This is a genomic window from Reyranella humidisoli (genome assembly GCF_019039055.1).
In the GTDB taxonomy this organism is placed as follows: domain Bacteria; phylum Pseudomonadota; class Alphaproteobacteria; order Reyranellales; family Reyranellaceae; genus Reyranella; species Reyranella humidisoli.
The window spans coordinates 113435-168293 of sequence record NZ_JAHOPB010000004.1 but is presented as its reverse complement, the minus strand read 5'-3'; the positions used below and the strand labels follow the sequence as shown (position 1 = coordinate 168293).

44 protein-coding genes, 1 tRNA gene, 1 pseudogene and 1 riboswitch (1 of these 47 only partly in view) are annotated in these 54859 nt (G+C 65.9%); of the genes and pseudogenes, 15 read left to right on the top strand and 31 right to left on the bottom strand.

The annotated features are described in order from the left end of the window. Positions 1–120: 120 nt before the first annotated feature. The 8 genes from KQ910_RS26515 to KQ910_RS26480 are packed head-to-tail and all read right to left on the bottom strand — an operon-like array spanning position 121 to position 5560. The gene (locus KQ910_RS26515) at positions 121–564 is read right to left on the bottom strand and encodes an arsenate-mycothiol transferase ArsC (RefSeq protein WP_216967140.1); all 444 of its coding nucleotides are present in this window, start codon (positions 562–564) and stop codon (positions 121–123) included. Between the two features lie 13 nt (positions 565–577). Then, on the bottom strand, positions 578–1069 hold the full coding sequence (locus tag KQ910_RS26510; RefSeq protein WP_216967137.1) for a UPF0262 family protein: 492 nt from the start codon (positions 1067–1069) through the stop codon (positions 578–580). Positions 1070–1071: 2 nt separating this feature from the next. Further along, positions 1072–2370, bottom strand: coding sequence for a histidinol dehydrogenase (gene hisD, locus KQ910_RS26505; RefSeq protein ID WP_216967135.1), 1299 nt, complete (start codon positions 2368–2370; stop codon positions 1072–1074). After that, positions 2360–3040, bottom strand: a complete 681-nt coding sequence (gene hisG, locus KQ910_RS26500; RefSeq protein WP_068192083.1) for an ATP phosphoribosyltransferase — start codon at positions 3038–3040, stop codon at positions 2360–2362. Before hisG ends, hisD begins: the two co-directional genes overlap by 11 nt. Positions 3041–3088: 48 nt before the next feature. Further along, positions 3089–3514 carry a DUF2948 family protein gene (locus KQ910_RS26495; protein ID WP_216967132.1) on the bottom strand — a complete coding sequence of 142 codons (426 nt, stop codon included), beginning with the start codon at positions 3512–3514 and terminating at the stop codon, positions 3089–3091. 5 nt (positions 3515–3519) lie between these two features. Next, entirely contained in the window at positions 3520–4803 is a 1284-nt protein-coding gene (gene murA / locus KQ910_RS26490; protein WP_216967129.1) for a UDP-N-acetylglucosamine 1-carboxyvinyltransferase, read from the bottom strand. Positions 4804–4815: 12 nt separating this feature from the next. Next, entirely contained in the window at positions 4816–5370 is a 555-nt protein-coding gene (dcd, locus tag KQ910_RS26485; protein WP_216967127.1) for a dCTP deaminase, read from the bottom strand. 34 nt (positions 5371–5404) lie between these two features. Then, positions 5405–5560 carry a hypothetical protein gene (locus KQ910_RS26480; RefSeq protein WP_216967124.1) on the bottom strand — a complete coding sequence of 52 codons (156 nt, stop codon included), beginning with the start codon at positions 5558–5560 and terminating at the stop codon, positions 5405–5407. 18 nt (positions 5561–5578) lie between these two features. Between KQ910_RS26480 and KQ910_RS26475 the strand changes: the two genes are divergently transcribed. Then, complete coding sequence (locus KQ910_RS26475; protein ID WP_216967120.1) at positions 5579–6463, top strand: haloalkane dehalogenase; 885 nt, start codon at positions 5579–5581, stop codon at positions 6461–6463. A 1-nt stretch (position 6464) separates the two neighbouring features. On the opposite strand, the gene KQ910_RS26470 is transcribed toward KQ910_RS26475, so the two are convergent. The 6 genes from KQ910_RS26470 to KQ910_RS26445 all read right to left on the bottom strand — a co-directional run bounded on the left by KQ910_RS26470 (position 6465) and on the right by KQ910_RS26445 (position 15901). Next, the gene (locus KQ910_RS26470; RefSeq protein WP_216967117.1) at positions 6465–9560 is read right to left on the bottom strand and encodes an efflux RND transporter permease subunit; all 3096 of its coding nucleotides are present in this window, start codon (positions 9558–9560) and stop codon (positions 6465–6467) included. Positions 9561–9583: 23 nt separating this feature from the next. Then, positions 9584–10714, bottom strand: coding sequence for an efflux RND transporter periplasmic adaptor subunit (locus KQ910_RS26465; RefSeq protein ID WP_216967114.1), 1131 nt, complete (start codon positions 10712–10714; stop codon positions 9584–9586). Between the two features lie 55 nt (positions 10715–10769). Further along, a complete protein-coding gene (locus KQ910_RS26460) occupies positions 10770–12305 on the bottom strand; it encodes an efflux transporter outer membrane subunit (protein WP_216967111.1) in 1536 nt (511 codons plus the stop codon). Positions 12306–12371: 66 nt separating this feature from the next. Beyond that, on the bottom strand, positions 12372–13064 hold the full coding sequence (locus KQ910_RS26455; protein ID WP_216967107.1) for a CerR family C-terminal domain-containing protein: 693 nt from the start codon (positions 13062–13064) through the stop codon (positions 12372–12374). A 232-nt stretch (positions 13065–13296) separates the two neighbouring features. Further along, positions 13297–15096, bottom strand: coding sequence for an acyclic terpene utilization AtuA family protein (locus tag KQ910_RS26450; protein WP_216967104.1), 1800 nt, complete (start codon positions 15094–15096; stop codon positions 13297–13299). Positions 15097–15115: 19 nt separating this feature from the next. Further along, the gene (locus KQ910_RS26445) at positions 15116–15901 is read right to left on the bottom strand and encodes an enoyl-CoA hydratase (RefSeq protein ID WP_216967101.1); all 786 of its coding nucleotides are present in this window, start codon (positions 15899–15901) and stop codon (positions 15116–15118) included. 78 nt (positions 15902–15979) lie between these two features. Between KQ910_RS26445 and KQ910_RS26440 the strand changes: the two genes are divergently transcribed. Then, positions 15980–16894, top strand: coding sequence for a PaaI family thioesterase (locus KQ910_RS26440; RefSeq protein ID WP_216967098.1), 915 nt, complete (start codon positions 15980–15982; stop codon positions 16892–16894). On the opposite strand, the gene KQ910_RS26435 is transcribed toward KQ910_RS26440, so the two are convergent. Next, a complete protein-coding gene (locus KQ910_RS26435) occupies positions 16895–17218 on the bottom strand; it encodes an Hpt domain-containing protein (protein WP_216967095.1) in 324 nt (107 codons plus the stop codon). Further along, positions 17215–19359, bottom strand: coding sequence for an ATP-binding protein (locus KQ910_RS26430; RefSeq protein WP_216967092.1), 2145 nt, complete (start codon positions 19357–19359; stop codon positions 17215–17217). The genes KQ910_RS26435 and KQ910_RS26430 overlap by 4 nt, the downstream gene beginning before the upstream one ends. A gap of 114 nt (positions 19360–19473) precedes the next feature. On the opposite strand from KQ910_RS26430, the gene KQ910_RS26425 reads away from it, so the two are divergent. From KQ910_RS26425 to ggt, 3 genes are all read left to right on the top strand, one after another. Further along, positions 19474–20181 carry a response regulator gene (locus KQ910_RS26425; RefSeq protein ID WP_229601034.1) on the top strand — a complete coding sequence of 236 codons (708 nt, stop codon included), beginning with the start codon at positions 19474–19476 and terminating at the stop codon, positions 20179–20181. Positions 20182–20235: 54 nt separating this feature from the next. Next, positions 20236–20311, top strand: a tRNA-Ile gene (locus KQ910_RS26420). Between the two features lie 213 nt (positions 20312–20524). Further along, entirely contained in the window at positions 20525–22132 is a 1608-nt protein-coding gene (gene ggt, locus KQ910_RS26415; RefSeq protein WP_216967089.1) for a gamma-glutamyltransferase, read from the top strand. Here the strand turns inward: ggt and KQ910_RS27335 are convergent. From KQ910_RS27335 to KQ910_RS26405, 3 genes are all read right to left on the bottom strand, one after another. After that, the gene (locus KQ910_RS27335; protein WP_369408456.1) at positions 22129–22581 is read right to left on the bottom strand and encodes a DUF6362 family protein; all 453 of its coding nucleotides are present in this window, start codon (positions 22579–22581) and stop codon (positions 22129–22131) included. The two genes, ggt and KQ910_RS27335, sit on opposite strands and share 4 nt — an antisense overlap. Before the next feature lie 395 nt (positions 22582–22976). Next, positions 22977–24464 (bottom strand): ABC transporter substrate-binding protein, encoded by a 1488-nt coding sequence (locus tag KQ910_RS26410; RefSeq protein ID WP_229601033.1) that lies wholly within the window; start codon positions 24462–24464, stop codon positions 22977–22979. Positions 24465–24648: 184 nt separating this feature from the next. After that, positions 24649–25446, bottom strand: coding sequence for an IclR family transcriptional regulator (locus KQ910_RS26405; protein ID WP_216967087.1), 798 nt, complete (start codon positions 25444–25446; stop codon positions 24649–24651). A 172-nt stretch (positions 25447–25618) separates the two neighbouring features. Here KQ910_RS26405 and KQ910_RS26400 point away from each other — a divergent pair, with 172 nt between their 5' ends. The 3 genes from KQ910_RS26400 to KQ910_RS26390 are packed head-to-tail and all read left to right on the top strand — an operon-like array spanning position 25619 to position 28783. After that, positions 25619–26767, top strand: coding sequence for a CaiB/BaiF CoA transferase family protein (locus KQ910_RS26400; RefSeq protein ID WP_216967084.1), 1149 nt, complete (start codon positions 25619–25621; stop codon positions 26765–26767). A gap of 24 nt (positions 26768–26791) precedes the next feature. Continuing rightward, entirely contained in the window at positions 26792–27574 is a 783-nt protein-coding gene (locus KQ910_RS26395; RefSeq protein WP_216967080.1) for an enoyl-CoA hydratase/isomerase family protein, read from the top strand. A gap of 3 nt (positions 27575–27577) precedes the next feature. Further along, positions 27578–28783: a CaiB/BaiF CoA transferase family protein gene (locus KQ910_RS26390; RefSeq protein WP_216967078.1), complete on the top strand. Its 1206-nt coding sequence runs from the start codon at positions 27578–27580 to the stop codon at positions 28781–28783. A gap of 180 nt (positions 28784–28963) precedes the next feature. Here the strand turns inward: KQ910_RS26390 and KQ910_RS26385 are convergent, their stop codons facing one another. Next, positions 28964–30061, bottom strand: a complete 1098-nt coding sequence (locus tag KQ910_RS26385; protein WP_216967075.1) for a mandelate racemase/muconate lactonizing enzyme family protein — start codon at positions 30059–30061, stop codon at positions 28964–28966. Between the two features lie 758 nt (positions 30062–30819). Between KQ910_RS26385 and KQ910_RS26380 the strand changes: the two genes are divergently transcribed. Beyond that, the gene (locus KQ910_RS26380) at positions 30820–31809 is read left to right on the top strand and encodes a class I SAM-dependent methyltransferase (protein ID WP_216967072.1); all 990 of its coding nucleotides are present in this window, start codon (positions 30820–30822) and stop codon (positions 31807–31809) included. Between the two features lie 417 nt (positions 31810–32226). Continuing rightward, positions 32227–32382 (top strand): annotated as a pseudogene (locus tag KQ910_RS26375) (NAD(P)-dependent alcohol dehydrogenase); the annotation flags it as partial. Between the two features lie 13 nt (positions 32383–32395). On the opposite strand, the gene KQ910_RS26370 reads toward KQ910_RS26375, so the two are convergent. Further along, the gene (locus tag KQ910_RS26370; RefSeq protein ID WP_216967069.1) at positions 32396–33616 is read right to left on the bottom strand and encodes an MFS transporter; all 1221 of its coding nucleotides are present in this window, start codon (positions 33614–33616) and stop codon (positions 32396–32398) included. Positions 33617–34294: 678 nt separating this feature from the next. Then, the gene (locus KQ910_RS27330) at positions 34295–34567 is read right to left on the bottom strand and encodes an alpha/beta family hydrolase (RefSeq protein WP_369408459.1); all 273 of its coding nucleotides are present in this window, start codon (positions 34565–34567) and stop codon (positions 34295–34297) included. A 430-nt stretch (positions 34568–34997) separates the two neighbouring features. On the opposite strand from KQ910_RS27330, the gene KQ910_RS26365 reads away from it, so the two are divergent. Then, the gene (locus tag KQ910_RS26365; RefSeq protein WP_216967066.1) at positions 34998–35348 is read left to right on the top strand and encodes an SET domain-containing protein; all 351 of its coding nucleotides are present in this window, start codon (positions 34998–35000) and stop codon (positions 35346–35348) included. Positions 35349–35462: 114 nt separating this feature from the next. Further along, positions 35463–37799, top strand: coding sequence for a Tex family protein (locus KQ910_RS26360; protein ID WP_216967162.1), 2337 nt, complete (start codon positions 35463–35465; stop codon positions 37797–37799). Between the two features lie 57 nt (positions 37800–37856). Here KQ910_RS26360 and KQ910_RS26355 read toward each other — a convergent pair whose 3' ends face one another. Both KQ910_RS26355 and nikR read right to left on the bottom strand, forming a co-directional pair. Then, entirely contained in the window at positions 37857–39161 is a 1305-nt protein-coding gene (locus tag KQ910_RS26355; protein WP_216967063.1) for an NtaA/DmoA family FMN-dependent monooxygenase, read from the bottom strand. 232 nt (positions 39162–39393) lie between these two features. After that, positions 39394–39852, bottom strand: coding sequence for a nickel-responsive transcriptional regulator NikR (nikR, locus tag KQ910_RS26350; protein WP_216967060.1), 459 nt, complete (start codon positions 39850–39852; stop codon positions 39394–39396). Between the two features lie 164 nt (positions 39853–40016). Between nikR and KQ910_RS26345 the strand changes: the two genes are divergently transcribed. The 3 genes from KQ910_RS26345 to KQ910_RS26335 are packed head-to-tail and all read left to right on the top strand — an operon-like array spanning position 40017 to position 43331. Then, positions 40017–41555: an ABC transporter substrate-binding protein gene (locus tag KQ910_RS26345; RefSeq protein WP_216967057.1), complete on the top strand. Its 1539-nt coding sequence runs from the start codon at positions 40017–40019 to the stop codon at positions 41553–41555. 7 nt (positions 41556–41562) lie between these two features. Next, positions 41563–42522 (top strand): ABC transporter permease, encoded by a 960-nt coding sequence (locus KQ910_RS26340; RefSeq protein ID WP_216967054.1) that lies wholly within the window; start codon positions 41563–41565, stop codon positions 42520–42522. Then, positions 42519–43331, top strand: a complete 813-nt coding sequence (locus tag KQ910_RS26335) for an ABC transporter permease (RefSeq protein ID WP_216967052.1) — start codon at positions 42519–42521, stop codon at positions 43329–43331. Before KQ910_RS26340 ends, KQ910_RS26335 begins: the two co-directional genes overlap by 4 nt. A gap of 50 nt (positions 43332–43381) precedes the next feature. Here KQ910_RS26335 and KQ910_RS26330 read toward each other — a convergent pair whose 3' ends face one another. The 7 genes from KQ910_RS26330 to KQ910_RS26300 all read right to left on the bottom strand — a co-directional run. Further along, positions 43382–45295, bottom strand: a complete 1914-nt coding sequence (locus KQ910_RS26330; RefSeq protein WP_216967048.1) for a TonB-dependent receptor plug domain-containing protein — start codon at positions 45293–45295, stop codon at positions 43382–43384. Between the two features lie 82 nt (positions 45296–45377). Continuing rightward, positions 45378–45576: riboswitch (cobalamin riboswitch) on the bottom strand. Between the two features lie 81 nt (positions 45577–45657). Continuing rightward, entirely contained in the window at positions 45658–46830 is a 1173-nt protein-coding gene (locus KQ910_RS26325; protein ID WP_216967046.1) for a cupin domain-containing protein, read from the bottom strand. A gap of 216 nt (positions 46831–47046) precedes the next feature. Beyond that, positions 47047–48132 (bottom strand): amidohydrolase family protein, encoded by a 1086-nt coding sequence (locus KQ910_RS26320; RefSeq protein ID WP_216967043.1) that lies wholly within the window; start codon positions 48130–48132, stop codon positions 47047–47049. A 10-nt stretch (positions 48133–48142) separates the two neighbouring features. Further along, positions 48143–49126 (bottom strand): Bug family tripartite tricarboxylate transporter substrate binding protein, encoded by a 984-nt coding sequence (locus tag KQ910_RS26315; protein ID WP_216967040.1) that lies wholly within the window; start codon positions 49124–49126, stop codon positions 48143–48145. A 127-nt stretch (positions 49127–49253) separates the two neighbouring features. Beyond that, positions 49254–51158 carry a molecular chaperone HtpG gene (gene htpG / locus KQ910_RS26310; RefSeq protein WP_216967038.1) on the bottom strand — a complete coding sequence of 635 codons (1905 nt, stop codon included), beginning with the start codon at positions 51156–51158 and terminating at the stop codon, positions 49254–49256. Between the two features lie 91 nt (positions 51159–51249). Continuing rightward, positions 51250–52242, bottom strand: a complete 993-nt coding sequence (locus KQ910_RS26305) for an alpha/beta fold hydrolase (RefSeq protein ID WP_216967036.1) — start codon at positions 52240–52242, stop codon at positions 51250–51252. A 142-nt stretch (positions 52243–52384) separates the two neighbouring features. Next, positions 52385–54859, bottom strand: partial view of an autotransporter outer membrane beta-barrel domain-containing protein gene (locus KQ910_RS26300; RefSeq protein ID WP_216967033.1) — the 3' portion only. Its footprint extends 327 nt past the window's final position; the window shows 2475 of its 2802 coding nt (coding positions 328–2802); its start codon lies beyond the right edge, outside the window; it ends in the stop codon at positions 52385–52387.

Genomic DNA, 54859 nt, shown 5'->3' with positions numbered 1-54859 from the left:
AAGCGCACCCCCGAAGGCCTCTCGCGGTACATCGGAGACCTTCTCAAGACCATCCGACAATCCGAATGCTGCAACTACATTCACAGCGCCGGATATGCTCTCGTCAAAACGTGAAACGCTCTAGACCGAAGGCGTGATCGGGACGCCGAAGCGCGCCTTCAGTCGGGCCAGCACCTGGTCGCGGGTGTGACGGTAGGCATCGAGTCGCATCTCCCGCGACCCTTCCACGGCACTGGGGTCGGGCGTCGGCCAGTACTCCACCTCGGTCGCCGTACCACGCGTGAATTCGAGCGCGCTGTGATGGGCTTCCGGCGACAGGGTGACGATCAGGTCGAACGAGGCGGGATCGACGTCATCAAACGTCTTGGCATGGTGGCGATGAACGTCGATGTCGAGTTCGTCGAGGACGGACACCGCGAAGCCATCGACCTCGCTCGCGCGCACCCCCACCGAATCCACATAGAGCGACCGCCCGTAAAGCCGCTTGGCCAGCGCCTCGGCCATTGGCGACCGGACCGAATTCTCGCTGCAGGCGAAGAGCAGGCTGGCGGGCAGTCCGGTCATCGCCCCGCAGCTCTCACGATTTGATGTGGAGCGCGCAGATCAGCGTGAACAGCCGGCGGGCCGTGTCGTGATCGACCTCGATCTTGCCGTCGAGCCGCTCGCGCAGCAGTTCGGAACCCTCGTTGTGGAGGCCGCGCCGGCCCATGTCGAGTGCCTCGATCTGCGACGGTCCCAGCTTCTTGATGGCGGCGTAGTAGCTCTCGCAGATCAGGAAGTAGTCCTTCACGACCTTGCGGAACGGCGTCAGCGACAGGACGATGTCGCGCAGTTTCTCGTCGGTCTCGTTGCGCACGTCGAAGACGAGGCGCTGCTCGAAGATGCCGATGCGCAAGCGGTACGGACCGGGCTGGCTGCCGACAAGGGAGAAGTCGTTCTCCTCGATCAGGTCGAACAGCGCGACGGCGCGCTCGTGCTCGACCTCGGGTGTGCGACGGGCCACCGAGTCCTCATCCAGCACGACGTCGACGATTCGCCGCGCCTTGTCTTGGGTCGACCCTGCCGGCATTGCTAGCGACCCATCCGGAGCGAAACCGAGCGGCCGTGTGCTCCAAGCCCTTCGGCGTCGGCGAGCGCAACCGCCGACGGGCCGAGCGCGGCCAGCGACTGCGGCGTGCAGGCAACCAGCGAGGTACGCTTCAGGAAGTCGGCGACGCCCAGCCCGCCCGAGAAGCGGGCGGCGCGCGAGGTCGGCAGCACATGGTTCGTGCCGGCAACGTAGTCTCCGATCGCCTCGGGCGTGTGGCGACCGAGGAAGATCGCGCCGGCGTGACGGATCTTCTCCGACAGCGCTTCGGCCTCCGCCATTTCCATCGCCAGTTCGACGTGCTCGGCGGCGATGGCGTCGACAATCGGCAGTGCCGCGGCAAAGTCCGGCACCAGGATCACCGCGCCATTGTCGCGCCAGCTCGCGCCGGCAATCTCGGCACGGTCGAGGGTCTCCAATTCGACCTCGACCGCGCGGACGACAGCGTCCGCGAAAGCCGCATTGTCGGCGATCAGCACCGACTGCGAGGACGGATCGTGTTCGGCCTGCGACAGGAGATCGGCCGCGATCCACTGCGGGTCGTTGTGCCGGTCGGCGACGACCAGGATTTCCGAAGGTCCGGCAATCAGGTCGATGCCGACCTGGCCGAACACACGCCGCTTGGCGGCCGCGACATAGGCATTGCCCGGTCCCGTGATCTTGTCGACCGGCTTGATCGACTGCGTGCCGTAGGCGAGCGCGGCAACGGCCTGCGCGCCACCGATGCGCCAGACTTCGTCGGCCCCGGCGATCTCCGCGGCCAGCATGACCAGCGGATTGAGCGTGCCGCCGGGCGTCGGCACCACCATCACGATGCGCCCCACGCCCGCGACCTTGGCCGGCACGATGTTCATCAGCACCGACGACGGATAGGCCGCCGTGCCCCCCGGCACGTAGACGCCGGCCGCATCGACGGGACGGTAGCGCGCCCCGAGCCGCGTGCCGGTGGCGTCGGTGAAGTCGACGTCCTTCGGCATGAGCGCGCGATGGAAAGCCTCGATGCGCCTGGCCGCGAACGTCAGCGCCTCGCGCTGCGCCGCCGGCACTTTTTCCGCCGCAGCCGAACGCTCGCCGTCGGAGATGCGCATGTTGTCGACGGTGATGCCGGCCCAGTCGAACTTCGCGGTGTAATCGACGACCGCCGCGTCGCCACGCGCCCGCACGTCGGCCACGATACCGGCGACGACGCGGTCCACATTCTCGTCGGTGTCCCGATTGCGCCCGAGGAAGGCCGAAAATTCCTTTTCGAAACCCGGCGCCGAAGCGTCGAGCCTAAGCGGCACTGGCCACTCCCGCGGCGACTTCGCGGAACCGGTCGATCCAGTGGCCGACCCGCTCGGGCCGAGTCTTGAGCGCGGCGCGGTTCACGATGAAGCGCGAGGTGATGTCGGCGATGTGCTCGATCTCGACCAGACCGTTGTCCTTCAGCGTGCGGCCGGAATCGACGAGGTCGACGATGCGGTGGCTGAGGCCGAGCGAGGGCGCCAGTTCCATCGCGCCCGACAGCTTCACGCACTCGGCCTGAACGCCGCGCGCGGCGAAGTGGCGGCGCGTCACCTCGGGATACTTGGTGGCGATGCGCACGTGGCTCCAGCGCCGCGGATCGTCGCTGCCCGCCATCTCGACCGGCTCGGCGACGGCCAGCCGGCACCTGCCGATGCCGAGATCGATCGGTGCGTAGATCTCGGGATAGTCGAACTCCATCAGCACGTCGGCGCCGGCGATGCCGAGATGCGCGGCCCCGAAGGCCACGAAGGTCGCGACGTCGAAGGAGCGGACGCGAATGATGTCGAGGTCGGGATGGTTGGTCGTGAAGCGGAGCTGGCGGGCGTCCGGATCGGCGAAGGCCGCCTCCGGTTCGATGCCGGCGCGCGCAAAGACGGGGGCAGCCTCCTTGAGGATGCGTCCCTTGGGCAGCGCCAGGATGAGCTTCTCGTTAGCCTCGCTCGACACGACTGATCTCCAGTAACGAACGCCCGCCCCTCGCCGGAGCCGGAAAGGCTATTCGACCGGGTGGGCGGGCTTCCACGGGGTGGGCCAAGGCTCCCCGACATCCCCCAAATGGCATGCGAGACGGCCGATTTCCAGCCGTATGGCCCGGCCGGCCGAGAAGCGCACGAGTACTGAATGGTCGTTTTCCAGCACCACGGCCAGCACTTCGAGCATCCGGTCGGGCTCGCCGGTCGGGATGTCATGGTGCCGCACCGCCGTCACCTCGTTGAAAACGAGGGCGGAATGGGTGCGGGAGTGGCCGATCCCCTGCTCCGGGTCGGCTTCCCAGCGGAACCGGTTCAGCAGCAGGACGAAGCGCTTCTCGTCCTTCAGGTAGGCGCAGTCGCGGACCGCCACCAGCGCGTCCTGGACGGCAGCCGAAAGGATGGCCAGGTCGTCGGCGTCGAGCGCCGACAGTTTCAGCTTCCCCGTCATGCGCCTCAGCCCTTCAGCCGCTCGATATCCGCGCCGCAGCCGCCGAGCTTCTCCTCCAGCCGCTCGAAACCGCGGTCGAGGTGGTAGACGCGGTGGAGCATCGTGTCGCCCTCCGCCGACAGGCCGGCGATGGCCAGCGATACCGAGGCGCGCAGGTCGGTCGCCATGACCTCCGCGCCGCGCAGCTTCGGCACGCCGCGCACCAGCGCCGACTGGTGATGGATGGTGACGTTGGCGCCCATGCGGGCCAGTTCCGGCACATGCATGAAGCGGCTCTCGAAGATCGTCTCGGTGATCATCGACGCGCCCTCGGCGCGGGTCATCAGCGCCATCATCTGCGCCTGGAGATCGGTCGGGAACCCGGGGAACGGCTCGGTCATCACGTCGACGCCGCGCAGCGCGCCGTTGGTCCGGTGGACACGCATGCCCTTCTCGGTGTCCTCCAGCGTGACGCCGGCGGCGCGCAGGCTGGAGGCCACCGTGTCGATCAGGTCGACCTTGCCGCCGATCAGCTCGACATCGCCCGCGGTCATGGCGACGGCCATGGCATAGGTGCCGGTCTCGATGCGATCGGGAATGACCGCGTGCTCGATGGCGTTGAACGAGGTCACGCCCTCGATGGTGAGCGTCTCGGTGCCGATACCGCCGATCGGCACGCCCATCGCTGACAGGCACTCGGCGAGGTTGGTGATCTCGGGCTCGCGCGCGGCGTTGTCGAGCACGGTCGTGCCCTTGGCCAGCGCGGCGGCGATCATCAGATCCTCGGTCGCGCCCACGGACACCTTGGGGAAGGTGTAGCGGCCGCCGCGCAGGCCCTTCGGCGCGCGGGCGACCATGTAGCCGCCGTCGATGTCGATCTCCGCGCCCATCGCCTTCAAACCCGCGATGTGCAGGTCGACGGGACGCGCGCCGATGGCGCAGCCGCCCGGCAACGAGACCCTGGCCTGGCCCTCGCGCGCCAGCAGCACGCCCAGCACCAGCATCGAGGCGCGCATCTTGCGCACGATGTCGTAGGGCGCGGTGGTCGAGGTGATGTTCGCCGCCTTCAGCACCAGCGTCGTGCCGTGGCTGTGGCCGTTCTCGCCGGCCGCCGCCGAGACTTCCACGCCATGCTGCTGCAGGAGCTGGATCATGGTCGAGATGTCGGCCAGGCGCGGCACGTTGTGCAGCGTCAGCGGCTTGTCGGTCAGCAGCGACGCCACCATCAGCGGCAGGGCCGCATTCTTGGCACCGGAGATGCGGATCTGGCCCTTGAGCTGATGGCCGCCCCTGATGCGAATCTTGTCCATGGTCGCCTCCGCTCAGATTTTCGGCAGGGTGACGCCGCGCTGGCCTTGATACTTCCCGGCCTTGTCGCGGTAGGAAACCTCGCAGGGCTCGTTGCCCTGGAGGAAGAGGAACTGGCACGCGCCCTCGTTGGCGTAGATCTTCGCGGGCAGCGGCGTGGTGTTGGAGAATTCCAGGGTCACGTGACCCTCCCACTCCGGTTCCAGCGGCGTCACGTTCACGATGATCCCGCAGCGCGCATAGGTCGACTTGCCGACGCAGATCACCAGCACGTCACGCGGGATGCGGAAATATTCGACCGTCCGCGCCAGTGCGAAGGAATTGGGCGGGATGACGCAGACATCGGTGTTGCGGTCGACGAAGCTCTGCTGGTCGAAGTTCTTGGGATCGACGATCGAGGAATTCACGTTGGTGAAGATCTTGAAGTCATTCCCGACACGGGCGTCGTAGCCGTAGGACGACAGGCCGTAGGAGATGACCCCTTCCCGCTTCTGGGCGTCGACGAAGGGCTCGATCATGCCCTTCTCCTGCGCCATGCGGCGAATCCAGCGGTCGGAAAGAATGCTCATCAGGAGGCGCTTCTAAAGGAGGGAGGGGGCCGGCTCAACCGCCGGGCTTGTCACTGGTGTCCGCCGGCTTCGGGACATCCCCCTTGGCGCGCGCCTGCGCCTTGCGCCGCTTCAGGTTTTCACGCAGAGCAGCAGCCAGCCGTTCGGCGCGTTCATCTTTCGGCGGAAGGGATTTGGAGGGGGCCGTCATGGCGGGGAGGATACACCATTGATCGAGGCCCTGCGCACGCCAGATGAGCGGTTCGCCGATCTTCCGGACTGGCCCTTCCGGCCGAACTATCTCGCGCGGACGGATGCGCTGCGCCTGCATTATGTCGACGAGGGTCCCCGCAATTCGGGGAAAACCTTCCTCTGCCTGCACGGCCAGCCCACCTGGAGCTATCTCTACCGGCGCATGATCCCCCATTTCACGGCCGCTGGGCACCGGACCGTCGCGCCGGATTTCCTGGGTTTCGGCCGGTCGGACAAGCCGAAAGACGAGGCCGTCTACACGTTCGAGTTCCATCGCGACACACTGCTCGGCGTGATCGAGGCGCTCGACCTGCGCAACATCGTGCTGGTCGTGCAGGACTGGGGCGGCCTGATCGGGCTGACGCTGCCGATGGCGGCACCCGAGCGCTACACGGGGCTGCTGGTCATGAACACCGACCTCGGCACGGGCGATCGCCCGCTCGGCCCAGGGTTCCTCGCCTGGCGCGACTTCTCCAACCGCAATCCCGACCTGAACATTGCCGCCCTGATGAAGCGCGCCTGCCCGCACCTTTCCGACGCCGAAGCGGCCGCCTATGGCGCGCCCTATCCGGACGGTTCCTACAAGGCGGGCGTCCGACGCTTCCCCAATCTGGTGCCTGACCGGCCGGACGCCGGCGGTGCCGACCTCTCCCGCGAGGCCCGGACCTTCTGGCGCGAGCGCTGGGCCGGTAAGAGCCTGATGGCGATCGGCATGAAGGATCCGGTCCTGGGCCCACCGATCATGCGCGAACTTCACTCCGTCATCCGCAATTGTCCGCCGCCGGTGGAAATCACCGATGGCGGCCACTTCGTTCAGGAATGGGGCGATGAAATCGCCCGCGAGGCCCTGAAGCAGCTCTAACTCAATCGCCCGCCGCCGGAACACCGGTGAGCGGCTCGTCGCCGCGCTTCTTCGAATGGTCGGCCGCCAGCATCACATAGACGGCCGGCACCACGAACAGGGTGAACAGCGTACCGACGGCCAAGCCGCTCGCGATCACCAGGCCCATCGAGAACCGCGACAGTGCGCCCGCGCCGGTCGCCACGATCAGCGGCACCACGCCCAGCACCATCGCCGCGGTCGTCATCAGGATCGGGCGGAGACGGATGGAAGCCGCCTCGAGGATGGCCTCGCGCCGCGACTTGCCGGCTTCCTGCAACTCGTTCGCGACCTCGACGATCAGGATGCCGTGCTTGCTGATCAGGCCCATCAGGGTCACGAGCCCGACCTGGGTGTAGATGTTCAGGGTCGCGCCCGGCATGCCGATCGTGCTGAGCGCCATCAGGAAGATGAGTGCGCCGGCAATCGACATCGGCACCGAGAACAGGATGATCAGCGGATCGCGGAAGCTCTCGAACAGCGCCGCGAGCGACAGGTAGATGATGATCAGGGCGAAGCCGAAGGTGACGATGAAGCCGCCGGTCTCCTGGATGTACTGCCGAGACGCGCCGCCGTAGTCGATGGAATAGCCCTGCGGCAGCGTGCGCTGCGCCAGCTCCTTCAACGTCTCCAGCGCCTCGGCCTGCGACACGCCGGGAAAGGCCACGCCCTGGATAGTGGCGCTGTTGAGCTGCTGGAAGTGGTTGAGCGACTGCGGGATCGCCTTGGTGACGATCTTCGCGACCGTCGACAGCGGCACCGAGGAACCGTCGGCCGCCTTGATGTGATAGTCGAGGATCTGGTCGATGTTCTGCCGCGAGGACTGCTGGACCTGCGGGATCACCTTGTAGGACCGGCCGTCGAGCGCGAAGTAGTTGACGTAGCCGCCGCCCAGCATCGAGCCCAGCGCGCCGCCGATGTCGCTCATCTTCAGCCCGAGCTGGGCCGCCTTTTCGCGATCGATCACCACGGTGGCCTGCGGCGCATCGATCTTGAGGTCGGTATTCAGGAAGATGAACCGGCCGGTGGCGAGCGCCTCCTGCAGGAACTTCTGCGCCACGTCGTTCAGTGCGTCGAACCCGCCGGTCGTGTTGATCACGAACTGGATCGGCAGCCCGGTCGAGCCCGGCAGCGGCGGCGGCTGGAAGGCCACGACCTGCGCGCCGGCGATGCCCGCCAGCTGCTGCTGCACGATCGGCTGGAGCTGATTGGAGGTCATCGCGCGCTGGTCCCACGGCTTCAGCACGTAGCCCGCAATCGACTGGCCGGGCACGTCGAGCTGGAAGACGTGATCGGTCTCGGGATGGCCGGCGCCGATCTTGTAGATCTCGCGGGAATAGATCTGGCGCTGGTCGATGGTCGAGTTGGGCGCCGAGGTCGCAAAGGCGATGATGACGCCCTGGTCCTCCTGCGGCGCCAGCTCGCTGCTGGTCGCCGAATAGAGGAAGACGATGCTGCCCAGCACCAGCACGGCGAAGACCGCCGTCACCGGCAGATAGTTGAGGCTGCCCGTCAGCCAGCGCGAGTAGCCGCGGCGCAGGCTGTCGAACACGCGGTCGATGCCGCGGATCAGGCGAGCCTCGAGGCCACGATCGTTCTCGGTGTGCGGCTTCAGCATGCGCGAGCACATCATGGGCGAGAGCGTCAGCGCCACGATCGCCGAGATGGTGACCGCGCCGACCAGCGTGAAGGCGAACTCGGTGAACAGCGCGCCGGTCAGGCCGCGCTGGAAGCCGATCGGCACATAGACCGCGATCAGCACCACGGTCATGGCGATGATCGGCCCACCCAGCTCGCGCGCCGCCTGGATGGCGGCCGGGAAAGGCTTCTGCCCCTCCTCCAGATGCCTGTTCACGTTCTCGACCACGATGATGGCATCGTCGACCACCAGGCCGATCGCCAGCACCAGCGCCAGCAGGGTCAGCAGATTGATCGAGAAGCCGAAGGCCGCCATCATCGCGAAGGTACCGATCAGCGACAGCGGGATGGCGATGACCGGGATGATCACCGATCGCACCGACCCCAGGAACGCGAAGACCACGAGGGTCACGATTACCAGCGCCTCGATCAGGGTCCGGATCACCTCCTCGATCGAGGAGTTCACGAACTCCGTAGAGTCATAGATGATCTGCCCGTTCAGCCCCTGCGGAAGCTGCGCCTGGATCTCGGGAAAGATCTTGCGGACACCGGCGATGACGTCGAGCAGGTTGGCGGCCGGCGCGACCTGGATGCCGATATAGACCGCCTTCTGGCCGTCGAAACTCACCTCGGATTCGTAGTCGTCGGAGCCCAGGGTCACATTGGCGACGTCGCTCAGGCGGACGATCGCGCCCTTGTCCTGCTTCAGCACCAGGTTGCGGAATTCCTCGAGCGAACTCAGCGCCGTCGAGGCCTTGAGGGTGACCTGCACCATCTGGCCCTTGGTCGTGCCGAGGCCTGCGATGTAGTCGTTCGCCGTCAGCGCCTGGCTGACATCGGCGGCGGTCAGCCCGTAGGCCGCGAGCTTCTGCGGATCGAGCCAGGCGCGCAGCGCGAAGTTCTTGGCGCCCAGCAGCTCGGCCGTCTGCACGCCCTCGACCGCCTGCAGCTTGGGCTGCACGACGCGGACGAGGTAGTCGGTGATCTGGTTGGGCGCGAGTTCGGTGCTGTTGAAGCCGATATACATCGCGTCGATCGTCTGGCCGATCTTCACCGTCAACACGGGCTGCTGCGTGCCCGGGGGCAACCGGTTCAGCACCGAACTGACCTTGGTGTTGATCTCGGTCAGCGCCTTGCTCGAATCGTAGTTGAGCCGCAGGTAGACCGTGATGGTGCTGACGCCGCTCTGGCTGGTCGACGTCATGTAGTCGATGCCGTTGGCCTGGGCGATCGCCTGCTCCAGTGGCGTGGTGATGAAGCCCGCGATGACGTCGGGATCGGCACCGTAATAGGTCGTCGTGACCGTGACGACGGCGTTCTCAGTGCGCGGATACTGTAGCACCGGCAGGGCGCTGATGGCGCGCAGGCCGACGACGAGAATCAGCAGGCTCACCACGCACGCCAGCACCGGGCGGCGGATGAAGATGTCGGTGAACTTCATGGGACGATGTCCTGCGGGCTGGATTACTTGTCGACGATCTTCGGCGCGGCGTCGTTGGTCGGTACGGCGCTGTTGTTCACGACCACCGGCACGCCGTTGCGCAGCTTGATCTGGCCGGAGGTCACGACCGTGTCGCCCTCCGAGACGCCCTTCACGATCGCGACCTGGTCGCCGCGCGTGGCGCCCGTCGTGACGAAGACCTGGCGCGCGGCGAGCTGCGGCTTGCCGTCGGGCCCTTGGCCCTTTTCATCGACGATGTAGACCAGCGAGCCGTAGGGATTGTAGCTCACCGCGGTCTGCGGCAGCGTCACCAGCCGCTGCGCCGTGCCGGTATCGAGTTCGACCGTGGCGAACATGCCGGGCAGCAGCTTCTGGTCGGCATTCGACACCGTGGCCCGCACCTGCACGTTGCGGCTGCCCGTATCGATCTTCGGGTTGATGGCGGTGATCTTTCCTTCGAAGGTGCGACCGGGGAAGGCATCGACCTTCGCCCGCACCTTCTCACCGACCGTGATCTGCGCCACCGCCTGCTGCGGCAGCAGGAAGTCGATGAAGGTCGGATCGAGCGACTGTAGGGTGGCGATCTCGGTGCCGGCCGAGAGGAACTGACCGAGGTCGACCTGGCGGAGGCCGAGCTTGCCGTCGAACGGCGCGCGCAGCGTCTTCTTGTCGAGGATCGCTTTCTGGACGGCGACCTGCGCCCTGGCATTGCGCAGGTTGGCTTCGTCGTTGTCGACGATGGCCTGGCTGATCGCCTGCGCCTTGAGTTGCTTCACATCGCGGTCGTAGGTGATCTGCGCCAGCGATGCCGTCGCCTCAAGCGATTGCAGCCGGGCCTCCTCGTCCTCCTTGCGCAGGGTCAGCAGCACCTGGCCCGCCTTCACTTCGTCGCCCGACTGGAAGCTGATGGTCTCGACCACGCCTGGCACCTCGAGCGACAGCTCGGCGCCGCGTACGGCACGCAGGCTGCCAACCGCATCGATCTTCGGCTGCCAGTCGCTCGTCTCGGCCTTCGTCGCGGAGACGGTCTGGGGCATGTTGGCCATGCCGGCCATCGCTTCCTGGATCTTGCCGTTGACGAAGGTCTTGAAGCCGAACAACCCGCCGAGCACCGCGCCGACGAGAATGAGCATGATGAGCATTCGCTTGATCATCGTATGCCTCTTGAGTTGATCTGGATGACTGGTCTGATTGCGATGAAGCGGCCGGTCAGTGACCGGCGCGCGGGAGCCTGATGTCCTGGACGGGCGGTAGCGTGAAGCGCGACGGCGTGCCCATGGATTTCGGATCGACGTCGCTGCGGTTCCACCAGCCGCCTCCCAGCGCCTGGAACAGCGCCGCCGTGTCGGAGTAGCGCGCCGCTTGCGCGCGCAGCCGGTTGATGACCGCCGTCTGATAGGTCTGCTGGGCGTTCAGCAGGATCAGGTAATTCACCGCGCCCAGCTGATACTGCTGTTCGGACAGCCTGAGGCTCGCCGCGGCCGTCTGTTCGGCCGCGACCTGCGCGCGCAGCGTGTCGGCGTCGGCCTGCAGGGCGCGCAAGGCATTGGCGACGTCCTGGAACGCCGACAGCACGACGCCGCGATACTGCGCGGCGGCACGCTCGTAGGCGGCGATCGCCGCCTTGCGCTGGCTGTCGAGCCGGCCGCCGTCGAACACGGTCTGCGCAATGCCGAGGCCGATACTCCACACGCCCGCGCCGGGCACGAGCAGCGAACCGATGCCGCCCGAGGTGAATCCCAGCAGGCCCGTGATCGTGAACTGCGGCATCTGGTTGGAAACGGCGACGCCGATGTCGGCGCTGGCGGAGCGGAGTTGCGCCTCGGCGGCGCGCACGTCGGGCCGCTGCTCGACCAGCGTCGAAGGCAGGCTGAGCGGCAGTTCCTGCGGCAGCTTCAGCTTGGCGAGATCGAAGCTCTCGCCGCGATCCTGGTCAGGCGTCCGGCCGACCAGGCGCATCAACTGGTTGCGCTGCAGGGCGAGCTGCTTCTGCAGGGGCGGCAGGGTTGCCTGCGTCTGCGTGAGCGCGGCTTCCTGCGCCAGCACGTCGGCGCGCGAGGCGCCGCCCAGGTCGAACTGGCGTCGCACCACGGACAGCGAGTTGTTGAGGATGGCGATGATGCCCTTGGTCGCGTCGATCTGCGCCTGCAGCGAGGCGAGGTTGATCGCGGCCACCACGACGTTGGAGGTGAGCGTCAGGTAGGTCGCTTCGAGCTGGAAGCGCTGGACTTCCGCCAGCGCTTCCTTCGATTCGACCTGGCGCCGCACGCCGCCGAACACGTCGGGCGCATAGGAGATGTTCACCGACGCGGCGGTTACGCCGAAGATGGTGCCCGATCCCACTTGTCCCTGCGCCGCCGGCGAAGCGAGCTGCTGCTGGCCCGAGCCGTTGGCGCTGAGCGTCGGGAACAGGCTGCCCTGCTGGGCGAAGAAATTCTCGCGCGCCTGACGCAGCGCGGCCTGCGCGGCATCGACGTCGGGATTGGCCTGCATCGCTTCGCGGACCAGCGTGTCGAGCTGCTGCGACTGGAACAGCGTCCACCATTCGCCGGGAATGTCCTTCTCCGGCACGAAGGTCTGCGCCGCCCCGCCCGGTCCCGCCGCTGAACTCGTCTGAGGCGCCAGGGCTTCGGGTGTGTATGCGGTCGATGTCGGCTTGTCCGGCTTCACGAAATCCGGGCCGGAGGTGCAGCCGGCGAGGAGGAGCGCCGTGAAGGTGGCGAGGAAAGGCGAACGCTTGGACATGGGCTTACTCGTGGGCTTACTCGTGGGCGTACTCGTGGGCGTACTCGCGGGCGTACTCGTGAAGCACTATCGGGCCGACACGGCGGCGCGGCAGATGGCGAGCGTGTGTTCGCGCACGATCAGCTTGATCAGGCGGACGCTCTCGCCGTCGAGGCCGGCCGCCGCAAGGATGGGGCGCTTGTTGTTGCTGCAGAAGATGACGACCTGGCCGATCAGGGCCATCGTCCGCATCGTCATCTCCTGATCGGCCTCCGACCTGCCGTGAAGGCGCGCCAACAGGGCGAGGCAGGGATTGAAGATCTGCCGCATGCCGTTGTCATGCAGCCGGTCTAGACCGGGCGTCTCCTCGACCTCGGCGCGGGCGAAGAACAGACGGCGGCTTTCGACCTGCGCGCCGCTGGTCACCAGGGTGACGAAGGTTTCCAGCATGTCGCACAGGAGTTCGGTCAGTTCGGCCGGGGTGACATCGGCCCGGTCGAGCGCGGCCCGCACGCGGGGCGACAATCCGGCCATGTGCCGCTCGGTGTCGGCCACGATGTCTTCGATGATGGCCCGGTAGAGGCCTTCCTTGTTGCCGAAATAGTACTGGATGGCCGGCAGGTTCACGCCCGCACCCTCGGCGATCTGCCGGGTGCTCGCGCCCTCGTATCCGTGAGCGGCGAAGAGATCGAGCGCGCTTTCGAGAATGCGCCGCCGCGAATCTTCCCCTCTTGCCTGGGTGGCTGGGCGACCACGGCCGGTCGTTTGTGGCTCGATCATAAATTCCCTGAACAGCGTTAAGCTGAGCTGGTTTAATATCGTCCGATATACTATGTCAATCGATAGATATTATCTTGCATCGCGCAAATTAGAAGCATTCGCTATTGTCGACCCTCGCCGAAGGCGCCTGGAATCGCTGAGTTTTCGGGATCGATGCGACGCGGGTTCTCAATCCGGCGATCGCCAGACCGAGCGTCTTCCTCTCAGGCCGTAACCGGGCGGCGAGCCGGGTTCAGGAAGAGAGCTTCGTCGCGAGCGACTTCGGCACACGCACCGGCATGTCGAGGAGCATCTGCGCGAAGGCCTTGGCCAGGGGATCGGCCTTGAGCGAGGCCATGCCGCCGCCGCCCAGCGCCTGGCGCAGCAGGAAGTTGAAGCCCTTGATGCCGGGCAGCCGCCAGCGCGTGACCGGCCCCTCGATGCGGTGGGCGAAGTACTTCGCCACGGCCTCCTCCGTCACCTCGGCCTCGAGGATCGGCTCGTACTCAGGCCGGCGCGCGAAGATGCCGATGTTGGCATTGTCGCCCTTGTCGCCCGAGCGACCGTAGGCCAGCGCGATCAGCGGTACGGTGGTCGTGTCGCCGGCCCGCGACGGCGAAGCCGCAGGCGCTTCGACCGGCAACTGTGCCGCCGTGAAGCCGCCACTGCGGGCACCCTCCTGCAACGCGATCCGGTGACCGGCGACGTCGACGGTGACCGGCACCATCGTCTTCGGCACGAGGCAGGAGAACATGCGGATGACCGGCGACGGCGAGACGCGGCCCGCGCCGAAGCTGCCGGTCATGCCGACCACGCCGCCGGTCGACATCGGCGAGATCTCGCGGCCGAGCAGCCCGAGCGCTTCCTTCTGGTCGTGCCTCGCGGCGATCTTCACCACCACCTCGCGCGCGTCGGGTGTACGGCCGTGCGGCCCATAGGTCGCCTCGCTGCCGATCACTTCGATGCTGACGTCGCGATAGTCGGCCATGCCCTTCTCGGCGAACATGCGGCGCGTCTTCTTGATGATCGACTCGGCGCTGTGGCGTCCCTTGGCCACCGCCTCGCGTCCACCCAGCATGAAGATCGAACTGAACTTGTAGCCGTCGGGCCAGGTGGTCGAGACCTTGTAGGTGTCGGTGGGCGGCCGGCCCTTCGCGCCGCTGACGCGCACGCGATCCTTGCCGACCTGCTCGTAGGTGGCGTGGGTGAAGTCGCAGACCACGTCCGGCACCATATAGGCGCGCGGATCGCCGATCTCGTAGAGCATCTGCTCGGCGACCGTCGCGGTGGTGATCAGGCCGCCGGTATCGTCCGGCTTGGAGAGCACGAAGCTGCCGTCGCTCGACACTTCGGCAATCGGGAAACCCATGTTGTCGTAGTCCGGCACCAGCCGCCAATCGGTGAAGTTGCCGCCGTTGCACTGCGCGCCGCACTCGATGATGTGGCCACACAGCGTGCCGGCGGCCAGCCGGTCGAACTCCTCCGGCGTCCACGAGAAGGCGTGGATCAGCGCGCCCAGCGTCACGGCCGAATCGACGCAGCGTCCCGTGATGACGACGTCGGCGCCTTCGGAAAGCGCACGCGCGATCGGGAAGCCGCCGAGATAGGCGTTCATGCTGGCGATTTTCGCCGGAAGCTCCGCGCCGGTATCCATCTCGCGGATGCCGGCGGCGCGAAACTCGTCGACGCGCGGCAGGATGTCGTCGCCCAGTACCACCGCGACCTTGAGCGTGACGCCCGCCGCCTCGCAGGCCTTGAGCACCGCGTCGCGGCATGCCAGCGGATTGACGCCGCCGGCATTGGTCACGACCTTGATCTTCTTCTCGGCAATCTCGCGCGCCAGCGGCGCCATCACGACCGACACGAAGTCGACGGCATAGCCCGCCTGCGGGTTGCGCAGCTTTTGCGCCGCCATGATCGACATGGTGACTTCGGCGAGATAGTCGCTCACCAGATAGTCGACGTTGCCATGCCGCACGAGCTGCACCGCGGCGGTCTCGGTGTCGCCCCAGAAGCCCGAATGGCAGCCGATGCGGACCGTCTTCTCACTCATGGCGCAGCCCTCCGTGATCTTACTTCTTCTTGCGATTGACGAACGCCCCCATGCGCTCGATGTGCTCGCCCTCGGCGACGGACTGGGCGAAGGAATCGATGCCAGCCTGCACCGCCTCGTCGAGCGGCAACCGCTCCCAACGCCGCATCAGGCGCTTCTGCGCGCGCACGGCGAGCGGCGTCGCATCGACGATCGAATGCACGCAGCGCTCGATCGCGGCGTCGATCTTCGCCGTCTCGACCCTCTCCTCGATCATGCCCCAGGCCTCGGCCTTGCGGGCGTCGATGTTCTCGCCGGTGAGCAGCAGCCACGAGGTGCGACCCCAGCCGATCAGGCGCGGCAGCAGCGCCGCCTCGACCACGGAGGGAATGCCGACCTTGACCTCGGGCATGCCGAAATGCGCCGTGTCGGTGGCGATGCGCAGGTCGCAGGCGGCCGCCACTTCGAGGCCGGCGCCCAGCGTGTAGCCTTCGAGGCGGCAGATCACCGGCACGGGACAGTCGCGGATCGACTGGCAGAGCTTGTGGACCATGGTGATGAAGGCGCGACCGTCCTCGGACGAGCGCATCCCCGCCATGTGGTTGATGTCGGCGCCGCCGATGAAGGCGCGGCCACCCGCGCCCGAGAAGACGACGACACGAAGGTCCTCCTCGGCCGACAGAGCATGGAACGTCGCGGTGAGATCGTGCAGGGCCGACGGGTTGAGGACGTTGAGACGCCGCGCATTGTCGAACACGAGATGGGCGACCACGCCGGCGTCGCGCTTGTCGCGACGAACCTCGATCTTGTGGGCGGATTCGGCCATGACGTTTCGCTCCGTGGCTCTTTGTGATTGGGTAATTATCTTCTATTAGAACCCGCCAACGATGCTTCACAAGAGCCAATGCCCGACACCATTCCCGACCTTGCCTCCTGGGGCATAGACCTCTCCCGCTACACCGTCTTCGTGCCGCCCGATCCGTTCGAGGACCATGTCGGGCCGTTCTTCTTCGCGCTCCAGGGCGATGCGCGAAAGGCCGACACAGTTCATTGCGTGCTGCCGACGCTGCCGCGTCACGGCAACTACATGGGTGGCGTGCATGGCGGCGGCATCCTCACCCTGGCCGACTACGCGCTGTGCATCGTGGCGGGACGCGCGGCCGACGGCGGGACCAACACTTCGTTCGCCATGACGGTGAGCATCGCCGTCGAGTTCCTGAACGGCGCCCGCATCGGGCCGCCGCTCGAAGCGCGCGGCGAGCCGCTGCAGGTGACGGGCCGCCTGGCCTTCGCGCGCGGCTCGATCACCCAGGAAGGCCGCACCGTCGCGCTGTGGTCGGGCGTGTGCCGCCACGTGGCGCGCGCCAAGGCGATGGCGCGCAAGGACGAACAGGCCCCGTCGCGGGTCGCGCTGCCGCCGCAGGTCGTGCCGGAGGGCTTCGAGCCGTACAAGGCCAGCGCCTATTCCACGCATATCGGTCCGGCCTATGTGCGCAAGGAGGCCGACGGCGCCTCGCTGGTCCAGCCGACGCTCGCCCGCATGTGCAATTCCGGCGGCGCCCTGCATGGCGGCTACATGATGAGCTTCGCCGATACCGCGATTACGCGCGCGGCGGCCCTGACGAGCGACCTCGCGCCCGCCACGGTCTCCTTCGCGGCGGAGTTCCTGGCCGCAGGCAACATCTCCGCGCCCCTCGTCACCCGTGTCGAGGTCCCCAAGCAGGGCAAGTCGATCGCCTTCCTGCGCGGCCTGCTGGAACAGGACGGTCGCGCCCTGCTCTCCTACTCCGCGACGGTGATGCTGCGGCCGCGCCGCTGATCAGGCTGCGGCGACCTGCGACGCGACCCTCGTCACCTCGTCGCTGAAACGCGTGTCGAGACGGCGCACAGCGGGCAGGTCGCACGCCCGGGCGGCCTGCTCGATGGCCGCCGCGACCCGGCTCAAGGCATCCGCTCCGATCATGCCGGACGCGCCCTTCACGCGGTGCGCCGCCTTCGCGATCCGCTCCAAATCTTCCGTGCCCCGGATCTCGACGGCCGCCTCCCGCGCCGTATCGAGGAATTCGCGTTCGATCTCGGCCAAGGTGGACGCGTCATCGCCGAACAGCTCGACGAGTCTGCCGCGATCGTAGGCACCGCTCATGCCGCACGCTCGCGGGCCGCTTCCGGCAGCCATACGTCGAGCGTGGCGCGCAACTGCTCGATGCCGACGGGCTTGGTGATGAAGCCGTCCATGCCGGCCGCGCGGCTGCGCTGCTCCTCGTCCTCGAGCGTGCTGGCGGTGATGGCGAGGATCGGCAGGCGCGCCCGGCCGTCCGCCGCTTCGCCAGCCCGGATCCGTCGTGCCATCTCGAAGCCGTCCATGTCGGGCATCTGAAGGTCGGCCAGCACGAGGTCGTAACGACGCGCGCGCAACATTTCGAACGCCTCCGCGCCGCCGGCCGCCACGTCCGTCGAGGCGCCGGCAAGCTCGAGCTGCCGCGCCAGGATCCTGCGATTGACCGAATTGTCGTCGACCACGAGGACGCGGCCCTGCAGGCGCCCGGCCGGAGCAGGTGCTGCGGACGAGACGGCGGATGAAGCAGCGCGTCCGGTGGTCCGGGCAATTGCCCGCACCAGCCCGTCGCGGCGCCAGGGCCGCCTCAGGTCAGCCAAGGGGATCCGCACGCCGGATCCCTCGACGCTCATCGCCGCGAGGTTCGACACGACGACATCGACTTCCGCGCCGGCATCGCGCAGGTAGCGGGCGAGCGCAGCACCCTCCTCGGGATCCGGCATCGACAGCACGAGCGCGAGACCATCCAGAGGCAGAGCGACAGGAGCCGCCCGGTCCGGCGCACTGTCCAGCATCACGTCGACGATGAAGGTGGACCCGACGCCCGGCTCGCTCTCGATCGCCACGCTTCCGCGCATCGCCTCGGCCAGGCGGCGTACGATCGACAGGCCGAGCCCGGTGCCACCGAAGCGCCGCGTCGTCGAACTGTCGGCCTGCACGAAGGGCTGGAACAGCCGATCGCGCTGGGCCGCCGTCAGGCCGATGCCGGTGTCGGCGACCCTGATGCGGAGCGCGAGGCCGGCCGGCGCACCCGATGGCCCCGGCGCGGCCGGTGCACGTTCGAGCACGAGGCGGACCGAGCCGTGCTCGGTGAACTTCAGGGCATTGCCCAGCAGGTTGAAGAGGATCTGCTGCAGGCGCAGCGGATCGCCGATCGCGCGCGCCGGCACGTCGGGCGCCACGAAGGCCGACAGGACCAGTCCCTTCTCGTCCGCCCGGGCCGCCATCGCCTCGGCCACGCCCTCGATCAGCTCGACCGTGGAGAAGTCGATCGGCTCGAGGTCGAGATGCCCCGCCTCGATCTTCGAGAAGTCCAGGATGTCGTCGATGATGCGCAACAGCGCGGAGGCGGAATAGCGGACCGTGCCCAGCGATTCGCGCTGCTCCAGCGTGAGCGGGGTGCGCTCCAGGACATCGATCATGCCCAGCACGCCGTTCATCGGCGTGCGGATCTCGTGGCTCATGGTGGCCAGGAAGGTCGACTTGGCCTGGTTGGCCTTCTCGGCTTCGCGTTGCGCCGCCAGGGCGGCGTCGTAGGCGACCTGCAGGCGGCGCGCGAGATCCTCCTTGTCGTAGGCCAGCGCGATATTGTCGTACTGCCAGCGATGCACGTCGCGCACATAGGCCATCAGGTGACCGACATAGGCGGCGCCGGCGATGCCGACGAGCTGGTAGAACGGCCCGCCCGAGGCGATCAGCACCAGCAGCAGCGGCGCCGCGGTCGCGGCGGCAAAGGCATAGAAGGTCGGCGGATGCGCCGAGCGGATCGGCACCGCCGTGGTGACGGTGGCGAGCAGGACCAGCCCCAGCAGCATGCGCTGCAGTTCGAAATCCTTGGAGGCCAGCAGGAAGCCCGCCCAGCCCCAGCAGGCGCCGCCGAGGAACGAGAAGCCCGCGAACCACCAGCCCCAGCGCAACGCCTGGGCGTCATCCGGGCGGGCGCGCCCGAAATTGTGGCGCAGCAGGTCGAAGCCGAAGGTGACCAGGAGATAGGCCACGAAGGGCCCGGCCAGTTCGACAGGATTCATCTGCCGCCAGTAGATGGCGGCGATCACCGGCCACAGAACGAAGGCGAAATAGCGGGACGGCGCCGAGCCCTCGAACAGCCGCCGCACCAGTTCCGCGCGGACGAACAGATCCTGCCGAGCCGCCGCCTGCGCCTCGCCCGGCGACGCGTCCGGCGACGCGTCCGCCCCGGCAACAGGCGGGGCAGCGGTGACGATCGACATGGCTCTGCTCCTCAAGGATCGCCAATCGTATCAAACATATTAAGAAAACAATATAATTCCTTGAGAAATAGTGTTATTTTGATGGCATTAGAGTTCATTCATTTTGGTAAAATCATGCAGCAACCGTCGATTTTGCTGGTCGAGGACGACGCGTTCCAGCGCAAGGCCTCGGAGGCCTATCTCACTCAACACGACCTCAAGGTCACAGCCGTCGAGAACGGCGCCCAGATGCGCCGCCAGATCTCGCGAGCCATGCCGGACCTCGTCCTGCTGGACGTCCAGCTCCCCGGGCCGGAGGACGGCTTCGCCCTGGCCCGCTGGCTGCGCGAGACCAGCACCCGCGTCGGCATCATCATGCTGACCGCGTCGGCCGACCCGGTAGACAAGGTGCTGGGGCTGGAGAGCGGCGCCGACGACTACGTCGCCAAGCCCTACGAGCCGCGCGAGCTGCTCGCCCGCTGCAAGAGCGTGCTGCGCCGTTCGGTGAACAAGTCGACCCCCTCCCGCCTGGAGCGCGTGCGCATGGGGGGCCACATGCTCGACCTGTCCAAGCGCCAGCTCGTCGACGCCGAGAACGGCGACGTGCCGCTGACTTCGGGCGAGTTCGACATCCTGAAGACCTTCGCCGAGAACCCCAACCGGCCGCTGTCGCGCGACTGGCTGCTCGAGACGACCAGCCACCGCGCCCGCGACCCGTTCGACCGGGCGATCGACCTCCGGATCACGCGCATCCGCCGCAAGATCGAGCCGGCGCCCGACAAGCCGACGGTGATCCGCACGGTGCGCGGGGTCGGCTATATGTTCGTGCCGCCCGCCGAATAGCCGCGCTATAAGGTCCGGCCCCGGCCCGCCCGGGGCGCGGCCGGACGGTTGCGGGGGCCCGTAGTTCAGCGGTTAGAACGAGCCGCTCATAACGGTTATGTCGCAGGTTCGAATCCTGCCGGGCCTACCAACCACCCGCCGCCGCGAATACCGGCGGCGTGGCGTAGCCGGTGCCCCCCAAAGAGGCCGCCTCCGCGGGCACTTCTCGCATGCAGTTTTATGTGTCCGACTCCCGGTGGCTTCACAGACTCACGGTCTACGGTTTCTGCGCCGCAAATGTTCCGTCTGCCTGATATGCCGGGCCGCGTTGCGGGAGAGCAGACCAGTCGGCTAAGAAATCTTCATGGTTGATATTCGCACCGGCCGTCCGGCCACCCTCGCGCCCAACGGTATGGTTACATCCCCCCATTCACTGGCGTCACAGGCCGGCGTCGATGTGTTGAGAGCAGGCGGATCGGCGGTCGATGCCGCGATCGCCACCAGCGCCGCGCTTTCGGTGCTCTATCCGCATATGACGGGCGTGGGCGGTGACGCGTTCTTGCTTGTCCATGAAGCCAAGACCGGTGCCGTACGCTACATCGACGGCGGCGGACGTGCTACCGCGGCCGGCACGATCGAAGCCTTCGCCCGGCGCGGCCTAGCCGAGATACCCTATCGCGGCGTACTGCCCGGCACCCTCACTGTTCCAGGCGCGGTCGCAAGCTGGGGCATGGCTCACGCCGCCTATGGTCGCTTGCCTTTGAAGCGCTGCCTGGAGAGCGCCATCGGCTACGCCCGCAATGGCTTCCCGGTGACGGCGCGGCTTGCCTACTGGCGCGAACTGGCGCGTGAGGAATTGGCGAAAAGCCCCGAAGCGGCGGCCATCTTCCTGAAGGACGGTGCGATCCTCACCAACCCCGATCTCGCAAGGACCCTGGAGGCGATCGCCAGTGACGGCTGGCACGGCTTCTATGAGGGTGAAGTAGCGGGCGAATTGGCGCGTTGGTCGAAAGCCAATGACGGCTTCTTTACTCTGGATGACCTAAAAGCGCAGAACGCGCGCTGGGGCGAACCGCTGAAAGGCAGCTACCGCGACGTCACGATCTACGAAACGCCGGCACCCACGCAGGGCTTCGCTGTGCTGGAGATGCTGAACCTGCTTGAGCCAATGGAGATGCACAGGAAGCCCTTTCTGGGCCCCGACTATGTGCATCTGATGGTCCAGGCCAAGCAGCTTGCCTATCACGACCGCGACCGTCATCTCGCCGATCCACGCTTCGCGTCTGTACCGATGGAGCGCCTGATATCAAAGAAGTATGCTGATGAGCGGCGCGCTCTGATGGACCCGGCCCGAGCCTTGCCGTGGGACAAGATCCCCTCCTACGGCAGCCTGGCCGGTGACACGGTCTACATCGCCGTCGTCGACGCCGAGGGCAATGCGGTGTCGATGATCCATTCCCTTTATGGCGGTTTCGGCGCCGCGGTCGTCGCGGGTCACACCGGAATTGTCTTACAGAATCGCTCGGCCTATTTCTCGCTCGATCCCAAGAGCCCCAACCGGGTCGAGCCCGGCAAGACGCCATTGCACACGCTGATCGCCTCGATGGCGTTCCGCGACGACAGGCTGTGGGCTGTGGTGGGCTGCATGGGCGCCGACGGCCAGCCCCAGATCCATCTGCAAACCTATCTCGCCCTGATCGACCACGGTCAGGACATCCAGGAGGCGCTTGAGACACCGCGATTCCTGTCCGGCCGCTTCGCTATCGGTGAGCCACGCGACACGCTGCACGTCGAGGGACGCATTCCGGCCGAGACCATTGCCGAGCTCGAACGACGCGGCCACATGGTCAATCGCTGGGGCGCCTGGAACGAACTCGCAGGCCACGCCCACGGCATCACCGTGGACCCGGTCAGCGGCCTGCGCGTCGGCGGCTCGGATCCGCGCAGCGATGGCGCCGCGATCGGGTATTAGCGGGCTGTGGCTGCACAAGGAGAGCAAGGACGAGCGGCGCAGTCCCGAGGCCCGGTCTTTCTCGCCGAAAGCGTGAAACCCAAAGATTGAGCGGAGCGGGCCAATCCCGAGCGGCTCGCTTCTCTGTTTCTTGCAATGCCTACTACAGAGGCACCGCTGGGTCCTCCTCGCCTCCGGCCTCGCGCAATCAGACTCCGCCTGCCGATGTTCTTTACCCGTTCCCTGCCATTCGGCCGCCACGCGATGACGCAGAGCGCGTAGAGCCAGTGCTCGTGCGCCGCAACGCGTGCCAGGCCGATTTCCCAGCAGATTTCCTTCCACCGCGTCCCGCCGGCCCGTAGCCACACGATCTTCGCATCGACGGGCTCGAGCCAAGCTGCCCAGTTAAGTGCTATTTCCATACGGCTGCGCACCACTGCCGTAGGCCAAAGATGCCTGGCGCTAGTCAAATCTTAATTGCGAATACAACTGGCTTGGCGTTGTTGAATGCGATGCGTTGTCAGCGGTAAGGATCGAGACGCTAGGTGGACTCTTCGATGCTTAAAAAATTCGGAAGAAGCGAAGAATCTCAAACCACAGACCTGATCCTCTTGCGAGCGAGTTATCGATCCCGAGAAAGGCGCACTGCGTAAGGTCAGGGCCCGGCCTCCAAGTGAAATCACCCCGACTTTCGTGGTCGGCCTTCGCGACGCCGTGGCGAAGAAGCAGCAGCGATGGATGGCGAACTACGCCGCGAAGGTACTGCGGACTGCCTTCTCGTGGAGCCGTGTTCATGGCTGGTGCAATTCGAACCCAGCGGAAGTCACCGACACCACGACGGGGCCCTGGGCGATGGGGCTCCTTGCTACTGATCCAGCCAGACGTCTTCGAAGCGCCACCCGTTGTAGTTGCTGTTGACCATGATCGTCAGGTCGCGGACCCGTGCATGCCGGCACGCGGCCGTGACATTGTGCGAGAAGATCGGCCGCACGATGTCGCGCGCCAGCTTGCGTTCGATTTCCCGCACCACGCTGCGGCGCTTTTCGACGTCGCGCTCGAGCGACTGGGCGGCAATCAGCTTCGTGAGTTCCGGATCGCAGTATCCGTTGAAGTTGCGCGGTGAGTTGCAGCCGTAGTTCTCCACGAAGTGCTGGTCGGGATCGTCCAGCGAGCTGCCGGTCGCATTCACGACGAGAAGATAGTTCTTCTGGTAGAGGCGATTGAAGTAGACGGCGCTGTCGAGAAGCTCCATTTCGCCATCGATGTAGATGTGGCGCAGCTGATCGATCATGAGAACCGACAGGTCGCGATAGCTGGCGATGTTTCTGGTCGTGACCTTGAGCTTCAGCCGCTTGTCCGGGCCGTATCCCGCCTCGCGCATCAGCGCCCTGCCCTTCTCCCGCGACGCCTCGACATCCGGCCCATAGCCCGGGAGGTCCGCCAGGGCCTCCGCACCGACGCCCCACACCCCCGCCGGCGGCGGCAACATCGCGCCTCCGATGACGTCCGCCCCTTCACTTATGATGTCGACCAGGGTCTTGCGGTCCAGCGTAAGGGCGAGGGCCGCGCGCGCGCGCTCGTCATTGAACGGCGCCGCGTCCCGATTGAAGATCAGATTATAGGTGACGCCCGTCGGTCGCACGGTGCACTGCGCGGTCGGCGTCTGCTGCATGATGTCCTTGTAGAGCGGCATGGTGACATCGGTCGGGAACGTCATGTCGGAACGGTCGGCGGTAAAGGCGAGCATGCGTGTTGCCCGGTTCGTGATGATGTTGAACTCGATACCATCGAGATAGGGTCGCCCGGGCCGCCAGTACTCCTTGTTCTTCTCCAGTTTCACCCGCTCGTTGCTCTTCATCTCCACGAACTTGAAGGGCCCGGTTCCGATCGGGTGTCTCCGCATCTGCGCCGGCGCGACGTGACAGGGATAGATCGCGGACCAGCCGGCCGACAGCAGCGCCAGCAGCGACGGCTGCGGTTGCTTGAGATGGAAGGTCACCTGGAAATCGTTGTCGGATGTGACCTGCTCGACGTTCTCGTACCAGACACCGCGCGGGTTGCGGCGGAGCTTGGCTTCACCCTTCTCCATCAGGAGGTCGAAGGTGCAGCGCACGTCGGCCGCAGTGAATGGCTTGCCGTCGTGCCATTTGACTTCACGTCGCAGATCGAAGCGCACCTGCTTTCCGTCTTCGCTGACCTGCCACCCGGTCGCCAGCTCGGGCCGGATGCTGTCGAAGGAGTTGCGCGCCACCGCCTGGTCGTAGATCACGAGGTTGTTGAACACCCCCATGAAGGGAACCACCACCGAGACGGTGATTTCCTCGAGCGGCGATGCGCTGGGGGGCGTATCCATGAGTTGCACCCGGAGCGTGCCTCCCGGCTTTTGCGCGTAAGCAATGCCATGGCCCGCCGCCATTCCCATCAACGAGGCGAGCCCGAGGCAGAACAGTCTCTTCAGACCCGCACGCATGGATGAGAATACGCTTGTCATTGGTGGCTCCCCTTCTCCTGCAAAGATCAAAGGACGATCCGGCCTGCTAGTCGTCATACAAGGCGGTCCGGATGGCACCGACCTTCCTGACCGTTGCCCTTAGCGCATCGGCATATGCCTTGTTGTTTCGATTGAAGCGCGACTGCGGCCCGACCAGATTGATGCCGTAGAGGTCGCCGAATATCTTGACGGGAAGCGCGATGCCCATGACATCCGGCGAGCTTTCACCGACGTTTGTCCAGTAGCCGCGCCTGCGACCTTCTTCCAGGTCGCGCGTGTACTGCGCGCGATTGCGGATCGTATCGTCGGTGAGCTTCGGATACTTCAGCTGCGCGAGCACCGCTTCGCGCGAAGCATCGTCCATCGCCGCGACGATCGCCTTGCCGATCGAGGAGGCATGAAGCTCGCGAACCGTGCCGACCGCCATCGAGTAGCGCACGGCCTGCCGCGACTCGACGATCTCCAGATAGACGACAGCAAGCCCCTGGAGCTTGCCGAGAATGACCGTCTCTCCCGTGACATCGCGGAGAGACTCGAGGATCGGGCGGATGTGCGTCGCTATCGGGTCATGAAGCCCGATCGATTCGGCGACCCGTCCCAGTCGGCCGGTCGGATAGACGGCCCCGCGCGGCCTCAGGTAGTACAGAAAGCCGCGATCCACGAGGGTCCGCACGAGAGCAAAGCAGGTCGAAGTCGGCAGAGACAGCTCGCGCGCAAGATCCGATACAGTGATGGGTCGTTGTCGACGCGCAAAACTCTCGAAGATGTCGAGCGTCCGGTCGGCGGTTCTGACTGTCATCTTATCCCTGAGCACTGTTCCCGGCCCAGTATTGAGCCAGGGCATCAGCAAATTACGCTGACGCGACCAGCGAGACAAAGGTCCAGTCACGACCATCGAAGCCCTGTCACCTCCGCATTCGACAACGGCGCACATGTGGAACAGCTTGCGAGACAATCAGGCGACTGTATACATATTTGTGCTAATATTTTCCGAAATACGGAAGGTGGGATTTCGAATGGGACCGCTGGCCGGCGTCAGAATTGTAGAGCTCGGAGGGATCGGCCCCGCCCCCTTCGCCTCGATGCTGTTCGCAGAGATGGGCGCCGACGTGTTGCGCATCCGCCGTCGCGACAAGGCCGGCAGCAGCATGAATGGTTACGAAAAGCGCCACCAATTGCTCAACCGCGGCCGCCTGTCCGTCGCACTGGACCTCAAGACGCCGAGCGCGGTGGCGCTGGTCAGGAAGCTGATCGTCAAGTCGGATGCACTCATCGAGGGGTTTCGGCCCGGGGTCGCCGAGCGGCTCGGGCTTGGCCCCGAGGAATGCCTGCGTCTCAACCAGAGGCTCGTCTATGGCCGCATCACGGGATGGGGCCAGGACGGCCCGCTGGCCGCCGAGCCTGGCCACGACATCAACTACATTGCATTGACCGGCGCCTTGCACGCGATCGGGAGGAAAGACGGCCCGCCGGTTCCACCTCTCAACCTGGTTGGCGACTTTGGCGGCGGTGCACTTTATCTGGCCTTCGGCATCGTATGCGCGGTCTACGAGGCGAAGGTTTCCGGAAAGGGACAGGTCGTGGACGCCGCCATGATCGACGGCGTCTCCAGCCTCATGACGATGATGTACGGCATGCATGCTGCCGGCGTGTGGACGGACAACCGCGGGTCCAACCGGCTCGACTCGGGGACCCCCTGGTACGATGTCTATGAGACGTCCGACGGCAAATGGATATCCCTGGGTTGCAACGAGCCGCAATTCTACGACGCGCTGCTCGATCGGTTGGGGGCCGATCGGTCCGCGCTCCCGGTAGATCGGCACGATCGCAGAGGGTGGTCGGCCATCCGAACGTACTTCACGCGGAAGTTTCGCGAGAAGACGCGTGACGAATGGTGCTCGATCATGACCGGATGCGAGATCTGCTTCGCACCCGTGCTGACGATGGCTGAAGCGCCGCTGCACCCTCACATGAAAGCCCGCTCGACATTCATCGAACATGACGGCGTCGTACAGCCCGGCCCGGCACCACGCTTCAGTCGCACAAAACCCGAGATCCGTCGGTCCGCCGGGTCCGAAGAACCGCCGACAGAAGATGTCCTTCGCGAATGGGGCCTCACTTCTGCCGACGTGGCCGATCTACGCGCTGGCGGCGTCATCAGCTGATTCCAACAACGGGATAAACAGAGCGTGAACACCGAGATCAAGTCTTTCGTCAACGACCATATCGGAACCATCATCTTCAATCGCCCCGAGAGCCGTAATGCCTTCACGCTGGAGATGCTCGAGGAGTGTTCGAAGATTCTGGCCGCCTTCCGCGATGATCCGGACGTCAGGGTGATCGTTCTGACGGGTGCCGGCGAGTCGTTCTGCTCCGGCGGCGACGTCAAGAAGATGGGACGCAGCACTTCGGTCATCCAGCGCAAGTCTGATCTCTGGAAACGCATGCAAACGGTCCCGAAGATGCTCGCCACCGTGGACAAGCCGGTGATCGCGATGATCAACGGCGACGCCGTCGGTGGGGGAATGGACATTGCGTTGATGTGCGACATCCGCGTGGCCTCCGAGAAGGCCAGATTCTCCCAGGCGTATGTTCGTCTGGGCCTGGTGCCTGGCGACGGCGGCGCCTTCTTCCTCGCCCGGCTCATCGGACTCGGGCGCGCACTGGAGATGCTACTGACGGCCGATTTCGTGGCTGCTCCGCAGGCCGAGCGCATCGGGTTGGTCAACCACTGTGTTCCTCATCACGAGCTGGAGGAGAAGGCCTATGGCATCGCCCGGAAGATCGCCGCCCTTCCCCCTCTCGGCGTGCAAACGTGCAAGCGTCTCACCTATGAGAGCTTTCAGAACGAAATGATCACTGCGCTGGAGCTGGCGTCCTCACAAGCCGCGATCATGGCGACAACCGCCGATCACAAGGAAGCAGTCAGCGCTTTTCGCGAGAAGCGGCCGGGCATCTACAAGGGAGAATAGGTGATGACCGGACCGCTCTCCGGCCTTCGGATTGTCGACCTCACTACTATCATGATGGGGCCTTGGTGTACGCGTATCGTTGCAGACCTTGGGGCGGACGTGATCAAGGTCGAGGCGCCGGAAGGAGATTCCAGTCGCTACGGCGGGAATGCGCGCAACCGCGGAATGGGAGGAGGTTTCCAGCACACCGCCAGGCGCAAGAGGTCGCTCGTGCTGGATCTGAAGAAGCCTTCAGCACGCGACGTGATCCTCAGACTGACGGCTGGAGCGGACGCCTTCGTCTCGAACATCCGGCCGGGCCCCCTCGACCGGCTGGGATTGGGCTACGAAGCCGTCCGCAGGTCCAATCCCTCGATCGTCTATCTCAGCATGGTGGGGTACGGTACCGGCGGCCGTTACGCAGGACAGCCGGCTTACGACGACCTGATCCAGGCCGCATCGGCGATCTCCACCCTGCTGCAGCGCTCGACCGGCGAGCAGCGCTTCATCCCGATGGCTGCGATCGATCGCATCGTCGGCACCGCGGGTGCCAACATGTTGCTGGCCGGCCTGCTGGCGAAGGCACGGACAGGCGTCGGTCAGAAGATCGAAGTGCCGATGTTCGAGACGATGGTGCAGTTCGTCCTCGCGGAGCACATGCAAGGCGCCACCTTCGATCCGCCGACCGGCCCGCCCGGGTATGCACGGACGCTGTCGCGCTCGCGACGGCCCTATGCCACGCAGGACGGTCATCTGGCCGTATTGCCCTACAATGACGGGCAATGGCGCCGCTTCTTCGAAGCCATCGGCAAGGGTAACCTGTTCACGGAGGATCCGCGTTTTGCCGACATCGTCGCCCGCACCGCGAACATCGACGCGCTCTACGACATGATTGGCGACGAACTCAAGACCCGCCCGACTTCGGAATGGCTCGAGCTTCTTCACAAGGCGGATATCCCCTGCATGGTGCCGCATACACTCGAGACATTGATGGAAGATCCACATCTGCACGATCGTGGCTTTTTCGAGCTTCGCGAACATCCCTCCGAGGGCCGCATCCGGCTTATGCGCGAGCCCAGCACCTGGTCCGAAACGCCCCCGCCCGAAGATCGATTTGCGCCACGACTGGGACAGCATACTCGCGAGATTCTGGCTGAGGTGGGCTACGTCGACAGTGAAATCGATACCATGATCACTGAGAAGGCGGCATTTGAGGAGCGCGGTCGTTAGTTCGCGTCTCCTCATATCGGCACGTACGCCACCCGCTGGTGCGGCGATCGTTCGACGCTTATGCGCCGACCGGACCCGGCGCGATCCGGCACTACTCGGGACCTCGATACTGAATAACCGTCAGCTACACCACGGCTTGGGGCACCGATCCGGCCCCAATCTCCAAAATCGCCGGAGGCATCAACTTCCTGCGGCATAGAGGTGATGGCGCAGGAAGTCAGCATCCGGATCGAAGCCCAATCCGGGACCGGTCGGCACGTCGAGCGACTTCTTCCAGCGGGTGAGGCCAGTGCCGTAGAGATCCATCGAGTCATCGGCTTCGACTGTAGCAAAGTAGCCCTCCTCCTCGGTGACGGCCAGCATGTGCAACGACGCGAGCGCCGCCGGTCCGACGAACGGCGTGTGTGGCGCCGCCGTCTTCTTCGCCTCCGCGAGCATGGCCAGGGTGCGCTTGGCTTCGGAGAGGCCCCCAAGCATGCAGACATCGGGCTGCAGCACGCCGATCGCCGGGGTCTTGCTGTAAACCGCCATCTGCTCGGCAGAGCCGAAATCGGCACCCATGCCAATCACGATCCCCGGCAATGCCGGACATTCGAGCAGGTCCTCGGGCGGCCAGAACGGATCCTCGAACCATAGCAGACCGAGCGCTGCCCAACGCTTCGCGTCGCGCCTGATATCCGCCAGGGTGTGGGCGTTGTTGCTGTCGGCGACATAGGGCGTTGCAGCCGGAATCGCGCGCCGCGCTTCTTCAATCACCTCAAGCCTAGCCTCGTGCACCTTCACGGACGCAACGCCGGTCGCCAGCGCCTGCTCAACGCGCTGCCGTACCCGGTCGGCGTGATCGTACTTGTCGAGGCTTGCCATCACCGGCACCTGTTTACGCCGGGCACCGCCCAGCATCGCGGAGACTGACTGACCCGACGCCTTGCCGGCGATATCCCACAGCGCGATATCGACGGCAGCCAATGCGTTCATCACTGTGCCCGCGCGGCCGAAACTCGCGAAGCGCCTGCGCGCCGAAAGGTTCAGCGCCTCCTTCTGGTCGACCGGCTTGCCGAGATAGTGCGGCGCTATCGCGTCGCGTATCGTCGCGAACAGCGCATTCTGCATCGGTGGGCGCAGAGACAGGCATTCACCGTAGCCCATCAGGCCGTCTCGCGTCGTCACGCGACAGAGGGTGAGACACATTACGTCGCTCGCCAGCGGCGACGGAACGTTGGCCGGCCGCTTTAGCGCCGGAATCCGCAGGGCGATGGGCTCGATGCGGTCGATGATCATGCGCTGCTCCGGTTCGACGGCTTGCGACCAACTCAGTCTCGTATACTCCACGAAGCCAACCCGAAAGCTCCTTGGGTGCGGACTTGCTCGTCGCAACAAAGAAAATGAAAGGCGAATATGACAAAGCTCAGCAGAAACGGTACTCGTGCAGACGTTCACTAGTTTGTGGCATTACTTCAACACAACGACCACACCTTTGGCACTTCGATGTCGGGGAGCTGGGCCGTTCCACCTCAATAATGATGATGAAAAAGTCCGCCCAGAATCGGCTGCGCAGTGATCCAGCCCAGCCGTCGGGTCTCTGTCGTCACTTGTTCGCCAGCGCTTTATTCAAAGCCGCATTCTTCTGCATCGACCCGTTGGACGAGCCGCCCAGTAAGCGAGTACATCAGAATTCATGCTGGCTAGCGTTCCGGGCAACAGCGAGAACGCGCGAAGAGAACGTGGCGCCCCCGGGGCGCCTCCGATCCTTGGGGCATTTGGGGTGTGCTGCCGGCATGGGGCTCACGCAGAGACTTTCTCTGCCGGCCCAAGACCACAGGCAGGGAATTATTTCCCGTCCGCTAATGCCTCCAAGAAATGGCCCGTTCGGGGCCTCGGCGTGACGGGCGCCAAGCCGACGCGCGGCTGCAGCGCCTGTAATCCCATGATCGTGATGCTCCGAGAAAAAGCAATGCGATGATCTGCGAGTTCGCTTGGCTCGTGCCGCGATCGAAGCGCTTATGCGGTCACCTCGCGATCATACCAAGAAATCTACCTTGTCCGGCCGAATCCGTCTGCGCGAAAAGTGTCTGCAGCCGCGATCTGTACTCTCACTCGACCAGCATCCGGAACTGTTCAAGCGTGAACACCGCATCCTCGCTCGTAACCCGGGCATCCTGCTCAGCACTTCGTTTGACAAACCTTGCTTTGCATATTGTTTTCCCTCATGTCACCGCTCTGCTCCTCAGTTGCTTCTCTGGCGGTTCGTCACAATGCCGAAATCTTCCGAAATTGCTCTCCTCTTTCCCATCGAGTCGCAGAGCAGCATCCGCGACAAGGAGTTCCTTCTTGCTGCGCAGCGGCTGATCGGTGACTTCGCGCCCTGCTACGACTACCTGGAAATTGGTTCGTTTCTCGGCGGCAGCCTGGCGCCCTTTCTCAGGGACCCGGCCTGCACATCGATCCTTTCCATCGACGAGCGCGGCAAGACCCTGCCCGATGAACGCGGCGCTCTGTTCGACTATGCCGGCATCACCACCCAGTCGATGCTCGACCGCCTGCACGAGGCGGGACTGGCAACGACGAAGCTGACGACTCACGATGGGCCAATCGACACGCTGCCGTCGTCGGATCGTCGGTTTGATCTCGCTTTCATCGACGGCGAGCATACTGACCAGGCCTGCTTCCGCGATTTCCTGTGGGCCCTGCCGATGATGAAGACGGATTCGGCAGTCATGTTTCATGACAGTTCGCTGATCTACAAGGCAATCAGGCTGATCGGTCTTCTTCTGCGCAAGGATGGCCGGCCTTTCACGTTTCTGAAGAACCATGGTTCGGAAATGTCGGCAATCTTCCTTGGCAGTTTCAGCCGATGCGATCTCGATCGCTACTTCGAAACCGGCGAGGATCGCGACGATTTCTTCGCCGCATCGGAGCTTTCCGTGCTGGAACACAATATACGCAATCGCGTCCGTAGTGGGCCCGGCGAAGAGCGTTTGACTTCTGTCACCATTGATCCGCCAAAGTCGGAGAAAGCCTACTACTGACGCCCGGGAGTTCGGCACGGGCGATCAGCGGCGGCTTGAAGCGGAAGTCTCTTGTTAGCACATCGGGTCAGTCCGGCCTGCTACCCAAGAGGGCCTCTCATGGCTCCAAAGCGAACCCGCGCAATCAGCCGCCGCCTGCCGGAGTGCTTCAGCCCGCCCCTACCGCTCAGCCGCCACGCGATGACACAGAGCGCGTAGAGCCAGTGCTCGTGCGCAGCCGCGCGCGCCCACCCGACTTGCCAGCAAATCTCCTTCTACCGCCAGCGGCACACGACAGAGCACAGGCAACGGGCAGTCATTGGTCCGGGATTGACCACGAACCGGACATCGGCAGACATGAAAAAATCGACGCGATCGACCTATCGCGGATAGTCGCTCTCGAATGCCAACAGCCTTGGAAAGCCCGGACTGGTCTTAGAACGCATGCGCCGCTTGATAGACGTGGTGGCCTCGGGCCGGGTCGATCTTGCGCCCAAGGTCACGCATCGCTTCACGCTCGACCGGATCGAGGAGGCCTACGAACTGTTTTCCCATCAGCGCGACGGCGTGCTCAAGGTGGCCATCACGATCTGACGAAAAATCCTTCTCAAATCCTCCGCCAAAGCGGCCAGGTCGCGGCGAGCGCCAGCAGGCCCGTCACGCCGGTGATCGCCGTGGCCTCGGGCGCTCCGATGAGATCGGCGAGCCAGCCCAGCCAGACGAAGCCGATCGGGCCGGTGCCGATGCAGACCGAGAGCACACCCAGGATGCGTGAGCGCATTTCTATCGGCGCCGCGAGATAGACGAGCGTGGCCTGCAGGGTGGCGAAGGTGGCGCCGGCGAGGCCGGTCACCAGCAGCGCCACACCCGCCAGCAGCGGCGTGGGCGCCGCCGCAAAGCCGATCAGCCCGACCAGGTAGGCGGCCGTGCCGCCGACATAGGCGCGGGCATGCCAGCCCGGCGTCAGCCACAGCGCCAGCAGGACGCAGCCGGCGAAGGCGCCGACGCCGTCGATGCTGGTGAGCAGGCCGACGCCTTCGGGGCCGAGCAGCAGCCGGTCGGTGCCGATCACCGGGATCATGCTGGTGAAGGGCCAGGCGAAGACATTGTAGATGACGGTGACCGCCATGATCGCGCCGAGGCGGCGGTCGGAAAAGATGAGCGCCACGCCCTCCCAGGTGCGGGCGAGCACGGCCCCCGCACCGGGCGAGGACGGGATGTGGCTTTGCACCATCAAGGTGGCGGCGACGGCCGACGCGTACAGTGCCACGCTCAGCAGGAAGGCGCCTTCGATGCCGACGCCCGCCAGTAGCAGGCCGCCGACGGCGGGCCCTACCATGCGGCTCACATTGCCGGCGCCGACATCGAGCGCCATGGCGATAGCCATGCGATCGCGGCCCATGACTTCGCCCATCATCACGCGCCGGAGCGGATTGTCGGTGGCCCAGCCGCAGCCGTTGATGAAACTGGCGACGGCGAGGTGCCAGACTTCCAGGGCTCCCGTGAAAGCGACGACGGAGAGCAAAGCGGAGGTGACCATCATGAGGCCAACGATGCCGGCCAGGGTCAGGCGGCGGTCGAACCGTTCCGCGAAGGCTCCGAGGAAGGCGCCGAACAGGCCCATCGGGACCAGGCGGAGCATGGTGATCATGGCGACGACCAGGGCGGAGCCGGTCTGCTGATAGACGACGAGACCCATGGCGACCGTTTCCAGCCAACGCACGGTGGTGACGACGAAGCCGACGTACCACAGGCGCCAGAAATCCATCGGACTGGTCCGCAGCACCTGCCGGAACGAACTCGCCGTGTTCTTGTTATTCTCGCCCATGCTGGCGGCGACTGTCGCGCACGACCGCGCCAAAGTCTCCTGTCCTGACGCTGGAACCACTACCAGATTTTCCGTGAATGTAGCGTAACCTTGAACATGCTCGTCACGCACTCAACTCATGCGACACGTTTCGGAAGTCCAACCCACTACGCAGGAGGTCCGCTGACTGCTCCAAAGCGGACCCGCGCGATCAACCGCTGCCTGCCGATATGCTTCAGCCCGCCCCAACCGTTCAGCTGCCGCGCAATGACGCAGTGCAATAGCCGGTGATCATGCGCGGCGGCATGTGCCAGGCCGAACTTCCAGCAGATTTCCTTCCACCGCATCCCGCTGGCCCGCATGCCTTGCTGCGGGGACTGTCGAAGGGTGGACATACCTCATCGTGCTCGATCCACCACGAGCGCGGCACGTCTGGCGCAACAAATAGTCTGGCACTACTTCCCTGTTCAGGGCGCCAAATTTCCCTGTTATCGCGCCTAAATTCCCTGTTCCGATCGGCGACGTTGCAGCGAGTCGAGGCTGGAAATCGTTGCCGGGCCCGGACTTTTTGCGCCTCGCCCGCCGGGCCGACTGGAAATTCGCTGTTATCTTCCCTGTTAGCAGGGAATTTGACCTGAGACTGGTTAGCGGTCGACTGGCCCCACGACCAACCGCCTGTCCCGTCTCATTTCGTGGCCTTCACCCACTGGGCCAGGACGTCCGCGATTCCGGAGAGAACTTCCGCAACGGTTCGGCCCCCGAGCGGACGCGGACTCCGAACGAACGGTCGGGATTCTGGGCCGGCCGGTAGGTAGCCCGTTTCCCGATAAGATTGATTACACTTCTCAGGAGCCGGGGCTGTGCCAGCGCATCGCTGTTTCCCTGAAGGAGCAACTGAGAAATCCAGACGTCGAAAAGATGCGCTGTGCCTTCTACCGAAGGCTTTTCCGGCGGGTGACGGGGAAATCCCAGGACACCAGACCGCGCACACCGGGCGCGACGGGCCGGGCCGCATTTTCAGAGAGCGCCGAAACGGTTGTACCGGACTCGTTAGGCAACCGGAGGCGCCGGGCCTTCACGGGAACATTCACCGCACTACGTCCGACGCAAGAGACGCAATCCTCGGCAACAGCGTCGGCAAAATCCGACAGCGGCGACGATCTCGCCTTCGACGATCGCAGCAGCGCTCACCTCATGGGAGAACACGATCGTCTACGAAGGCGCATAGGCGCAGCTCACCTGGCTCCATACCGGCGTAGCGGAGCCGTTGCGAGCGGGTTCCTCGGAGTTCGGGGTCGGTGAACCGAACCGGTCTGGCTTTGTAGCCTGCGAAAAAGCACGCATAGTGTGGGCACCGGTGGCCGGTCGCTCCCGCGCTCACTTCACTGTCACGTCCGAGTGCATGAAACTGATCGTCAAGAAATCGCGGATACACGGCAAAGGCCTGTTTGCCGCTGAAGACATTCCCTGGGGAGTGAAGATCATCGAATACCAGGGCGAGGTGATCACCGACGAAGTCGCCCTGGCCCGTATCGCCGAGGGATCGGACTGCATCTTCGAGCTGGGCGAGAACGCGAACATCGACGGCGCGGTCCACGGCAACGAGGCGCGTTATGCCAACCACGACCGCCGCAAGCCCAACTGCTTCGTGCTTCGCGACGATGGCAAAATCTGGCTCGTGGCCGGGATCGAAGGAATCCGCAAGGGCGAGGAAATAACCTTCGACTACGGCTCCACGTTCTACGAACCGTAGCCGCGCCGGAAGCAAGAAAACAATGCGCTTGAAGTATCACAGGCGCGCCGTTCATACCCGCGGACCGACGAGAGCGACGGTATCGCTCAGCTCCGGCCGAAGAGGGTTTTCTTGGTGGTTTCCATCCAGGCGCGCATTGCCGAGGAACTCGGCGTCAAGGAACAGCAGGTCCAGGCCACGGTCGAGCTGCTCGACGGCGGCGCGACCGTCCCCTTCATCGCGCGCTACCGCAAGGAAATCACCGGATCGCTGGACGATGCGCAGCTCCGCACGCTGGAGGAGCGGCTGGGCTACCTGCGCGAGCTCGAAGCACGCCGCAAGGTCATCCTCGAGTCCGTGCGCGACCAGGGAAAGCTCGACACCAAGCTCGAAGCGGCGATCCTGGCGGCCGACAGCAAGAGCCGTCTCGAGGACATCTATCTCCCCTACAAGCCCAAGCGCCGCACCAAGGCCGAGATCGCCAAGGAAGCGGGGCTGGGGCCGCTCGCGGACCTGCTCCTGCGCGATCCCACGGTCCTGCCCGCGGAGCGCGCGGCGCCCTTCGTCTCCGCCGACAAGAACGTCGCCGACACGACGGCGGCGCTGGAGGGCGCGCGCGCCATCCTGGTCGAGCGCTTCGCCGAGAATGCCGACCTGATCGGTGCCCTCCGAGAGGAATTCTGGACCAACGGCCGCCTCGTTTCCAAGGTGCGGGAGGGCAAGCAGGAAGCCGGCGCCAAGTTCAGCGACTATTTCGATTTCTCGGAGGCCCTGGCCAAGATGCCCTCGCACCGCGTGCTGGCCCTGTGCCGCGGCGAGCGCGAGGAGATCCTGGGCCTCAATGTCGAGCCGGACGATCCCGCGACGCGACCGCCCGCCGCCCAGGCCATCCCCAGCGCCTACGAGCTGCGCATCATGCGGACCTACGGCATCTCCGACCAGGGGCGGCCGGGCGACAAATGGCTGACCGATACGGTGCGCTGGGCCTGGCGCACCAAGATCACGATCATGCTGTCGATCGACCTGCGCCTGCGTCTGTGGACGGCGGCCGAGGAAGAAGCGGTGCGGGTCTTCGCCTCCAACCTGCGCGACCTGCTGCTCGCCGCTCCGGCGGGAACGCGGGCCACGCTCGGGCTCGATCCCGGCTTCCGCTCGGGCGTGAAGGTCGCGGTGGTCGACGCCACCGGCAAGGTGGTGGCGACCAGCACCATCTATCCGCACGAGCCGCAGCGGCGCTGGGACGAATCGCTCGCCATCCTGGCCCGGCTCGTGCGGGAGCATAAGGTCGAGCTGATCGCCATCGGCAACGGCACCGCCTCGCGCGAGACCGACAAGCTCGCCATCGAGCTGCTGAAGGGGCTCTCGGACCTCAAGCTGCAGAAGGTGGTGGTGTCGGAAGCCGGCGCGTCGGTCTATTCCGCCTCGGCCTATGCGTCGGAGGAACTGCCGGGCCTCGACGTGACCCTGCGCGGCGCCGTATCGATCGCGCGGCGCCTGCAGGACCCGCTGGCCGAACTGGTAAAGATCGACCCCAAGTCGATCGGCGTCGGCCAGTACCAGCACGATCTCAGCGAGTTCAAGCTGTCGAAGTCGCTCGACGCTGTGGTCGAGGATTGCGTGAACGGTGTCGGCGTCGACCTCAACACGGCCTCGGCGCCGCTGCTGGCCCGCGTCTCGGGCATCGGCCAGGGTCTCGCCCAGAGCATCGTTTCCCATCGTGACACGAACGGCGCCTTCCGCTCGCGCAAGGCGCTGAAGGACGTGCCGCGGCTCGGTCCCAAGGCGTTCGAGCAGTGTGCGGGCTTCCTGCGCATCCCCGCCGGCGACGATCCGCTCGATGCCTCGGCCGTGCATCCCGAATCCTATCCGGTCGTTCACCGGATCATCGCGGCGACCAAGAGCAAGATCGACGCGCTGATCGGCAACAGCGCCGCGTTGCGGGCGCTGTCGCCCAACGAATTCGTCGACGACAGGTTCGGCCTGCCCACCGTCACCGACATCCTGCGCGAACTGGAGAAGCCCGGCCGCGATCCGCGCCCGGCCTTCAAGACGGCGGAATTCAAGGCCGGTGTCGAGACGCTCAACGATCTCGAACCGGGCATGGTGCTCGAGGGCGTCGTCACCAACGTCGCCGCGTTCGGTGCCTTCGTCGATGTCGGCGTCCACCAGGACGGGCTCGTCCATGTGTCGGCGATGTCGAGGACCTTCGTGAAGGATCCGCGCAGCCTGGTAAAGCCGGGCGATATCGTCCGCGTGAAGGTGCTGGAGGTCGACAAGCCGCGCAAGCGCATCGCCCTCACCCTGCGTCTCGACGATGAGGCCGGCAAGCAGCCGGCGCGCGGCGGCAGCCGCCCCGAACCCGGTGGCGCTTCGAAGCGCGATCAGGCCCGCGTGCAGTCCGCCAAGCCGAGCGCGCCGGGCAATGCGATGGCCGATGCGCTGAGAAGAGCCGGCCTCGGTACGCGCAAGTGAACGCGGCGGTTGGCTGCCGCGCCCGCTGCGCCTCGGCTGCCCCTCCGCGTTGAAGCTCTAGAACTCCAGCAGGTTATCCCGCAGGTGCTTGTGGGCGTACTGCTTGCGCGTCACGCCGCGGCGCTGCAGTTCCGGCACCAGCCCGTCGCAGACCTCCATGATGTAGCGGCGGTCGAAATAGCTGTTGAAGATCAGGAATCCGTCGCCGCCCACTTCCTGCATGATCTCCTCCATCAGGCCGCCGACATAGTCGGGCGTCCCGGTGAAGTCGATGCCGCCCTTGCGCGAATAGCTCTGGAGGATGGAGCGCGGCGTCTTGCCGATCCATTTGGCGAGCGACGACTGGTGCCCGTTGGTCGTGAGATGCGTGGGCAGCGGCTCGTCGAGGTCGAACTTCGAGAAATCGATGCCGGTCAGCCGCGACATGCCTGACAGATGCATGTCGAGATGCTTCTCGGCCTCGGCCGCTTCCATCCGGCTGCGGTCGCGGGCCGCCTCCATGCTGACGTCGATGATCGGATGGGCCAGGAACAGCACCTTGATACCGTCGGGATTGCGGCCGTACTCGACGGCCTGCTTGCGAACCTTGTCGCGATAGGCCTTCATGCTCGCGATGCTGCCGCCGCCCTCGGTGATGATGGTGTCGGCCCAGCGCGAGGCGAACTGCTGGCCCCGCGGCGATCCGCCGGCCTGGCAGATCGGCACCCGCCCCTGCGGCGAGCGCGGCGCGTTGATCGGCCCGCGCACCTTGAAGTACTTGCCCTCGTGGTTGATGGGATGAACCTTGGAGCCGTCGGCAAACATCGGCTTCTCGCGGTCGAGGACGACGGCGTCGGGCTCCCACGCCTCCCACAGTCGGGTTACCACATCGGCGAACTCGTCGGCGACGTCGTAGCGTTCGTCGTGCGGCCGGTGCTTGTCGTGGCCGTAATTCTGCGCCGCTCCGTCGTTGCTGCCGGTCACGCAGTTCCAGCCGATGCGGCCCTCGGTCGTATGGTCGAGCGAGTTCACCAGGCGCGCCAGCAGGTAGGGCGGATACTCCGATATCGACAGGGTCGGCACGATGCCGACCGTCTTGGTCGCCATCGCAAGGTAGGGCACCAGCACGGCCGGATCGAGCTTGGGGGCGCTCGCCGCGTACCGGAGGTAGGAATTGTGCGAGCCCTGATAGGTATAGGGCACGTTCGAGGAATCCTCGATGATCATGTAGTCGAAGCAGGCGCGGTCCATGCCTTTGGCGAGATCGACGAAGATATCGGGCATCATCCAGCGATTGACGTCGCTGCCGGGAAACTCGCTGCGCCAGCTCTTGGGTCCATACCCCTGGGACAGGAACCACGCCAGATGGAACGGCTTCTTCATGACTGGGACCTCACGCGACGATGATGGGTAGCCGCGGTCTCAGGACCGGCCGGCATCGGGCGCGCCAGATTGACCTGCTGGCGGCGGCGGAAAAAGCTCGATCTGGTGAACGAAGCGATCGCAGCAGACATATAAGGTCCGAGTAGTGGTCGCTGGAGATGCGGCGGAGGCGCACCGGGCTCTACCTCGAGGCGGCCGGCGGCGCGTCCAGCGTCTCCGATGCCGAATCGGGTCAGGCGTGCAAATGCTCGTGCCCATGCCGGTGCTTCTCCAGCTTCCGCTCGGCGGGTACCAGATGGAGCTGGCCGTGGCGGACGCCGCGCTGGGTCACCGTGTCGTCGGCCATCGCGCGCACTTCCTTCACGGGTCCCCGCAGCACCGAGACTTCGAGACAGGAATCGTGGTCGAGATGCACATGCATCGTCGCGACCTGCAGGTCGTGATGCCTGTGCTGCGCCTGGGTGAGCCGGCGGCCGAGATCGCGCGTCTCGTGGTCGTAGACATAGGCCAGCGTGGCGATGCAGAAGCCCTCCTCCTTGCCGGATTTGTCCTCGGCCAGCGATTCGCGCGCGGCCGCCTCGCGCAGGATGTCGCGCAACGCTTCCGAGCGGCTTGCATAGCGATGCTTCCTCATGTGGCGATCCAGCGTCGCCAGCAGATCGTCGTCAACCGACAGGGTGACACGCTGCATCTCAACCTCCTCTTGCCGCTGCGGCGGGAAGTATGCCGCATTTGGAGGCGGCGGATACGAAAACCGTCTCGCGCCTCCACCGGCCGGTGCCCAGGAACACCACCCCCGCTCCTTGTCCGGCACCAGCCCGCATCGTATGAGAAATAATGCCTTTCCGCTTACGGATGCTCCTCGTACTCGTCGTATCTCTGTCGCTCCCGCTCGGTGCGGCCGAGGCCCAGGACAGTCGGACCGCCATCGTCGCGGTGGGCGGCGATCCCGGCCATCTCAATCCCGCGATCTCCACGGCGGGTCCGCTTCATGCCGTGGCCGATTCCCTGTTCAACGGCCTCGTATCCCTCGACCGCGACGGCACCGTGCGGCCCGATCTCGCCACCGGCTGGTCGGTCGCCGAGGACGGGCGCGAGGTCCGCTTCACCCTGACGTCGGGCGTGACGTGGCACGACGGCAAGCCCTTCACCGCCCAGGATGTGAAGTTCACCTTCGAGGAGGTGCTGTTCCGCTTCCATGCCCGCACACGCGCGGGCCTCGCGCCGGCCGTGGAGTCCATCGAAGCGCCCGACGCGAACACCGTCATCTTCAGGCTGAAGCGCCCCCACCCCGCGCTGCTGCGGCAGCTCGACGTGACCGAGGCGCCGATCCTGCCGCGCCACCTCTATGCCGGCACCGATCCCAACCGCAACGAGGCCAACGCCCGGCCGGTCGGCACCGGCGCCTTCCGCTTCGAGAGCTACCGGCGCGACGAGAGCGTCGTGCTGGTGCGCAACGAGTCCTACTTCAAGCCGGGCCTCCCTAAACTCGACCGGCTGATCTTCCGCGTCATCCCCGAGAACGCCACGCAGATCGCGGCCCTCGCCAACGGCGAGGTCGACTACCTCGGCCGCGTGGCGCCGGCGGACGTGGCACGCCTCAAGGGCAAGGCCACGCTCGCCGAGACGACAGCCGGGCCGGGCGGGGCGAACTGCATCATGACGCTCGCCTTCAACCTGCAGCGGCCCGCGCTGGCAGCGCTGCCGGTGCGCCAGGCCTTTGCCCATGCGCTCGACCGCCGCCAGATGCTCGACGTCGTGCAGTTCGGACAGGGCCGGGTCGCAGGGGCGCCGATCCATTCCGCCATCGGCTGGGCGACCCTGCCCGGCGCGCTGCAGGCGTACGGTCTCGATCCGGCCAAGGCCAATGGACTTCTCGACCAGGCGAAGCTGCCGCGCACGAACGGCGGCGAACGCGCGACCTTCGACCTGCTCATGTTTCCCGCCTTCGCGCGCTACGCCGAACTGATGCGCCAGCAGCTTGCGCAGGTCGGCATCGTCCTGCGCCTGAAGCCGCTCGATCCCGCCGCCTTTGCGACGGCAGTGTTCGCCCAGCGCGACTTCGACCTCGCGCTGATCTCCTACTGCAACGGCGTCGACCCGGAGATCGGCGTGCGCCGCATGTATCATTCGAGTGCCGTCGGGAACGTTCCCTTTTCCAACGCCGCCGCGTACCGCAACGCCGAAGTCGACAGGCTGTTCGACGAGGCCGGCGCGTCGATCGACACGGCGAAGCGTGGCGAGGCTTATCGCGCGATGGAGCGGATCGTCGCGCACGACCTGCCCTACTGGTGGCTGGTCGAGACGGATTTCACCTCGGCCTGGCGCGGCGCCTTCGTCGACTTCGCGCCCTGGAGGGGCCAGTTCGCCGAGCGCGCGGCGCCGGCGCGCTGACCTAGCCATGCGCCTCCTCTGGCGCTCTCTTTTCCTGGCCGCCGCGGTGTGGCTAGCGGCGACCCTTGCCTTCGTGCTGGTCCATCTCGCCCCGGGCGGGCCGGCCATCGCGCTGGGCGGGGAGTCCGGTGCGCCGGGCTATCTCGAGGAAGTCCAGAAACTCTACGGGCTCGACCGCCCGCTGCCCGAGATCTACGCCGACTGGCTGCTGAACATTTTGCGCGGCAACCTCGGCTACTCCTACCGCAGCCAGCAGCCGGTGCTGACCCTTATCCTCGAACGGCTGCCGGTGACCCTGGCCCTGGTGGCACCGGCCATTCTCTTCTCGGCCCTGGCCGGCATTGCGCTGGGTCTTGCGCGGATCCCGACGCAAGACCGGCCCGGACATGGCTTCGTCGCCGCGATGGCCGCGCTGCATGCGCTGCCGAGCTACATCGTGGGGCAGGCGCTGGTGATCGTGCTGGCGCTGGGCCTCGGCCTGTTGCCCGTCCAGGGGTTGGTCGATGCGCGCAGCGCCGCCACCGGAGCGGCGCGCCTGCTCGACATGGCGCGCCATCTGGTGCTGCCGGTGCTGACCCTGGCGCTGCATCACATCGCCTTCATGGCGCTGCTGACGCGCGCGCGCGTCGCCCGCGAGCTGGCGCGGCCCTACACCGTGACCGCCGCCGCCAAGGGCCTGACACAGGCCGGCGTTCGCCGGCGCCATGCGCTGCCCAATGCGATGCCGGGTATCGCCACCCTGTTCGGTGCGCGGCTGGGCGGCTTCGTCGCCGGCGCCGTCGTGGTCGAGACCCTGTTCGCCCTGCCCGGCCTCGGCCGCCTCATCGTTACGTCGGCGATCGCGCGCGACCATCCGGTGGTGATCGGCATCGTCCTGTTCACCACGGCGGTCGTGGTGGCTACCAATCTGGCGGTCGACATGCTGCTGCGGTGGCTCGATCCGCGCCTCGACGAGGCCGATCGATGATCGCCTCGCTCGTCCCCTCGCGATCCCGGATCCTGCTGCTCGCAGTCCTCGGTCTGCTCTATCTCCTGTGCCTCCTGCTGGCGCCGCCGGGCACGCTCGCCATGCTGCCGATGTCGCAGCCTTTCCTGCCGCCCTCGCCCAAGCATCTGCTGGGGACCGACGACCTCGGCCGCGACCTGCTCGAAGAGTTGGCGCAGGGCGGCCGGACCTCGCTGCTGGTCGCGGGGCTGACGACGATTCTCGCGCTCGGCATCGGCTGCGTCGTCGGGACCGCCGCCGGCCTCGGACCGCGCTGGCTCGACGAGCTGCTGATGCGCACCGCCGACATCGTGCTCAGCCTGCCGGCGCTCCTGTTCGCCATCCTGGTCGCCGCCCTGTTCGGTGGCTCGGCCCTGAACCTCGCGCTGGTCCTGGGCCTTACGCGCTGGCCCGTCATCGCCCGGCTAGTGAGGGCCGAGACGCTGACGGTGCGCGGCTCGGACTTCGTGCGGGCCGCCGTCGCGGTCGGCACGCCCCCACTCGCCCTCGCGCTCCGTCACATCCTGCCGCACACCGCGCCGGCGGCGCTGTCGGCCGCGGGCATTGTGTTCGGTGGCGCCATCCTGGCCGAAGCCGCGCTCGCTTTCGTCGGCCTCGGCGACCCGTATCTCACCAGCTGGGGTCACCTCATCGCTACCGGCTTCACGTTCCTGACGCACGGCTGGTGGCTCTGGACCTTCCCGACGCTGGCACTGTGCGCGAGTTCAGCCCTGGTCGCCCTGCTGGCGGATAGCGCCGACGGACTGCCCCCCACAGGCAAGGACGCCTGACAATCGTGTCCCTCTCCCCCGATCGGGAGAGAGGTCAGCCTGCCAACGCCTCAGAACCTCGCCTTCACGCCAAAGAAGGCCTGGAAGTACGGCGCCTGGAAGCCTTCCGGCTCCTCGTACACCTGGTTCAGCACGTTCTCGGCGCGGGCGAACAGCTGGACCGACGGGACCACGTCGTACTGCGCGGTGATGCGCACCAGCGTGTAGGGCGACGGGATCATCAGCGCGCCGGTGGTGGCGTTGAAATCATAGCGGCTGTTGACCTGCAGCACGCCGATGCCGAACAGCGTGTTCTCCCACGGCCGGAACTGGGCACGGATGTTGAAGATGTCGCCCGGACGGCGCACCAGCGGCAGGTTGGCGTCGACGTTGCGCGCGATGGTCTGGGTGTAGTCGAGATACAGGTCGAACCACTTCACGGGGCTGATCTGCACGAAGGCCTCGAAGCCCTCGCTCTGGGCGTTGGCGACGTTCTGCAGCGTCAGGAACGGCGGCGGGCACTGGATCAGGTTCGAGTAGGTGTTGAAGAAGTAGGTGACGCCCGCCTTCACCTTGCGGTCGAACAGGCCCTGCTCGACGCCGACTTCGTAGCCGCGGCTGTATTCCGGCTGGATGCTGCGGTTGCCGCCGCACAACGGGCCGGGGCCGTAGAGTTCGAACAGCGACGGCGCCTTGAAGGCGGTTCCGTAGGAGGCCTTGATTTTGGTGTCGGTCGGCGCCCACAGGTAGGACGCGCCAGCGCGCCACGTACCCACGGTGCCGAAGGTGTCGTTCATATCGACGCGGCCGCCGACGTTGAGGTTGAAGCCCTCGAACGGGTTGAGGCGCAACTGGCCGTATAGGCCGGTCTGGGCCATCGTGCCCCACGCCTCGGTGAACGGCGTAAACGAGCCGATCGTGTTGCTGTAGGCCCATTGCCGGTCGTAATCGACGCCGGCGACGACCTCGACCTGCTCGCTGACCTTGATCAGGTTCTTGAAATCCGCCTGCAGGCGACGTCCGTTGAACCAGCTGTCGAGGTTGAACGGCAGCAGATTCTGCGGGCTGGCATAGTCGAGGTCGTGCCGCGTGATGGTGCTGTAGTTAATGCCGATGACCGGCTTCCAGCGGCCGTCGAAGTAATTGCCCTCGATCTCGCCGCGCGTGAAAAACTGCGAGGTGTAGCCGTTGGCCATCGGATCTTCCTGGCCGACCTGGTCGTAGTTCAGCTTGGTGTCGATGTAGCGGGCGAAGAAGTTGAACTGCGTATTCTCGTTGATCTCGTAACCCAGCCGCGCCGCCAGGGTGATGTTGCGGTAGGGATCGATGTCGACGAAGCCGCCGTTGGGCGTGAAGCGGGCCGGCACTGGCGTGTCGTTGGGGCTGAACGTGCCGGCGAAGGTCAGGTTGTAGTTGAACTTGCCCTCGCTGCCGCGAACGTAGGCGCCACTGTTGCTCTGCAGGCGTGTGCCGAGTTCCGTGAAGGCCGCGCCGTTCATCTTGCCCTGGCCGGCCTTGGTGACGAGGTTGATGACGCCGCCGATCGCCTGGCTGCCGTACATCGTCGACATCGGGCCGCGCACGACTTCGATGCGGTCGAGGTTCTCGGTCAGCAGATGCGCAAAGTCGGGCGCACCGTTGGCGCTCGACGGATCGTTGGCGGTGATGCCGTCGATCAGTACCAGCACCTGGTTCGAGTTGGAGCCGCGCACGAAGACCGAGGTCTGGCCGCCGGGGCCGCCCGACTGCTGCACGGAAACGCCGGGGATAGTCTTCAGCACCTCCCCCGCCGTGCGGAGCTGGCGGCGCTGCATCTCCTCCTGCATCACGACGGTGTAGCTCGACGTCACCTTGTCGGGATCGGTCGGGAAGCGGTCGGCCGTCACGACCGTGGTGGGCATCATGCCCGCCGGTTCGGTCTGCGCGAGCGCAGCCGACGGGGCCAGCAGCGAAAAGAACAAGGCGATACGACGAAACGGCGTCATCAGACGGTCTCCCAAAAGCAGCCACGCAAACAGCGCGTCACCGCTCGGTTGACCGTCCCGTTGGAACATCCCGTCCATCGGAAGAGCGACGCTATCGCCGGCAGGTCTTCTGGCTCGCGGGTCGCTGCGCCTGCCCGCCTTCCCGAACCGAAGTTCAGTGGCTTGTTGGACAGTCGCTAACCGCTCACAGCTGCGGGTACAGCCGCCGATTTGTCCGGACGGACATCACGGCGTTCCCTCTTGGCCTCCTGTTAGGGAGGACCGGCAATGTCTCCATTATCCCTTCGCGTCTGTAGAACGTCAAGATTCTGCCGCAATTCGGCGCGGCGCGACTCGCGGCGTGCAGCGTGCGAAGGCGTCGCCTACTCGTAGAGATAACCGACCGGCGGTCCGTCGGTGCGCAGCGGGCGCAGCGCTTGCGCCGTGATGATCTGCCCGGCCAGCCCGTCGATCTCGTCGCGCTGCGTCGGCGACCACTTCCGCAGATTGTCTATCCCCTTCAGCAGGCCAAGCCGCAGCAGCTGCGTGTTCTCGCCCACGCCGACCAGGTCGACCGACTGTCCGCCCGCCGTCACCGTATCGCCGGCAGACAGTTCCAGCAGTTTGCCGGCGCGATCCCTGAACGACGCGGTTCCGCGGATGACGCGATAGACGGCGACTTCGCCCTTCGCGAGATCCGAGACGGTGGCAACGCCGGTCGAGCTCTTGGGCAGGAGCGACTGACCCGCGGGATCGGTGGCGATGATGTGGCCCACCGCGAGATGTCCGCTGGGACTCTCGATCTCGAGGTCGCGCACATGAACCGCAGACGGCGCCTTGACCGGACCACCCGGCAGATCGTCGACGAGTTTGCGGTAGAGCGAGCCCAGCGCCAGCGGATCCTGATACCAGAACCCGGCGTCGATCGGGCGGTCATGCACGGGATGCCCCCAGGCCGTGCGCGACGTGTCGGCTTCGACGATCTGGTCCGCCGCCACGACCGTCGGGTTGGGGAACGTCGCCGGTTCGGTGATGAACGCCTCGAGGAACTTGCCCGAGTAGCCCATGGAGAGCGCATCAGGTACCGCCGTCTGCGGCGTCTTCAGGTTCTCGTCCGTCGGCAGGCCCGACCATGTGTAGAAGAGCTGACGATGCACGATCGCGCTCTGCATGATCACGGCGCCGGGGCCGACATAGTGGATCTTGCCGTCATAGTCGAAGGTGAACACGCCCGACGTCACCAGGACGAACTGGAAGCCTCCCGGTGGCAGATGCATGTGGAAGTCGGTGGGTCCGGTGTCCTGGCGATAGATCGGCAGGTTCGTTGCGACCTCCTGCAACAGGAAGGCATCGTTGTTGGCGCGCAGTCCGTGGGTCGCGACGTTGTAGAGCGCCTGCGGGCGATAGATCGCGTCGTAGGCCGCCTCCCGGTCGCGATCGACGGCGACGAACCCCCCTCGATTGAGGCGGATGGGTTCGCCGGCAGGATGGGTGAGTCCCGGCCATTTGAAATCGGCCGGTGCCCGCCTGGTATTCTTCAGGTCCGTGCTGGTCATGCCGCTCTCGCTTTCCCGTGCAGCCGCTTTGCGGTGCAACATGAGAATTGTGCGGCGCACAGAAAACGCACGCAAGCGGAAACGCGGGATTTCAGGGCACGTACGGCTACAGCCGGCTCAACGCGCTACAATTGCCCCGAGATTTGTGTGCAATGCAGCAACCACACTGCGACTGCCCGGGGACCGTGCTCCTCTTCAGGCTGACGGGGCGTGGCGCTACCTCGGTTGAAGATCGATCGCCAGCGCCGCGGGAAGCCGGTCCAGACCGTAGGTGCGCGTGGCGGTGCCGCTGTAGAGCGCCGTCTTCTCGCCGGCACTCGCCCCTGCGGTCAGCCGCTTGAAGGCGTTCCACAGGACCGGGTAGCTGCACTGTCCCTTGTCGACCGGGAAGTTGCTCTCGAACATGCAGCGCTCGACGCCGAACGCCTCGATGCAGGTCTCGATATAGGGACGCCAGGTCTTCGCGAGTTCTTCCGAGCCCGGCGGCCTGGCCGGCTTGTGAAAGTCGAAGCCGTTCACGAACATGGTGAGACCGCCCAGCTTCACCCGTACGTTGGGCAGCGCCGCCAGATCGAGAATGCGCTGCTTCCACTCGGGGAACACTTCGGCCTGCCTGCCTCGGAACGGACCGATGCCCAACGGCCCGCCGACATGGTCGACGACGATCGTGAGCTCGGGCACCGCGCGCGCCAGCGAGAGCACATGCGGCAGCTGCGTGTGATAGGCCCAGACATCGAGCGGCAGGCCCTGCCGCGCCAGCCGCCGCGCGCCGTCGGCGAACGACGGATGCTCGAGCGGCCCCGGCGGCTTCATCACCAGGTTGGAGGTGACGTCCGGCGAGGGATGCCAGGCGGTGCGGTTGCGGATACCGCAGAAGCGACCGCCCGCCACCGCGCGATGCGTCTCCAGCAGCGGCTCGACGCGGTCGCCCAGGGTCAGGTCGACCATGCCGATGATGCCGGCGCAGGCGCGCGTCGGCCCGTGCCGGCCACTCGCGCTCATCGCAGCCATGCCGGTCACGAACTCGGTCTCGCCGAGCGACTGCTCGTCGGCCGGTCCCGAGGCGCGATACATCTCCCCGCATTGCACGAAGATCGTCGCGCGGATGTCATGCCCGCTCGCCGTGTCGGCCAGGAGATGCGGCAGCAGGTAGGAATGGCCGCCGTCACGCTCCCAGAGATGGTGATGCGGATCGACGATCGGCAGTCCGGGCTCGAGGATCGGCTCCTCGGTCAGGCGGAGCCAGTCCTCGCGCACGATGATCTGCCGGCCGTGGCCGAGCAGCGGATCGTTCTCGGCCATCGTCTGCTCCCTACTCGATGCGGATATTGGCGCTCTTCACCATCTCGGCGAAGAAGGCGATCTGCTTTTCGCGAAAGGCCGTGAACTCGACGACCGTATTGGCCTGCGTCAGCGCGCCCAGCTCCGCGAGCCGCTTGGCCACGCTCTCCATCTTCATGACCGCGTTGACCTCGGCATTGAGTCGCGAGATCAGGGCAGGATCGGTGCCGGCCGGCGCGAACAGGCCGTTCCACTCCCAGGTCTCGAAACCGGGAATGACCTCCGAAATGGCGGGGACGCCCGGCAGAACCTCGACCGGCCTGGGACCGGTATGCGCCATGCAGGTCACGTCCTTCGAACTCAGCAGCGCCACCGTTCCGGGGACGTTGCTGAACAGCAGCGGGATACGGCCGGCGAACAGGTCGTTACGGACCGACCCCATCTCCTTGTAGGGCACGTGGTTGATCTTGATCCCGGCCTTCTGGTTCAGCAGCTCAAGCGAGACATGCTGCACCGTGCCGATGCCCGTCGACGCACAGTCGAGCGAGCCCGGCTTGCTCTTCGCGAGCGCGATCAGCTCCGGCACGGTCTTGACCGGGAACTGCGCGTTGCGCACCAGCGTGACAGGTGTCTGCATCGTCTGGGCGATCGGCAGGAGCTCGCGCTGCGTGTCGTAGGGAAGCTTGCCCGCGAACAGCGATGGGTTCACCGACTGGGCGGTGGCATCGTAGAGAATCGTGTAACCGTCGTTGGGCGCGCGCGCCACGATCTGGGCGGCGATGGTGCCCGCCGCGCCCGGCTTGTTGTCGACGGTGAAAGCCTGGCCGAGCCTCTCGCCCAGCGCCTGGCAGTAGATGCGGCAGACGACGTCCGCCGTGCCGCCGGCGCTGTAGGCATTGACGACGCGCACCGGCTTGTTGGGCCAAGCCTGCGCCTGCACGATGGCGGGCGCGGCCAGCGCGCCGACGGTGGCGCCCAGCAAAGTGCGGCGGCCGATGGTACGGCTGTGGGACATCTCGTTTCCTCCGATACTCGCAACGCTTCGGCTGTTCCGAAAAGTCTGCGGGTACGGCGCTTACGGCGACAAGTGCAATCGAAGAGGCTCGATTGCACGCCGAAACGGAATGTCCCTCGCCGCGTCGCTAGGCGACCGCGCGCAGCGCTCGCACGACATAGTCGTTGAGGCGGCGCGCGAAGGCGGCCGGATCGGACGGGATCTCGCCGTCGAGGATGCGGGCCTGGTCGAGCAGCAGGTTGGCGAGATCCTCGACATCCTGCGCGCGGTCTTCCTTCTTCGCCGTTGCCAGCAGGCGGACCATCGCGTGCTTCATGTTCAGTTCGAGGATCGGCTTGGCGCCGCTGCCGCGATTCTGGCGCTCGAGCAAACGCTCAAGTTCACGGTCCCGGCCCTGCGCGCTTGCCACCAAGCAGGAGGCGCTGTCGGTCAGTCGCGTCGAGGCCTTCACGTCCGCGACCTTGTCGCCCAGCACGTCCTTCGCGGCCGCAAGGACGGACGCGTCGTCGCCGGCATCGGCTTCCGCCTCCTTCGTCTTGTCCGCGTCGACGACGGGGATCAGGCCGAAGTCGACATCGCCCTGGCTCAGGGACTTGAGCGGCTTGCCCTCGAATTCCTGCGGCAGGGTCGTCCAGAAGGCGTCGACCGGATCGGTCAGCAGCAACACCTCGACGCCGCGCGCCTTCGCCGCCTCCAGCTTCGGGTTGGACTTCAGCCGGTCGAGACTGTCGCCCACGAGATAGTAGATCTCGGTCTGGTTCGGCTTGAGGTTGGCGACATACTCCTTGATCGAACGCGGCGTGTCGCCGGCGGTCGAGGAGAAGCGCGCCAGACCGAGGATCTGCGCGCGGCGCTCGCCGTCTTCGTAGAGGCCTTCCTTCAGGATCGAACCGAACGTCTCCCAAATCTTGCCGAAGGCTTCGGCATCCTTAGTCGCCGTGCTTTCCAGCTCGGACAGAACGCGGCCGACCAGGCCGTTGCGGATCTGGCGCACCTGCGGATTGTTCTGCAGCATCTCGCGCGACAGGTTGAGCGGCAGGTCCTCGCTGTCGACGACGCCGCGCACGAAGCGAAGGTAGGACGGCAGCAGCTCGGCATCGTCGGTGATGTAGACGCGGCGGACATAGAGCTTCACCCGCCCCTTGCGGGCCGGATCGGTGAGATCGAACGGCGGCGTGCTCGGCACGAACAGCAGCACCGCATAGGACTGCCGCCCCTCGACCTTGTAGTGCAGCGTGAGCGCCGGCTCGTCGAAGGCCATGGCGATGGAGCGGTAGGCCTGCGTGTAGTCCTCGGGCGTCACTTCGGATTTCGAGCGCTGCCACAGCGCGCTCGCGGCATTGACCTGGCGCGCCTCGCCCTTGTCGTCGATCAGCTCGATCGGGAACAGCACGTGGTCGGAATAGGTGCGGACGATGCGCTCCAGCTCGTAGGGCTGTAGGTAGCGCACGGCGTCTTCCTTGAGATGCAGCACGATCTCGGTGCCGCGCGCGACCCTCGCCGACTGCTCGTCGGTGGCGGGCGCTACCTCGAAGCCCGCGCCACTGGCGGAGGTCCAGGTCCAGGCCTCGGCCGAACCGGCGCGGCGGCTCGTCACCTCGATGCGGTCAGCGACCATGAAGGCGGCGTAGAAGCCGACGCCGAACTGGCCGATCAGGCCCAGCCCCTCCTTCGCGTCCTTCAGCCCCTTCAGGAAGGCCTTGGTGCCGGACCGCGCCAGGGTGCCGAGATTGTCTACAAGCTCCTGCCGGTCCATGCCGATGCCGTTGTCGGCGATGGTGAGCGTCTTGCCTTCTGCGTCCGGCTTGATCCGGATCGCCAGCCGCTCGTCACCAGCCAGCAGATCGGGCCGGGCGATGGCCTCGTAGCGGACCTTGTCGCAGGCGTCGGAGGCGTTCGACACCAGTTCCCGCAGGAACACGTCGGTCTCGGAATAGACCGAGTGGATCATTAGGTTGAGGAGCTCGGCCACCTCGGCCTGAAACTGGTGCTTCTCCGGGCTGCCCTGGGCGGTCGAACCGTCGCCGTTCATTGCTTCTATCCCTCGCGCTGGACTCGTTTCCGGCGGTCGATATAGGGCACTGGCCGTGAACGGCAAGCGCCGCGGGACGCGGAGACCGGCGTCAGTCGCCCCGCTTGCTGCCCCACAGCCTGGCCAGTTCCGGCCGCGACACCTGGACGTCGGCGCCGGACGGCAGCGGCTGGTCCTTGTCCCGGATCCAGGCGGCCACATCCTGGGCCACCAGCGCGCCCTGCTTGTCGCGCAGCAGCATGTGGTAGCCGTTGCGATAGAAGGCGAGATGCGAATCGGGACGCCTGGGCATCACCTCGATGGCCGAGCGCACGGGTTCGATCGGCACCAGGCGGTCGCCGATGCCATGCAGCATCAGGTACGGCTTGTTGATGTTCGGCGCCGCAGCCTTGCCGGCATCCATCGCCTCGACCAGCCCGTAGCCCAGATCCACGCGCGGGTTGCGCAGGATCATGGCGTCGTTGCGCATCTTCTCCATCGTTTTCGGATTGTCCGTCGGCTGGAAATCGATGGAGGTCGGCCCGGACGGCAGCCACGGCACCGTGTGGGCGAAGAAGGCGAGCCCACCGCTCAGGAAGGGCCCGAGCGTATCGCGCGAGCGCAGCGCGGCCGCGACCAGGATCAGGCCGTCGACGTCGAGGGGCTTGTCGGCCGCGGCCATGACGAGCGCGCCGCCCATGCTTTCTCCGGCGAGATAGAGCGGCACGCCGGGATATTTCTGCCGGACGAGCGAGGCGACCGTCCGGATGTCGTCGATCATGGTGGCCGTCCCGGCCCAGCGGCCGCGCGTGGCGCTGGAGCCGAAGCCGCGCTGGTCATAGGCGATGGTCGTGATGCCGTCAGCGGCCCAGATCTCCGCCGGCTCCTCCCATGCCTTGCGATAGTCGCCGAACCCGTGGATGCCGAGGATGATCGCTTTCGGCGCGCCGCCGGAAGCGGGCCACACCGCGAGTTTCAGGACGGTGCCGTCGGCGGCCACGTACCAGTCGCTTTCCAGTGTGGCCGGACGCACCGGGGCGCCCGCCGGAACGACCACGGGCGCACAGCCCATGAGGGTCGCCACCAGAAGCAGGACAATACGCAAGCTACCCATCGCGCCGGATCGATCGTTTCCCAGTTTGGCCTGCACAACCCTTGCCGACAGAAGATGGCAAAAAACCAGACCGGCCGGATTTCGAGCGCCGCGCCGATCCTGCGCGGAATTCACCGCACGATGGAGCCCACGTCTACCACGTCATGCGGAATCCGGCGGTGAAGGCGTGGGCGTTGTCCTGGCCGGAGACCTCGCCCTCGTAGCGCAGGTAGATCGAGGTCGCATCGGCGATGGCAGTATTGGCCGCGAGGCCCATCACGACGCCGTCGCGCTGCGGCGCCACGCCGTAGGTCGTGAACGGCGCCACCGGCGCGCCGGCGAACGAGGCCGTCACGGGACGCGCCGTGTCGGCATACTCGTGGCTCCAGCCCAGTCGTACCTTCAGCGCCAGCCGGTCGCGCCAGCCCAAGTCCATCGAACCGCCCAGCTGCGCGCCCAGCACCGTGCGCAGCGAGTTCGTCGTCTGCTGCGCCACCGAGAGGTTCAGCGAGCCTGCCCCCGTCTCGGTGAAGGCGTTCTGGGTGCCGGTATAGGCCTGCAGCCGCACGAACGGCGTGACGAAGGCGTCGGCCAGACCGCCGAGGTCGAAGCGATAACCGGTCTCGACCTGGCCGTAGAACTGGTTGGCGCCGGTGTTGCCGATCGCGGTGCGCGGCGCGAGGCCCGGGATCGCGATGCTGCGCCACATCTGGTTGGCGCTGTAGGCATAGCCGGCGATCACGTCGGCGTAGACCTTGTCCTGGCTGTAGTTGGCATAGAGCCCGACCTGAAAGGTGTTCGAGCTGCCATTGCCGCTGAAGCCCGCGACCCATTGGCTGGCGTTCTGGTAGCCGATCGTGGCGCCGACCCGGAGGTTGGCCGCCACGAGACGGTCGAGGCCGGCTGCGAAACCGCCGACGCTGTAGGTCAGGGCGCCGGCATTCGCACCGCCGTTGCTGATCGTGCCGAGCCCGCCCAGCGCGCCACCCCAGGCACTCCACAACGCGGGCACGGTGCTGTCGCAGGCAACATCGCAGGCTTCGGCCAGTGCCACCCGGCTCGACCCGCCAGAGCTGCCGCTGCCGCCTGCCTGTCCCGCGAAATTGCCGAGGAAAAGCTGGATCCCCTGCACCATCGAGTTCGAGAAGCCCGAATAGTTCTGGCCACTGATCGAGTTCATCACCGCCTGGCCCTGCTGCGCGGAGAGGCCTGCGAGCGCACTTACGACGGTGGCGTAGTCGCCGGTCGCAGTGGGCGCCGTGGCGTCGAGCACCGCACCCACCGCCGCCTGGTTGGGCGTCAGCGCCGCCTGCGCGAAGCCGCCGACCTGCAGGTCGAGATAGGCGTTGTTGGCGTCGTAGCTCAGCGTCGGGATCAGGAAGGGCGAGGTGCTCGCCACTGTCTGGAAAGCGCCGCTCAGGCCGCCGGTCGCCGTCACCAGCGTGTAGGTGGAGCGCGGTCCGAAGGTGCCGCCCTGCGCGAGGACTTGCAGGCCGCCCGCCAGCCGCGCGGTGCCATTCACGACGAGTTTGTCCGCGGCCGTCGGGGAAACACGCAGCCCCATGGTGCCGGCCGACGTCTGAACGAAGGTGCCGCTGGTCTGATGCGTCGCGCCGGCACCGGCGCCCGCGATGCCGAGCCAGCCGCTGTTCTCGAAACGGGCATCGGGTCCAGCGGCGATCGAGACCAGGCCGTCTATGGTGCCGTTGTTGACGACGAGCGAGCCAACCGCCGTGCCATCGGCGCGGATCGCGTAGCCGCCCGGGGTGGCGCTGATCGTGCCCGCATTCAGCAGCGAGCCGAACTCGCCCCTCATCTGAACGGCTGTACCACCCCCACCGGTGACGCCGATCGTACCGTAGTTGGTCACGACTCCGTAGGTTCCGTTGCCGATGCCGATGGCGTTGGCGCCCGACATCTGGATCGAGCCGCTATTGACGACATCGTCGCCGGCCCCATCAATCGCCACCGCGCCGGCGACCCCGGAGATGACGTTGGCCGAATTGGTTACCGGGTTGTAGAGGCCCGGCACGTTCACCGTGTAGGCCCTGGTGACGCCGTTCTCGACATAGACGCCGATCACGTAGCCGCCATAGGTCGAGTTAGCCGACGTCACCGAAGCGCCCGGCACAGCGATCTCCGTCCAGGTGGCGATACCCGCCGCGTCGACATGCACCGCCCAGGCATGCGGATTGCCGTTTATGTCGACGGAGTCGGCGACGAGATTGTAGGTGTTGGCGCGGCCGCCGGAGGTGATGCCCTCGAAATGCGTGACCACGCCGCCCGGTGCGTCGTAGGTCGTGAAACCGCGCGTCGATTGATTGTAGATGTAACCGTGCAACGTCGGATCGGCGAAGCCACCGGCAATCCTGTTGCCGTACACGCCATAGGCCGTGGTGCTGACCGCACCGGGCTTGTTGTTGGTCGTGAAGGTGCCAGTGGGAATGTCGTAGACGAAGGCGTTGCCAGTGGCGAACCTGGTGTCGTAGTTGCCGACGACCTGGTTCCCGAAGTTGCTGTGGGCGATGGTGTAGAGCGTGTCGCCGCCGGGATAGATCAACGTGCTGAGCTGCGATCCGGGCGCCTTGGCCGCATCGTACAGATAGCCGAGATCGTAGGGGTTGGACGC

Coding starts and splice junctions, on each gene's coding strand:
- KQ910_RS26515 (WP_216967140.1), bottom strand. CDS start 564: ATGACCGGACTGCCCGCCAGCCTGCTCTTCGCCTGCAGCGAGAATTCG.
- KQ910_RS26510 (WP_216967137.1), bottom strand. CDS start 1,069: ATGCCGGCAGGGTCGACCCAAGACAAGGCGCGGCGAATCGTCGACGTC.
- KQ910_RS26495 (WP_216967132.1), bottom strand. CDS start 3,514: ATGACGGGGAAGCTGAAACTGTCGGCGCTCGACGCCGACGACCTGGCC.
- murA (WP_216967129.1), bottom strand. CDS start 4,803: ATGGACAAGATTCGCATCAGGGGCGGCCATCAGCTCAAGGGCCAGATC.
- dcd (WP_216967127.1), bottom strand. CDS start 5,370: ATGAGCATTCTTTCCGACCGCTGGATTCGCCGCATGGCGCAGGAGAAG.
- KQ910_RS26480 (WP_216967124.1), bottom strand. CDS start 5,560: ATGACGGCCCCCTCCAAATCCCTTCCGCCGAAAGATGAACGCGCCGAA.
- KQ910_RS26470 (WP_216967117.1), bottom strand. CDS start 9,560: ATGAAGTTCACCGACATCTTCATCCGCCGCCCGGTGCTGGCGTGCGTG.
- KQ910_RS26465 (WP_216967114.1), bottom strand. CDS start 10,714: ATGATCAAGCGAATGCTCATCATGCTCATTCTCGTCGGCGCGGTGCTC.
- KQ910_RS26460 (WP_216967111.1), bottom strand. CDS start 12,305: ATGTCCAAGCGTTCGCCTTTCCTCGCCACCTTCACGGCGCTCCTCCTC.
- KQ910_RS26455 (WP_216967107.1), bottom strand. CDS start 13,064: ATGATCGAGCCACAAACGACCGGCCGTGGTCGCCCAGCCACCCAGGCA.
- KQ910_RS26450 (WP_216967104.1), bottom strand. CDS start 15,096: ATGAGTGAGAAGACGGTCCGCATCGGCTGCCATTCGGGCTTCTGGGGC.
- KQ910_RS26445 (WP_216967101.1), bottom strand. CDS start 15,901: ATGGCCGAATCCGCCCACAAGATCGAGGTTCGTCGCGACAAGCGCGAC.
- KQ910_RS26440 (WP_216967098.1), top strand. CDS start 15,980: ATGCCCGACACCATTCCCGACCTTGCCTCCTGGGGCATAGACCTCTCC.
- KQ910_RS26435 (WP_216967095.1), bottom strand. CDS start 17,218: ATGAGCGGTGCCTACGATCGCGGCAGACTCGTCGAGCTGTTCGGCGAT.
- KQ910_RS26430 (WP_216967092.1), bottom strand. CDS start 19,359: ATGTCGATCGTCACCGCTGCCCCGCCTGTTGCCGGGGCGGACGCGTCG.
- KQ910_RS26425 (WP_229601034.1), top strand. CDS start 19,474: ATGCAGCAACCGTCGATTTTGCTGGTCGAGGACGACGCGTTCCAGCGC.
- ggt (WP_216967089.1), top strand. CDS start 20,525: ATGGTTGATATTCGCACCGGCCGTCCGGCCACCCTCGCGCCCAACGGT.
- KQ910_RS26410 (WP_229601033.1), bottom strand. CDS start 24,464: ATGGATACGCCCCCCAGCGCATCGCCGCTCGAGGAAATCACCGTCTCG.
- KQ910_RS26405 (WP_216967087.1), bottom strand. CDS start 25,446: ATGCCCTGGCTCAATACTGGGCCGGGAACAGTGCTCAGGGATAAGATG.
- KQ910_RS26400 (WP_216967084.1), top strand. CDS start 25,619: ATGGGACCGCTGGCCGGCGTCAGAATTGTAGAGCTCGGAGGGATCGGC.
- KQ910_RS26390 (WP_216967078.1), top strand. CDS start 27,578: ATGACCGGACCGCTCTCCGGCCTTCGGATTGTCGACCTCACTACTATC.
- KQ910_RS26385 (WP_216967075.1), bottom strand. CDS start 30,061: ATGATCATCGACCGCATCGAGCCCATCGCCCTGCGGATTCCGGCGCTA.
- KQ910_RS26370 (WP_216967069.1), bottom strand. CDS start 33,616: ATGGGCGAGAATAACAAGAACACGGCGAGTTCGTTCCGGCAGGTGCTG.
- KQ910_RS26365 (WP_216967066.1), top strand. CDS start 34,998: ATGAAACTGATCGTCAAGAAATCGCGGATACACGGCAAAGGCCTGTTT.
- KQ910_RS26355 (WP_216967063.1), bottom strand. CDS start 39,161: ATGAAGAAGCCGTTCCATCTGGCGTGGTTCCTGTCCCAGGGGTATGGA.
- nikR (WP_216967060.1), bottom strand. CDS start 39,852: ATGCAGCGTGTCACCCTGTCGGTTGACGACGATCTGCTGGCGACGCTG.
- KQ910_RS26345 (WP_216967057.1), top strand. CDS start 40,017: ATGCTCCTCGTACTCGTCGTATCTCTGTCGCTCCCGCTCGGTGCGGCC.
- KQ910_RS26340 (WP_216967054.1), top strand. CDS start 41,563: ATGCGCCTCCTCTGGCGCTCTCTTTTCCTGGCCGCCGCGGTGTGGCTA.
- KQ910_RS26335 (WP_216967052.1), top strand. CDS start 42,519: ATGATCGCCTCGCTCGTCCCCTCGCGATCCCGGATCCTGCTGCTCGCA.
- KQ910_RS26330 (WP_216967048.1), bottom strand. CDS start 45,295: ATGACGCCGTTTCGTCGTATCGCCTTGTTCTTTTCGCTGCTGGCCCCG.
- KQ910_RS26325 (WP_216967046.1), bottom strand. CDS start 46,830: ATGACCAGCACGGACCTGAAGAATACCAGGCGGGCACCGGCCGATTTC.
- KQ910_RS26320 (WP_216967043.1), bottom strand. CDS start 48,132: ATGGCCGAGAACGATCCGCTGCTCGGCCACGGCCGGCAGATCATCGTG.
- KQ910_RS26315 (WP_216967040.1), bottom strand. CDS start 49,126: ATGTCCCACAGCCGTACCATCGGCCGCCGCACTTTGCTGGGCGCCACC.
- htpG (WP_216967038.1), bottom strand. CDS start 51,158: ATGAACGGCGACGGTTCGACCGCCCAGGGCAGCCCGGAGAAGCACCAG.